Here is a 55,680-nt window from a genome sequence, read left to right on the forward strand (position 1 = left end):
TGGCCGTCGTGCTGATCGTGGTCTCGATCGTTCCGATCTGGCTGGCGCAGAAGCTGTCCGGGGACTCTGTGCGGGTCAGCGGCGCCCGGGTTAAGGCGGACGCGCGCTAGCCCGTGCCTGGCTCGTGGATCGGATCGATGGAGACGACTGCCAGGAACCCGCGGCCCACGATTTCCGGCGTTCCGGCATCGGATCCCACGACGGCGTCATAGCGGTTGAGCTCGGCGGGTGCCGGCTCCGGGGCGGCGGGCTCCGGGGTGGCGGCGGTCGTGTCGTTCGCCTGTGCGGGCCCGCCTGCCGTCGCCGGGCTGACGGTCGCCTGGCCCTGCAGGAGGATGCCGAACTGGCCCTCGAACACCGGGTGTGCGCGCTTCTTAGAGAGCTCGATGATCGACGTGTAGCCCTTGAAGGCGCCGTTGCGGGTGATGACGTTCAAGTCCCGGATGTCGCCGGTGGGCAGTGCCCCCGCCGAGTCCGCGTCGCCGGAGAACCGGAACGGGCGGTACTTCTCCAGCGGGTGCTCGGCGCCGTCCACGCTCAGGAGCAACAGCTCGCCGTCGATCACGGTCAGCACGCGGTCCATCCCGGCGAAGACCGAGAAGGCACCCGCTTTGGACACCTCGGCGATGCTGACGCGCCAGTCCCATGCGTTGTCCTGCGCTGACCGCGGATGGCGTGCCACTTCGCGCGTCACCCCGCCGCCGTTGCGCCAGGGGTGGGCTTTGAGCTCGGCGTAGCGGATGATCTCCATGGCCTCAGCCTATCTGCCGGGCTGCCGGCGCCCCTGCCGCCCCGACTCCGCCCCGACGCAAAGTCGGCGGCGGCGGTCCGGTCTTGCTAACGTCGGAGGCAGGAAGCGTGCAAAAGGAGCCCCGAATGTTTGTCAAAGTGTGCGGTCTTAGCACCCCGGATTCGGTCCGCGTCGCGGCCGGCGCCGGCGCGGACGCCGTCGGCTTCGTCCTGACCCGCAGCCCCCGGGAGGTCACGCCGGAACAGGTCAGGAACCTCCTCGCCCACATCCCGGACGGGCTGCCGGCGGTGGGGGTGTTCCGGCACGAACCGGCCGCCGACGCCGTCGCCGTCGCCCGTGAGGCCGGGCTGGCGTGGGTCCAGCTGCACGGGGACCGCTCGCCGGCGGACGTCCGGACGGTGCACGACGCCGGGATGAAACTGATCCGGGCCGTCACCATGGCCGCCGCCCCGGAAACCTTCGAGGACTGGGGCGAGGAGTTGCTCCTCATCGACGCCGCTGTCCCCGGCTCCGGCGAGGCCTGGGACTACGGCTCCGTCCGGGCCAAAGCCCTTGGCGGCCGCAAATGGCTGCTCGCCGGCGGCCTGGATCCCGCCAACGTGGCCCGAGCAGCCGCGGAGGCCGGTGCATGGGGCGTCGATGTTTCCTCCGGCGTCGAGTCGGCACGAGGCATCAAGGACCTGGACAAAATCGCGGACTTCGTGCGGGCGGCCAAGGAATCGGACTAGGGCCGGACACGGAAGAGTGGCAGCGGGATCGTCCCTGTGCTGCCACTCTTCCAACGGGGGCCGCCACGTTTCTAACGCGGCGCCCGAGAACTGTCGGCGCGGACTAGGAGCGTTTGATGATCACGTCATCGATGTATTCGTCGCCCTTTTGCCGGTTGTGCTCCGCCCCGAGCTGAACCTTGCTCAAGGTGCTGCCGAGCATGCTGACGCTCGTGCTGCTGTACTTCTGTACGCCGTCGAACCACACCTGGATTGTTGAATTGCTGCCGTTCGCGGTCACCCTCATGGCGACGCGGTGCCACGCGCTCATGGAGATGCTGCTGGAGATCAGCTTGGTGTAGACGAAGGTGCCGCTTGGTGAGGTCACCCGGAGCCACAGCTGCCCGTTGCTGTTGTAGCGGTAGATGTCTGCAACGCGCGTGGAGCCTGAGAAGAACCGGAAGTACGGGACGTCATTGCCGGAAACGCCGGCCACGGTGATATTGAACCAGCCGTCCGCGTACGAGGTCTTGGTTCCAGAGCCGAAGGCCGGAGTCGAGAGGTTCGCGAGAGAACCGGAATCCGTGGTGACATGCAGCTTGGTCGAACGCGTCCCGGTATGTTTCTGGGAAGTCGAAACGGCCGCCGTGCCGGTGCCTGAAACTTGGGGGATGAGGCCGCAAAAGCCACTGGCCTCAAAACTCGTCGCGAGCACCACAGTTCCCGGATAGGAGTTTGTTGGCGCGGGGGCGCAGGTTGCAGCGTTGGCCGCCGGGGCCGAACCGAAAATGAGGGAACCGGCTACGAGCAATCCGAGCGTCCCCACCGTGCTGAGTGCTTTGAGTTTTCTCATTGGAGATTCTTTCCGTGGTTGGTTCGAATTGTTGACGTGCGCTTGTCCCGGCGGCACCGGGTGAGTGGTTCGGTTCATGCAAGCTGCGCAAGGTGTGCCAGCTGCATTACTACAGCGACGCAGACGATAGCCAGCAGTGCTGCGGTGATGACCACCACGGCCCGCGGGAGTGCCTTATCAGGCTTCAGGACGCGCAACACATCGCAACTCACCAGCGCCGATACCGTGGCCAGCCCTGTCAGGAAGATGATCATTTCGCACGCACCAGGACCCGCTTCGGCCGCTTGAGCTCAAGGCCCAGGAAGGCGAGGGTGATCAGGGACAGGACGCACACGCCCACCGGCGGTGACCAGAGCCGTGCATAAATCATCGCCGTCGCCACGAGGGTGGACATCGTCAGGCTGAAGGCAATTGCGATGGCGATGCTGAGGGGCAGCGCGCCGGTGGCCTGGGCCGAGCGCGGGGGGTCGAAGCGCAGGAGCAGTACCAATGCTGTTCCGGGCCCGGCCAGCATCAGCAGCCCGATCACCGCCAGGCGCAGCCCCTCCGGTCCGACGAACGAGAGCGGTATGGCTGCCAGTGCGACGGCTGCCGTCGCATAGCTCACGTAGCTGCGTTCACTTGCCATTGCTAACTCCTTCGATATGAAAAATCACGCCGCCGGCGTTTTCGAAGACCTTCGTCCAGCCCGGACTGGTGCCGCAGGTGGCGACAAAGCGTTGAATGTCGCCAGTGGGAGTCGACCCGCGAAGTTCGGCGGCCTCCTGCTGGCTTTGGGTAACGATGAGGTACGCACCCGATTTGTGGGCGATCTGGTTGGCCGCGTCACAGCTCAGCGGCGCGGCGTTGGGGATGGGCTCGGCAGCAACGAGCGCCCGGTAGTCATAGTCCGCGTAGTGCTGGAATCTCCACGGGGTGTTGCGAACAGCCTCAATGAGGACAGAGCCGGTGGGCGCGGTCGAATAGAGGCGGTTCACGACTGCGAGTTCGTCGTTGCTAAAGCTTTCCATGCTGTCATTTCCGTAACGGGAGACCACCGTGGCCGTCGCCAGCACGGAACCCATCAGCAGCAGTGCAAGGGCCCGGCGCAGGCTCAGTCCGGCGGAATGGTCTGACATCAGGGGCAGTACGGCCAGGCAGACCGCAAACGGCAGGCTGAAGAGATAGAGGCGCAGGAGCAGTTCACCGCCATATGGCTGGAGGGGGATCAGCACCAACGGCGCAAGGGCTGCGGCCGCGGCGGCCAGCCACGGTGCCTTCCGCCGGTAGCCCACGATGGCGCCGACAACGGCGAGGAGCCAGACCAGGGCGACCTCGGCGATGCGGGTGTAGACGACGAACACATGGGCATCGCTGCCTGAGACCCTGGTGCTCAGCGCACCGAGGCTGTTCGCACCGATGTCGCCGAGCGAACCGAGGAGCTGGCCGAAGTGACCCTGCACGAAGGATGACGCCGCGAAGAGCAGCCAGCCCAGGGGCAGGACCACGGCCAGGACCGGCAGGAAGCGAAGCCGGAGACGGCCGGTCAGCAACAGTGCGGCCAGGATGGGGATCACGGCAAAGGGGCTGAGCTGATGGGACGCGGTCATGGCAACCAGGATCAGCGCGCAGACCACAACGAGCACCGCCGTGTCCGCCCGGGGTGCCGCTATGGCGCCGTACCGGGGGACTGAGCCGTCCAGGTTGGTGACGTTCCGGGCAAGCCACTTGGAGAACTTCGTGCGCTCCGTGGGCCAGGCCCATCCCTCAAAGACGCTCAGCAGGCAGGCCACCAAGGTGAGCAGGAGGACGAACGAATAGGCCTGCGGCGACAGGTAGTCCTGTCCAATCCAACTGGCCAGGTAGAAGATCCAGACCGCCGCCCACGCTTGGCGCGGATTCGCTGTCAACCGCCGGGCCAGGGCCAGCAGGGGTGCGAGCATGAGGATGTTGATCCCCACGGGAGCCCACGTTGCAATACCCAAAAGGTCTTTTGCGCCCGTCGCCCCGGAGAGCATTCCCAGCATGTCGAAAAAGCCGGGCCAGTTGAAGTAAGCGTCCAGGTTCGGATTCAGCTGGCCCGATTGGCCAATGGTGTCGGCGATGCCCAGATGGCGGTAGCTCGCCTCCAGCCGGGGCAGCCCATGGATGACGGCGTCAGCGCCATGCAGGATGACCACTGTGACCAGCAGCTGCCAGGTCAGGAGCACTGGAACGAGCCGGCGGAGGCTCAACGAGGCGACAAATGCGGTCAGGCTGAGCCCAAGCGCCACGAAATAGGCCGGCGGCAGGGAGGCGATGAGTCCGGCCCCGCCGATCAGGACGGGATTGACCTGGGTCATGCTCCAGACGCCGAGGGCCAGGGCGGCCGCGGCGGCCGCAGCCAGGGCGCCGACGTGCCACGACGGGGTCAGTCCAAGGTTGCGGTGTGTGGGCGGTTTGGCGCCGCCGACGTGCGTATGCCCATGGGTCTCCTGCCGGTGGGCGCCGTGCTCCGGGAGGCTGGTTGCCGTTTCGCGTATCATCATTTCTCGATTCAGGTCGGCTGGTGGCGCGCCGCTGAGGGAATCTCGCCCGCGGTGGAGGCGGACTTCGCTCGGGTCAGAACGATCAGGCGCCGGGCGGCGATCAGCGACGCCGTCGCCTGGGCAACGGCCCAGAGGACGGAGATGCCAGTGAGGCCATATTGCTGGGCCACGGCCACGGCGGGTGCCACGACCAGGATGGCGGCCAGGGTGGCGACTACCGTGGATTCCACGAGCCGCCCTTGGGCCCGGCACAGCCCGTAGTAGACCTGGGTCACGCAACTCAGGAGCAGTGCCGGCACGAGTACAGGAAGAAGGACCCACGCGGACGCGTATTGCGGTCCGAGGAAGCCCAGAAGCAGCGGCCCGGCCACTATCAATATCAGCCCGGCCACGAGAGTCAACAGGAAGCTGGCCCGCAGCGCGGAGGCGACGAGGCCCGGCCGCGCCCGCGTTCCCGCGAGGGCCGTTTGCAGGGTAAATCCGGCAGACTGCGGCACAAAGAACACCGCCGAGGCCATCATCCACACCACGTACCAGGAGGCCGTAGGGGCCGGACCCAGAGTGGCTGCAACGATGAGCGGGAGCAGGTAGCCGGGTGCGCGGTCGGCGAGCATGAGGGCGTGGTTGGGAAGTCCGGGCTTCAGGAGTTTCAGGGCCTGGCGCGCCCGCAGTCCGTGTTTCCAGTCCGGGGACACCTTGGCCCGGCGCAGCTGGCGCAGGCCTACGAGGACGCTGGCCAGAGCCCCGGCGGCAACAGCACCCACAACCACTTCCACGTCACGGAGTCCGACGGCGAATGCGGCGGCCAGGAAGGCGAGCTGGACCAGGCTCTGCACGAGACTCCTGACCAGTGCGCGGTCGGCCCGTTCCTGGGCCACGCCCACGTGGTCAAGCTGGTACGCGCTGGCGGCCAGGAGCGCCGTGGCCAGGAAAAGTACCGTGACCAGGGGGTCGACCCACGCCTCGCCCACACCCGTGCCGAGCCAATTCGTGATGCCAACCAGCAGGCCCGCGCCCAGCAGGGAGAACGCAGCGACGCTAAGCAGGCTTGTGGCGATAAGGCGCCGGCCGCCATCACTTTCCGCGGGAAGGAGCGTCAGCGTGGCGGGCCCGACGCCGAGCATCCCCAACTGCACGGTCAGGAGCGCCGCCGACACCACCGCGGAGCTGAGACCTATCTGCGCAGGCGGCAGCACAAGGGCCGCCAGCGCCCAGAACAGGAAGCCCGTCACCATGGGGGCGATCCTCGCCGCGGCCAGCCAGGCCGCGTTCCCTCCGACTGACATGGGCTTGTGGGCCGGCCGCAGGAGTTCGCCGAACATGGCGCGGTAGTTGTAGAGGAGGAAGCCTATCCAATACGGCAGGAAACGCGGTGCCCGGAGCAGGGACAGGCCCACACCCCTCACAGTGGCCAGCAGCGGCAGAATCACCAGCCAGAGGTGGCCCGTGTGCTTGCGGACGGTCCGGGCCGTCCCGGCCCCGTCCTGAAGCCACTGGTCGCGGGCGTAGTCGAACGTGTCGTCGAACCGGTGCCTGACCATCACGGAGTCGGAGACGCCCAGCCGGTAGCCGGCCTGCTCCAGCCGGATCCTCAGCTCGACGTCTTCCCCGGAGCGGAAGTCGTCGTCGAACCCGACGCCAAGCAGTACGTCGCGGCGCATGAGTGTGGCGCTGACGCCGAACCATTTGCGCACCCGGCTGTGGTTGTGGTGCCAGGCCAGCGCGGCACCCCAGTACCCGGGGCCGTCGGCTTCGCTGGCCAGCCCGAATTGCAGGCCGTCGTAGTCGCCGGACTCGAATTCGCTCAGCAGCCGGGGCAGGCTTTTGGGCGGAAGGACGACGTCGGCGTCGATCAGGGCGACAACCTCACCGGTGGCGCTTCGGGCGCCGAGCATCCGTGCGGCCGGCAGGCCGCGTCCTTCGTCGGAGATGACGGTTGCCCCGCACTCGCGGGCGATGGCGGCGGTGTCATCGGTCGAGCAGCCATCGATGACGATCATTTCGTGCGGATGCTGGCTGCGGATCGACTCAAGGCACTCGCCCAGCCACGCTGCGGCATTGCGTGCCGGAACGACAACTGACACCTTCAGATCGCTCACGTGGACTCGCCTCACTCATCCAGTTTTGAACGGACCAGATTCGCGATGTAGTCAGATGCCTGGTCCGCAGACCATGCGGCCGGCAGCCGGAGCAGCCAGCAGGGAACATCCTCCAGGGCCCGGCGGACCACGGCCGCCTTCTGCCCGAAATGCTCCTCCAGCGGGACCAGGCTGGTGGCGCCGAGGGCCTCGACGAGCCGCCGCGACACCATGGGCAGTTCCGAATGGAAGTTGCCTACGACCCGGGACGTCATCCATTCCGCGCTTCGCGCTTCCAGCCGGGCGTCCGCGCCGTCGAACCGCTCGAGGAAGATGGCCAGCTGTGCCGGCGCCGCGGATGAAATCCGCTGCGCCCCGAAGACATGCTCCGGCTGCACCATGCGGTGCTCGGGGGACCAGCGCCGGGTGAAGGCGGCGGTTTTCGGGTAGCGGACAATGACCGGATGGACCGCCGTCGCCAGGTGGGCGACCGGCGTGGTCAGCCATCCGGGGGCCAGGGGCTTGCGCGTCCCCCGGAACATGTCCGGGTAGATGGCACGGTGGTGGGGCTTGATGAACATCGGTTTGGCGTAGCCCATGAGCATGCCGCCGGCGCCCATGAAGGCCCAGTCATCCGCCATGAAGCGCACGTCGCGCATGGCCACCAGCTTCGCCACCGTGCTGGTCTTCCCGACCCCGCCCCAGGCCGGCAGAAGCACCCCGGAGCCGCGGAAATCCACTACCGCGGCATGGATCATGGCCGTCTCCTCCTGGACACACAGCCTGTCCAGCAGCGGAATCACGGAGGTCAGGAGCTCGCCGGCGCCCTCGACCCGGTACCCGTCCTTTGTCTCGATGATCTGGACGCGGTCCGCCGGAATGTAGAGGGATTCCCCGGTGAACCGGTAGGCATCCTCCGCGTGGGACTGGCTGGAAACCGGCGATATCTTCGCGCCGATGGTGATCCGCCGTGGCGCGGCGGAGGTCCCCAGGAACGGGGCGAGCATGTCCCGCAGCTGCGGTTCGCCAGGCGTCCCGGCCTCGACATCGATGCCCACGATCCCGTGGACATCGAAGGAGGCGCCGGGGGAGGCATCGATCGGCTGTTTCACGTCGCGTTCAGGCTGGCTCATGATCCAAGCTTTCTGGGGTCGGGTTACAGCGGTCGGGTGGTTCGGGGTGCAGGGGGCGCAGGTGCTGCACCGGGCGGTCTGCGGGGACGGGCTCGTAGGCTGCACGGTTCACTGGACTTCCCTCCAAGGCTCTTCCGCCGACGCCGTGGCCGCCTTCACGGGCGAGGGTGCGGCCGGCAGGCGGCGCCCGCGGACGTAGCCGGTGGCAGTGGCTGCGAGCACGGCGATGATGGTTGCCGCCCGGCCGAGTCCGGCACGGTCGCCGCCACCGAGCCAGCCGCGGATTCCGGCGAACACCGCCCGAGGCAGGACCTGCCGGACATAGCGCCGTTCAGGGCCCAGCGCGCGCTTGTGGCCAACCACGCGGCTGACCTGCGCCTTGGAAATCCCTTCGCCCCAGGAGCGCGCAAGCATGTAGCGCAAGGTGCCGCGCTCTGCCGGCACGTGGTGGTGCACCAGGGCTGCGGGTTCATAGACAACCCGGGATCCGGGAGCTCCGATTACCGCGCGGATGCACAGTTCGGTCTCTTCGCAGCCCAGCGGGACGGCGTCCTGGCGCCCCAACGCTGTGTTGAAGCCGCCGACACGGTCCAGGACATCGGCCCGGAAGGACATGTTTGCGCCAATGACGTTGCGGACTTCGGCGGCAACTTTGGGCATTCCCCGGTAGGTGCAGCCAACAATCCAGTCGAGCTCGTTGGCGAAGTGGCCCGGCCGGCCCGTTTCCCAGAGCGGTTCCACCCGGCCGCCCACAGCAAGGACGTCGGGATCGTCGTACAAGGCTGCGAGCCGCTCGAGCCAGTCCGGCTCGGCTTCGGCGTCGTCATCGAGGAAGGCCACGATCTCTGCCTTGGCGATTCCGGCGCCCGTGTTGCGGGCGCCGGAGAGGCCCTTGGGGCCGGTGTTTTCGACTATGACGGCGTCGGGGACGGTGAAGATCAGCCGTTTGTACAAGTCCACGTTGTAGTCGACGACGACGATCGTCTGCTTGGGCGGGACGGTCTGGGTGCGGACCGAGTCCAAGGCGCCCATCAGCCTGTCCCACCGGTCCTCCGAGTAGGAGCAGATGACCACGGATACTGCCGGGAAGCTGGAGTGTCCGGACATCCTATTCGCCTGCCCGTACGCCCAGGACGCTGCTGGGATCGGTGGGAACGTGGGGGAACACCGCGCTGGGGTACTTGTACTTGACTCGGCGCAGGGCCTCGGGGCGGGCACCGGCTGTCGGCGCCTCCCAGCTCACGCGCTCGCGGGCAAGGGTGCGGAGAACCCGCCAGCCGTCCCGGAATGTGTGCAGGTTCGACTGGCCGGAGATGCGGGACAGCTCATGGCTGGGAACCTCGGCAATGCGAAGGCCTGCCCTGGAGGCCCGGACAATCAGTTCGGTTTCGATCTCGAACCCATCGGACTCCAGTTCCAGAATGTCAACGCATTCGCGGCGGAGGGCAATGTAGCCGTAGCAAAGGTCCGAGTAGTCGCTGTGGAGGACCGCATTGGCGAGCCCGGTGAGCAGCTTGTTCCCCCCGCTGCGCAGCCAGGTGAGATCGTCGGAGCCGCCGCCCGTCACATAGCGGGAACCTTTGACGAAGTCGTATTCATGCTGGAGCGGGGTCACCAGCCAGCCGATCTCCTGGGGGTCCATGCTGCCGTCGCCGTCCAGCATGACGATGATGTCGCCGGAGGCCGCGGCAAATCCGGCCCGCACGGCGTTTCCCTTGCCGGGGCGGGGCTCGGCCACCACCACCACGTCCAGGCGCATGGCCCGCGCGACATCAACTGTTCCGTCCAGGGAACGGCCATCAACAATTACCACCTCATCTACATAGGAGGGCATACGCCGCAGAACCCACGGCAAGTTCATCGCCTCGTTCAACGTGGGAATCACCACACTGACCGAGGGATTTGCCGGCGGGGGCGTCGTTTGGGGGCGCACGTTTGGCTTGAGATTCGGGATGGACACTGGCCTCACCACTCAATGACGTATTCTGCTCGTCCCAATTGCAGCGCTCTCCGACCTCCTCAAACCGGAAATAGACCCGATGCTGACACTGAACAATTGTGGACAACTTAGTGAATTACCCCAGGCTTAAAGTTTGGTCATGCCACCTTGCATTAACCTTGGATTAACTTGAATATTCAAGCAAAAAGGAGTGAAAACTGTTGATGCGCGGCGGCCTCCGTGCAACACTGGCCGAATGCGGACGCGCGTCATGTGGGGGCGCGTGCCGGCGGGCCGCCGGCGTCTCCACACCATCTGGTTCAGGCTGGTTCCCGCCATGGTCCTGGGACCCGCCCTGGCGCTGGCCGGCTGCGCCGCGGATGTGGCTCCCCGGGGCGACCGGCCGCTGTTCACGTCCGTCTCGGCGTCGCCGTCTGGTCCTTCCGCGAGCCCGGGCGCTGGTCCGGGCGCCGGCAGCCCGGAGGCGCAGCCGGGCGCGCCGGAAAGCGGTGCCGTAACGGAGCCCGCTCCGCCGTCGGGCGCCCTGTCCGCGCCCCCGCCGGGCCTGGGAACAGCAGCACTTCCGGTCCGGACCACGGATGTGACCATGTCAGGTGATCTGCCCGGCTGGAAGCAGGTCTTCGTCGAGGACTTCTCCGCCGGCGACGTCCCGGTGGGCAGCTTCCCCGGCCCGCTCTACAGTTCGCGGTGGAGCGCCGGCTATAAGGACGGGACACCGGACACGGCGGGGCAGACCAACGGGGGAAAGACCGGCTACTACCCGTCCAAGGTGCTCAGCGTCCGCAACGGCACGCTGGACTGGTACCTGCATTCGGAGAGCGGGATCATCATGGGGGCGGCGCCAACGCCCAAGATCCCCAATGCCAGTTCCAGCCCGCACCGTGCCAACAGTCTGCTGTATGGCCGGTACTCGGTCCGCTACCGGGCCGACGCCTTGCCCGGATTCAAGACGGCCTGGCTGCTGTGGCCAGACAGCGGCGTCTGGCCGCGGGACGGTGAGGTGGACTTCCCCGAAGGGGATCTGGCCAAGATCATCTACGGCGCCGTCCACTATGACCGGAACGGCGCGGATGCCTTCGAGAAATTCGATTCGGACCAGTCCGTCACGTCCTGGCATGTGGCCACAATGGAGTGGAGCCCCGGGCAGGTTGAGTTTTTCCTCGACGGCCGTTCCCTGGGCGTCAGCTCCAAGGTGCCGACAACGCCCATGCACCTGATCCTGCAGACCGAGTCATGTCTCACCGGATGCCCGGCCCCGACCACCCAGGGCCACGTCTCCCTCGACTGGATCAGCGTCTGGGTGCCGGCCTGATTCGCTGGGAACGCTGCCGGGCGGCACGCTCATCCGCTGTAGCCGTGACATCGAGTGTCCCGAAGGCCGGGTTCTGGTACTTTCCGGACGTGCTGGCGAAGTAGGCATCTCCGGATCATCCGATCTGACGTTGTGTCAGCGTCAGGGCCGCTCGGACCTAGCCCGGGACGGGCTTCCTCGTTAGCATGCAGGAAGGGGAACACCCCGATCGCTTGGCGGGACCCGCCCGCCCCCGCTCAAAGGAGACCGTTGTGACTCTGCCCGAAGGTTTGACCCCCGGAGTGTGGATGCTGGACATGTCCCACAGCGAAGTCGGTTTCAGCGTCCGCCATGCGGGCATCAGCAAGGTCCGCGGCCGGTTCAACGAGGCCACCGCCGAGGCGCACCTGCGCGAGTCGCTGGCAGATGCCAGCCTGCACGCAACGGTCAAGACCGCCAGCTTCGATTCGGGCGACGCCAACCGCGACGGCCACGTGCGCGGCCCCGACTTCTTCGATGTCGAAAAGTACCCCGACATGACTTTTCGGGCCACCGCGATCAGGGGCGGCGGGGATGACTACGTGTTGACCGGCGACCTCACGATCCGCGGCGTCACCAAGCCCGTCGAACTCGAAGTCGAGTTCACCGGCGTCGCGGTGGATCCCTTCGGCGCCACGCGGGCCGGATTCAGCGCTGAGGCAGACATCAGCCGGAAGGAATTTGGCCTGACCTGGAACGCCGCCCTCGAGGCAGGCGGCCTGCTGGTCAGCGACAAGGTAAAGATCAATGTTGAGGCAGCAATGGTCAAGCAGGCCGACGCCTAAGCCCTGGAAAGTCCAACGTGCACCCGGTGTCCCCTACGGGGGGGCGGCGTCGGAGGGCCGGAGGCGTAAATCAGGGATCTTTCCGGGTGAACCACTAAGCCGAATGTCAGTCCTACGGGCGAGAATGAAACCATGAAGACACTCCTGAACATCATCTGGCTGCTCTTTGGCGGCCTGTGGCTGGCCCTTGGGTACTTCCTGGCCGGCGTTGTCTGCTGCATGCTGGTCGTCACCATTCCGTGGGGGCTGGCCTCGTTCCGCATCGCGTCCTACGCCTTGTGGCCCTTCGGTCGAATGGTGATCGACAAGCCCGGCGGAAACGGCATATTTGCCCTGGTGGGAAACGTCATCTGGCTGCTTGTGGCAGGGATCTGGATCGCGATCGGGCACATCATCACGGCCTTCGCCATGGCCATCACGATCATCGGCATCCCGCTGGCGATCGCCAACCTCAAGCTCATCCCGGTCTCGCTCATGCCGCTCGGCAAACAGATCGTCCCCAGCAATACGCCGTACGTAACCGCCTACAGGCCCGGCCGACGCTAGCGCGGCGGCGCAGCCCCGGGGCCGAGGCCGCGTCCCCTGTCAGTCCAAGCAATCCGAGGGAGAGGACCATGAGCGAACCGGCGTCCGGGGACACGGACCTCATGCTGGTCATTGTGCGCGAGTTCAGGGCCCCGCTCCGGGGTGTCTGGTCCGCGTTGACGGACCCGGACGAGGCTCCGCAGTGGTGGGGTCCGCGCGGCTTCCATGTCCCGCGGGAGAGCGTCGATACGGACCTTGAGGTCGGTGGCCTGTACCGCGCCTGCATGATCCAGGACAGTACGGGGCAGCAATTTTGGTGGGGCGGGGTGCACACCGATATTGAGCCGCCGCACCTGTTGGTCTTCACCCATGCCTGGGACAGGCCGGACGGCACCCGCGGCTTCGAGACCGAGGTGACGATCCGGTTGGAGGACGTCGACGGCGGCACCCAGATGACCTTCACCCAGGGACCGTTCGACTCTGCGTCCAGCCGCGACCGCCACGGCGAAGGATGGCGTGAATCGTTCGACCGGCTGGCGAATCACCTCAGCGTTGCCGCCTGAGCATCACCGGCTGCCGGCGAGCGCGGTGGTCTCTTTTCACGCGAGTTCGCCCTGCAGGTTCCGGCGGGCCGCCTCCAGCCACAGCCCGCGGGCCCGGTCCGTATGGAAGAGCGGATCCAGCTGCAGCAGCCGGCGGACGACGGCGGCGCGGCCGGTGGCGAAGTCGGCGTCGCCGATGTGCGCGAAGTCTTCCCTGACGGCGGCCAGATAACGGCCGTAGGCCTCCGGGTCCCCGCCAAGGACGGAGAGGTCGGCGTCGCTGAGCAGGGCGCCGGCGTCGTCTCCGGGCTCCGGACAGTGGTCCGCGCTCAGCAGGACCAGGCGCACCACTTCGTCCACCTCGGCGGCCGGCAGGCCGGCATGCCGGAGCCGGTCTTCGGCCAGCCGCGCCGATTCCTCTTCGTCCTCTCCCGCGATGCCGCGGTAGACGGCATCGTGGAACCAGGCCGCCAGCAGTACTGCTCGGGGCGGATCGGACGGATCGCAGAGCAGGTCCAGGGCCTCCAGTACGGCCAGCAGGTGGGTGCGGCCGTGGTACTTCCGGTGCTCCTCGCCCCAGCGGTCCAGCAGGTCAAGGAAGAGGGCGTCGTGGCCCGGCAGCGCCTCATTCCAGCGGTTCAGCAGGGGAATCCTGAGGGCCTTGCCGCGCCGGCGGGCCGGGATCCGCAGGCCGCTGTCGATCAGCTTGCGGACCAGCACCCGGCCCTCCACAGGGATGGCGCCGGCCGCCACGAGGGCCGCATAGCGGTCCTCGGCGACGTCGTAGTGGTCGCCGTCGAACGCGCGGCCGGAGATGCCCGCGGCCGCGGCAAACGAGTGCAGCTCCTCAAGCGAGCTGTCCGAGACGAGGTGCGAGAAGTGCGTTCCGTGGGCAGGCCAGAGCGGCGGATCGACGTAGACGGCCATGGAGGAAGTCTAGCGCCGCCCGCTGACGCCGACGCGGGCCGGCGCGGTCCGGCGTCGGGCATCGTCGGGCATCGTCGGGCTGTCGCCGGCCGGGTGCGGGCCGGGCCGCCGGGCGCGGGGTCACACAGCGACGGAGGGGCGGATGTTCTGGTTGCCGTGGAAAACATTCCCGGGGTCAAACTCGCGTTTCACGTTTGCCAGCCGGGCGTAGTTGTCCTCGCCGAAGGCTGCCCGGACGCGGTCCTGGCCCTCGTTGCCGATGAAGTTCAGCCACACGCCTCCGGTCGCGTAGGGGGCTATGTCCTGGCGGAACCGCTTGACCCACGCCTTCGCCTCCTGCCCGCCCTGCGGAGTGTCGCCCAGGCCGAAGGGGTGGCTCACCCAGCTGGCGTTCCGGTTCAGCAGCGGGGTGGCGGCCGCGGCAGGCCCGCTCACGGCCCCGCCCCAGTGGGCTATCAGCTGCTGGGAACTTGGTCCCGGGAGATTCCGGGCCGAGTCGATGATGACGTCCAGGGCGCCGTCGGAAAGTTCGTCGTGATAGTCAGCGCTCCAATAGTTGTACTTGCCCGGCGGGTCGTCGAGGGAACACTGGAAGTCGGCGTAGTCCGTGTCCTCCACCAGGTCCACCGCAGGCCCAAGCTCCCGGTAGGCCTTGGCATGTTCCTTTCCCGCCGCGGGGTCGCCAGCGAAGACGTACACCACGCACACCACCATCTTGCCCACCAGGTTCGCGGGCACAAAAGGCTCCGCCGGCGCGATCGCGTAGATGAGGGTGGCGGACTCCTCGTTGGGCGCCGCAAGCGCCAGTTCCCGGTAGCCGTGGCTGATTTCCTCGGCCGCGTCCCCCGGCCACATCAGCAGGCCGGCGTGCACTTGTGGCCCGAGCTGGTGCAGGCCGAAGGTGAAGGACGTGGCGACGCCGAAGTTCCCGCCGCCTCCGTGCAGGGCCCAGAACAGCTCGGGATTCTCCCGGGCGCTGGCCGTCACCTGTTCACCGGCGGCCGTGACCAGGTCCACGGAGACGAGGTCATCGCAGGCGAAGCCGAAGGCGCGCTCGAGCCAGCCCGACCCGCCCCCGAGTGTGAAACCGGCGAGACCGGTCGTGGAGACACGCCCGCCGGTGATGGCGAGCCCGTACTCCTGGGTGGCCCGGTCAAACTCCCCGCAGGTGAGGCCTGCACCCACCGTGGCCGTGCGGGCCTCCGGGTCCACGCGGGCGGATTTCATCGGACGAACGTCGACTACAAGGCCGCCGTCGTTCAACGACATGCCAGCCACGGAATGGCCGCCCGCGCGGACGGCGACGTCGAAGCCGTGCGTCCGCGCATACGCCAAGGCCTCGGCCACCTCTGCCGCGTCGGCGCATGGGGCAATGACGGCCGGATGGCGGTCGATCATCGCGTTGAAGAGTCTTCGAGTTTCGTCGTATTCCGGGTGACCCGGCCTGACCCACTTCATGGCAGTGCTCCCTCGGTGACCGCGGCTCCGCCCCACTTTCCGAGCTTACGACCGCGCACCGGATGTGGCTATGGCGTTCTGTTTGGCAGGCGGCGCGGCAGCGATGCCCGGGGGTCCCGCGTCTCCCTGGCTACTTCCTGATCTCCGGTCGGGTGTGCCAGTTGGTGGCCTGGCTGGGTGCCACTGGGGCGTGTCCTGGTGGGGTGTCGGCGTGAGGCGCCGGCGGGTTTAATCGCGGGGGTTAGTCGCGGGCGGCGCGGACCGGGTGCTGGCTAACGATGGAAACCCGGTTGAAAGCGTTCATGGTGATGGCCAGCCAGCTGACGGCGGAAAATTCCTCGGCCGAAAGGTGCCGCCGGGCCTGTGCGCCGTCGTGGTCTCGGGCCCGGGCGTCAGAGATGCTGGTGATGGCCTCGGCCAGGGTCAGGGCTGCTCGTTCCTTTTCTGAGAACAGTGTTGTGTCCCGCCAGGCCGAGAGGACAGCCAGCCGCTGGGCCGACTCGCCATTCTTAACGGCATCGCCGACATGCATATCCAGGCAATAGGCGCAGCCGTTGATCTGCGAAATGCGGACGTTGAGCAGTTCGATCAGCGTCCCGTCCAGCCCGGCCTCGGCGGCGGCTTCCTTGGCTTTCAGGCCCAGCCCGTTGAGTGCACGCCACGCGGCCGGATGCTCCTTGTCCAGGAAGACACTCCGGTGGTCAGGATGCTGCGGTGCGGCCGTCTCAGTCATGGATTCCACAATACCGACGAGCTTTGGCCAGACTCGGAGCGTCGTGTGACAATTTTGTCAAATGTGTGACAAGGTGTGGGAGTGGGAGTTTTTGGTTCGATGGCCGGTTCCTTGGGGGACCCGGCCATCGAACCGCTCTTTCAGGGCCGGGCTTCGCCTCCCGCTGAGCCCCGCCATGCTTGGCCACTCCGAACTTCGCCAATCCCGCTGTGGCACATGCCCGGTTTTGGGAGCCGCCGCAGGACATGTCCAGTGGTCACGCCTGGCTGCAGGGGACATGTCCAGCCTTCAGGCCCGGGAATGGGCAGGAGGGGATTATGTCCATCGGTGTGGGTCAACGGAGGGCATGTCCGGTGGGCACACCTGGTCCCAGAGGGCATGTCGAGTCTTAGGGCCCGGGATTCGGCCCACAGGGATTATTTCCATCGGTACGGGCCGCCGGGGGACATGTCCCGTGGCGTCACACGGAAGCGCGAACCGCAGCGGCAGCGCGGGAAACCGGCGAATCACGGGACACAGCCCGGGCCAGTTCAGCCCCCGCCGCCTGCATGGCGTCCGGGTTGCCGGCCACGATGATGCCGGCAAAGCTGTCCGCATCGGCGCCGAGATCGGGGTCCACCGATCCCACCACCGCGTACACGGGTATGTCGGCGGCGCGGGCCAGGATGGCGGCGATGATCTTGCCCTGTCCGGTCTGGGAATCCAGCCGGCCCTCGCCGACCACCACGGCGCTGCTTGCGGCCAGTCGCGCGTCGAACCCCAACAAATCCAGCACATAGTTGGCCCCTGACACCAGGCTGGCACCATAGCGTGCCCACATGCCGCCGGAGAACCCGCCGGCCGCGCCGGTCCGGTCCATCAGGCGGGGATCGCGGCCGTACACGGCGGCGAAGCGTTCGGCCTGCAGCTCGAGCCGGCGGGTCAGGTCGGCAACCACGGCCGGACCGGCGCCCTTCTGCGGACCGAACACCCGGGCGGCGTCGGAAAAACGCGTTGTGACGTCGCTCAGGATCACGACCTCCGCCCCGCGGAGCCCGCCGCGCTCCTCGATCGCAGCGATGGCCCCGGCGCCGCCGTCGGTCGTTGCGGACCCGCCGGCCGCGACCAGCAGCCGGCGGGCTCCGAGCCGGACGGCCTCCGCCATGAGCACGCCGGTGCCATAGGTGCTGGCGGCGATCGGGTCCCGGTCCCCGGACGTGGGCAGGTTGAGACCGCTGGCAAAGGCCAGCTCGACGACGGCGGTGCCGTCGGCGGCCAGGGCGATGACGGCGTCGACGGCGTCACCCCACGGGCCCACCGTGCCGACACGGACGGGGCGGGCGTCCAGGCCCCTGACCAGGACCTCGAAGGTGCCCTCGCCGCCGTCGGCCACGGGCAGTTCGACGGCGGCGGCGCCGGCCGAACGGATCCCGCCGGCAATGTGCGCCGCGACCTGCGCCGCCGTGAAGGTGCCTTTGAAGCTGTCCGGGGCCACGAGGATGCTCATGCGCTCAGAAACCCACCTTGTCCCGGCCCTTGAGCTGCAGCATCTGCCGCGCCTCGTCCGGTGTGGCGACCTCGAAGTTGAGGGCTTCCAGGATGGTGCGGATCCGGGTGACCTGTTCGGCGTTGGACGCGGCGAGCTGCCCCGGCCCGATCCACAGCGAGTCCTCCAGGCCCACCCGGACGTGCGAGCCCATGGCCGCGCCGATCGTGGCGAGCGGCATCTGGTTCTTGCCGGCGCCCAGGATGGACCACTCGTAGTCCTCGCCCAGCAGACGGTCGGCGGTGCGGCGCATGTGCATGAGGTCCTCCGGGTGCGCGCCGATGCCGCCGAGCAGGCCGAACACGGACTGGACGAACAGCGGGCCCCTGGCAAGTCCGCGGGCATGGAAGTGGGCCAGGTTGTTCAGGTGCGAGATGTCGTAGCACTCGAACTCGAAGCGGGTGCCGTTCTGGTTGCCGATGCCCAGGATGGTCTCGATGTCCTGGAAGGTGTTCTTGAAGACCAGGTCGCGGCTCTTCTCGAGCCCCTCGCGTTCCCAGTCGTGGCCGAACTCGGTGAAGCGCTCCAGCATCGGGTACAGCCCGAAGTTCATCGAGCCCATGTTCAGCGAGGCGAGCTCGGGCTTGAACAGTGCTGCCGGCTGCATCCGCTCCTCGACGCTCATGTGCGGGGAGCCGCCCGTGGTGATGTTGATGACGGCGTCGGTGTTCCGCTTGAGTTTGTCCAGGATCGGTGCGAAGTGCTCCGGGTCCTGTGAGGGGCGGCCGTCCCTGGGATCGCGGGCGTGCATGTGCACAATCGCGGCTCCGGCCTCGGCGGCGCCGATCGCGGCGTCGGCGATCTCGTCCGGGGATACGGGCAGGTGCGGGGACATGGACGGGGTGTGGATGGCGCCGGTGACGGCGCTGGTGATGATGACTTTGCGTGCAGCAGCCATGGGTGTCGCTCCTCGGGGATCAGTAGAGTTTTTCGGTGTTGCCGTCGACGGCGAGAGCCTGGCCGTTGACGTTGCGGGCCAGGTCGCTGGCCACGAAGACGGCCATGTTGGCGATGTCCTCGGCCTCGATGAGCCGGCCGAGCGAGGACTGGTGGTGGTAGAGCGCGGACACCTCGTCCGCCGGCTGCCCGAGCATTTCGGCCTTGGCATTGATGACCGCGTCGATCCGGGGGCCGTTGACGGCGCCGGGGCAGATGGCGTTGACCCGGATCCGGTCCGGGCCGAGTTCGATCGCAAGGGTCTTGGTGAGCCCGACGACGGCCCACTTCGACGCCGAGTAGGCGCTGCGGCCGGCCATGCCCAGCCGCCCGGCGGCCGAGGACAGGTTCACGATCGAGGCGCCGTTGCCCTCGCGCAGCAGGGGCAGGGCGTGTTTGATGCAGAAAAACTGGCCGTGGATGTTGACGTCGAAGGTCGCCTTCCATGCCGCGGCGTCGATGGATTCCAGGGGGCCGGTGGGCCCGGCGATGCCGGCATTGTTGACCAGGACATCCAGGCCGCCCAGTTCTTCCCGGACCGTGGCCATGAGGGCGCGGACCTGCCATTCGTCGGAGACGTCGCTGACGGCGGCCGCGAGGCCGTTGACGCGGGCCTTCTCGACGGCGTCGGGGTCAATGTCGGTGACGAAGACGGCGGCGCCGAGTTCCCGGAACCTGTTGGCGATGGCCAGGCCGATGCCGTTGGCTCCGGCGGTGACCAGGACGCGTTTGGCGGTGAAATCCATGGGTATTCCTTGCAGTCAGAGGGTGTGCGGGCCCGTTCCGGACGCGCGGCGGGGCGCGTCCGGAACGGGCGGTGATCCGTGGGTCAGTGGGCGGCCGGGACAGCCGCGGGCTTCTCCGTGCCGCGCTTGAGCAGCAGGGACAGCAGCGCGCCGATGATGCACATGGCCACGATGAACCACAGCCCGGACAGCTTGGAGCCGGTGGCGTCCTGCATGAAGCCCATGACGTAGGGGCCCAGGAAACCGCCGCACAGGCCGATGGTGTTGACGAAGGCGATGCCGCCGGCGAGGGCGGCGCCGCTGAGCCGGGTGGCCGGGTAGGTGAAGAGGATCGGCTGCAGGGCGAAGAAATTGAAGGCGGCGAGGCAGAAGCCGATCATCCCGAGCAGTGGACCGCCGACGGCACCCAGCGCGAAGCCCGCGACGATGCCGGTCATGGTTCCGGTGACCAGCATCCGGGAGCGGCGGCCGTCGGTGGCGAAACGGGGGACCAACAGTGCGCCGGCCGCGGAGAAGATCCAGGGGATGGCCGTCAGCAGGCCGATCTGCAGCGGGCTGAGCTTTCCGTACGTGCCGATGATGGAGGGCAGGAAGTAGGACAGGGCGTAGACGGCGATCTGGTGGGTGAAGTAGACGCCGACGACGAGGAGGATCTGCTTGTCCTTCAGGACATCGCGGAGCCGGTGGTTGCCGGAGGCCTCGGCGCCGGCAGATTCCTCGGCGGCGATGCGGGCCTCGAGATCGGCCGCTTCCTCGGCAGTCAGGAATGTTGCCTGGCTGGGGCGGTCCGGGAGTTTCTTCCAGACGACGTAGGCGAGGACGCACGCCGGTAGGCCCTCGACGAGGAACATCCACTGCCAGCCGTGCAGGCCGCCGAGTCCGTCCATGGTCAGCAGCAGGCCGCCCAGCGGGGCGCCGACGATGTTGGCGATGGAGACGCCGAGCAGGAACATTCCGTTGGCCTTGGCGCGGTCCTTGACCACGAACCACTGGGTCAGGAAGTACATGACGCCCGGGAAGAGCCCGGCCTCGGCGACGCCGAGCAGCATCCGCATGATGTAGAAGGACCATTCGCCCTGGACGAAGGCCATGCCGGCGGAGATGATGCCCCAGGTAATCATGATCCGCATGATCCAGAAGCGGGCGCCGACCTTGTGCATGATCAGGTTGGACGGGATCTCGGACAGGGCGTAGGTCAGGAAGAAGAGCCCGGCGCCGATTCCGTAAGCGGTGGCCGAGATGCCGAGGTCGATCTCCAGCCGGTCCTTGGCCATGCCGATGTTGGTGCGGTCCAGGAAGGCCATGATGTAGGCGCCGATCAGCAGCGGCATGACGCGGCGTAGGATCACGCCGTTGATTTCCTGCGGTGTGCGCATCTTCTTTGGTGCGGATACAACTGACATGGGTCGGGGTCCTTGGGTCGGTGGGCTGGGTCGTTGGTCGGGGTCGGTGGCCGGGGCCGGTGGTCAGCACGGGCGTGCGGAAGTCAGGCGACCGGGAGCCGTGTGGCCGCGACGGGGCACACGGAGCCGTCGTCGTGACCGACTGGCGAGGAATGGTGGGCGTGGACGGGCGGATGCCGGGGGACTGGCCGCGGCCGGGCCGCGGCCGGCGTGTGGCCGCCGGCGTGGGCGTCTCCGGTACGGCGCCCGGACTCAGATGTCCGGCGGCGTGCAGCCGCACGTCCGCCCGACGTGCAGGCGGTGCCGGCACACTTTCGAGGTGTAGGAGGCGGACGGGGAATCGATGCGTTTGAGCAGCATGGCGAAGGCCTCGTTGGCCATTTCCTGCTGCGGTTGGACAATGCTGGTCAGGTTGATCAGCCCGGAGCGGCTGTGCGGCAGACCGTCACAGCCGGCGACGGCGACGTCCTCCGGGATGCGCAGGCCGCGCGACAGGGCGTATTCCATGACGCCGATGGCAAGTTCGTCGCTGCCGCACACTACGGCCTGGGGCGGAGTTCCGGCGGAAAACAGCCGTTCGGCCGCCAGCCGGCCGCCCTCGTTGTTGACCCTGGTGCTGATCTTCCGGTCGCCGCTGATGGTGATGCCGGCTGCGGCGGCGGTGCGGACAAACGCCTGTTCACGGGCCAGGGAGGCGGTCGAGAATCGGGGCCCCACGACGGTGGCGATCTCGGTGAACCCGTGGCTGAGCATGTGCTGCATCAGCGTGGAGGCGGCGGCGTCGTCGTCGATCCCGACAAAGTCCGAATCGAGGAAGTCCGCCCGCCGGGACAGGCATACGAAGGGGATCCGGGCCGCCCTCAGGGTGCGGAGCGCGGTGGCGTCGTCCCGGAGCGAGGCGGCCAGGATGATGCCGTCCACGTTGCGGTGCGCCAGTGTGGAGGTGACCTGGGCGAGGACCTCCGGATCGTCCTGGGTGGTGGCGACGAAAACTTCGTAGCCCGACTCCGCCGCGGCCGTGATGACGCCCTGCGCCCAGCGCGGAAACATCGGATTGATGATGTTCGGCAGGATCAGCCCGATGACCCGGGTCCGCTGCGGGTCTGTTGACTGCGAGGGCTTACGGGGCCTGAAGCCGAGCTCGTTCGCCACATGGATGATGTGGCGCCGGGTTTCCGGCGAGACGCCGCCCTTGCCGTTGAGGACATAGGAGACCGCGGCCGAGGAAACCCCGGCGGCCCGGGCCACCGCTGCGGCCGAAACCGGGCCAACACGGCCGTCCATCGTGGCGCTTGTGGCGTGTTCGTGCATGTCCGGCCCTCCTTCGTGTTGGTTCGAGTTGCTGTGACCCCAGTTACAGTAAGGAGCCTGCCGATCGTTAAGCAACGTTAAGTGATTCATGCGGCTGCGTGGGCGGCTGCTGCGGGACATGCCCATTTTTCTAATCCGGGCGAGTGGGACATGTCCAGTCTTGGGGCGGGGTCGTGCCGGGCGAGCGGGGACATGCTCATTTTTCGTGCCGTGAGCGGGACATGCTCATTCTTCGCGCCCGGATGGCGGGAGCATGTCCAGTCCTTGGCTCGAGGAGTGGACATGATGGGATTATGTCCACTCTTCGGGCTCAGGGGAGGGCATGTCCCGTGGGGTCAGTGGAATCAGTGGAATCAGTGGAATCAGTGGAATCAGTGGAATCAGTGGAACCCGTGGAACCTGTGGGGCCGGGGGCGGAAGCCGGGTTGCCCCTCGGTGCCCCCCGGCTCTCCCTGGTGCCCCCGGCGCCACTCCCCGGTGCGCCCGGCCCGCGGGCAGTCCGCCCCTAGACAGGGGTTTCGCTGTCGGCAAACATGGAGCCAGCGGGCATCACGGCAAAGTTGAGCGATGTAGACTCAACTTTGACATCAGGACCATTCCGGAAGGAGCCCTCTTTGGACGCCAAATTCACCACCAAGAGCCAGGAGGCTCTCGCTGCCGCCGCCATGAATGCCTCGACCGCGGGAAACCCGCAGCTCGAGCAGGCGCACCTGCTCAAGGCGCTTATGGACCAGCGGGAGGGCGTCGCCGTCGCACTGCTCCGGGCCACGGGCGCAGACCCGGATGCCGTCAGCGTCCAGGCGAGCACCGCAATCAAGGCCCTTCCCTCGACATCCGGAAGCAGTGTGCAGCAGGCGCAGCTGTCCCGCGCCGGGCTGCAGGCGATCAAGAATGCCCAGAACGAGGCCGAGCGGCTCGGGGACAGCTTTGTTTCGACCGAGCACCTGCTGCTGGGCCTCGCTGCCGGGAGCGACGGCGTCGGGACGCTCCTGCGCGAGGCCGGCGCCTCCCACGAGGCGCTCCTGGCCGCCCTGCCCGGCGTCCGCGGCGGCCGCAAGGTGGACAACGCGGACCCGGAAAATTCGTTCCAGGCGCTCGAGAAGTACGGCACGGACCTCACCGCGGTGGCCCGCTCGGGCAAGCTGGACCCGGTGATTGGCCGCGATGCCGAGATCCGGCGCATCATCCAGGTCCTGAGCCGCCGCACCAAGAACAACCCCGTCATTATCGGCGAGCCCGGCGTCGGCAAGACCGCCGTCGTCGAGGGCCTCGCCCAGCGGATCGTGCAGGGCGACGTGCCGGAAAGCCTGCGCGGCAAGACCCTGATCGCCCTGGACCTCGCTTCCATGGTGGCCGGCGCGAAGTATCGCGGCGAATTCGAGGAGCGACTCAAGGCTGTCCTGGAGGAAATCAAGGGCTCCGAGGGGCAGATCGTCACGTTCATCGATGAGCTCCACACGGTGGTGGGGGCCGGCGCGACCGGGGACAGCTCCATGGACGCCGGCAACATGCTCAAACCCATGCTGGCCCGCGGCGAGCTGCGGCTGATCGGTGCGACCACGCTGGACGAGTACCGCGAGAACATCGAAAAGGACCCCGCCCTGGAGCGCCGCTTCCAGCAGGTGTTCGTGGGCGAGCCGAGCGTCGAGGACACCATCGGCATTCTGCGCGGCCTCAAGGAACGCTACGAGGCCCACCACAAGGTGACGATCTCAGACTCCGCGCTGGTGGCCGCCGCGACCCTCTCCAACCGGTACATCTCGGGCCGGCAGCTGCCGGACAAGGCGATCGACCTCGTGGACGAGGCCGCGTCCCGGCTGCGCATGGAAATCGACTCCGCGCCCGAGGAGATCGACCAGCTGCGCCGCCAGGTTGACCGGCTGACCATGGAGGAACTGGCCCTCAAGAACGAGAAGGATCCCGCCTCGCTGGAACGCCTCGAGGCCCTTCGCGCGGACAAAGCCGACCAGAATGAGGAGCTCGCGGCGCTGAATGCCCGCTGGGCGGCCGAGAAGGCCGGTCTCAACCGCGTGGGCGACTTGAAGGCGAAGCTTGACGAGCTCCGCTCCGCGGCCGACAAGGCCCAGCGTGAGGGAGACCTGGAAACGGCGTCGCGGATCCTCTATGGCGAGATTCCGGCTTTGGAGCGCGAATTGAATGCGGCGGCCGCTGCGGAAGCAGCCAACACGGACAAGTCGACCCAAATGGTCGCGGAGCAGGTCACCGCCGACGACATCGCCGAGGTGATATCCGCCTGGACCGGCATCCCCGCGGGGCGCATGCTGCAGGGCGAGAGCCAGAAGCTGCTGAACATGGAGCACGTCCTGGGCGAGCGGCTGATCGGCCAGAAGAAGGCCGTCGCCGTGGTTTCCGACGCCGTGCGCCGCGCCCGCGCCGGGATCAGCGATCCCAACCGGCCCACGGGTTCGTTCCTGTTCCTGGGCCCCACCGGCGTCGGCAAGACTGAGCTCGCCAAGTCCCTTGCGGACTTCCTCTTCGACGACGAGCGCGCGATGGTCCGGATCGACATGTCCGAATATTCGGAGAAGCACTCCGTGGCCAGGCTCGTCGGGGCGCCTCCCGGGTACGTCGGCTACGAGGAGGGCGGCCAGCTCACCGAGGCCGTCAGGCGGCGCCCGTACTCGGTGCTGCTGCTGGACGAGGTGGAAAAGGCCCACCCGGAGGTCTTCGACATCCTCCTGCAGGTGCTCGACGACGGCCGGCTCACCGATGGTCAGGGCCGCACCGTGGACTTCCGCAACGTGATCCTGGTGCTCACTTCGAACATAGGCAGCCAGTTCCTGGTGGACCCCAACCTCGACGCCGCGGCCAAGAAGAACGCCGTCATGGCCATGGTGAACGCCTCCTTCAAGCCGGAATTCCTGAACAGGCTGGACGAGGTGGTCCTCTTCGATCCGCTGAGCGTGGAGGAACTGTCCGAAATCGTGGAACTCCAGGTCAAGGAGCTGGGCGAGCGGCTCAAGGGCCGCCGGCTGAACCTCGAAGTCACCGAGGGCGCCCGGGCCTGGCTGGCCGTGACCGGCTTCGACCCGGCGTACGGCGCCCGGCCGCTGCGCCGGCTGGTGCAGCGCGAGATCGGCGACCGGCTGGCAAAGGAAATCCTGGCCGGCGACATCACCGACGGCGACACCGTCCTGGTGGACACCGCGCCGGACCTGATGGAACTCACCATGGGCGAGCTGGAGGACATGGACCTGACCGACGGCGCCGCGGCCACCGGCAGCGGGCTCTCGGTCCGTCGCAAGGAGCAGGCGCCGCCGCAGCAGTAAGCCGCCCCGTCAGACTAAGCCGCCGCAACATACAAACGCGCCGCAACAGACAAACGCGCCGCAGCAGAAAAACGCCACTGGCAGCCGGATTCGTCCCGGCTGCCAGTGGCGTTAATGTCTGCGTAACGCTGCGTAAGGCTACGGCAGCAGGGACTCCTTGATGACGTTTCCGGCGTCCGTGACGGCGTAGCAATCGACCCGGCGGTCGCCCTTGTCCCAGCTGTTCGAGCTCGGGTAGGCCAGCTTGTAGCTCAGCCCGTAGCTGCCGGCTTTCTCCGTCAGCGGTGCGGCCTTGCAGGCATTGCGCGCCTTTTGCTTGAGCGCTTCCCGGCCGGGGTAGGAGTCAGCCGAACCGTACTTCTCCACCGCCACCAGCTGCGCCGAGTGGCCCGTGGCGCAGTCCACAATGGTGGACTGTTGCGCATCCGGATCGAAGTCCTTGAAGCAGTCACGCAGCTGGAAGTCCATGGGGCTGACGCCTTCCAGCGGCAAGGCTCCGCGGCTGGCCGGGGCCGACTCCGCCGAAGCCGCCGGGGTCGGACTGGCGCTATCCGGGGCGGGCTGGCCGCCGCCGGCAAATGAGGCCACAGCCCACCAGAGCAGAAGGCCGAGCGCGACAAGAATGGCCGCGGCCACACCCAGCCGCCGTGGCCCCTGCCGGCGGATCTGGCGGGCCACGCGCCGCGCGCGCCAGGAGAGCGCGGCAACAATGCGGTCGAAGGTGACGGGTTTCCCAGCCGGTGCCGCCGAGCGGTTCGTGGCCCGTGCCGGGTCCGCTGTGATGACGGGCAGGGCGGACGTCGGCGGCCTTGAAGGCGGCGGCGGGATGGTCCCGGCGTCGTTCCTTGGATTCTCTTCAGTCACTGAGAAATTCACCACTTCCGTGCGTCTTTTGCCGGGGCTGGAGGCCCGGCGTCGTGGCCCTTTTCCGGGCGCACATCACGAAACTCTATCGAAGAAGCGCGGTACGGCGCATGTGCCGGTGGCCGAGGCCGCCGCTGCCGAGGCGCCACAGTGTCCACATGGGGCGGGCCGGCGAGCAGTTGACGCCGAAAGCATGTAATCTAGGTGTACGACAAATTGACCAAACATTCCGGGGCCTCACCGATCGCCAAAGGTGACCACCTCCGGTCCAAGTACAAAAGGGGGTCACGCCATGGGGCGCGGCCGTCAAAAGGCAAAAGCTACCAAGCAGGCTCGGGACATCAAGTACTACTCCCCGAACACTGACTATTCGGCCCTTCAGCGCGAGCTCACGGGCCCGGGAAGTCGTGCCACGAGCCACTTCGCGGATGACCCGGTCGAACCGGATTATTCAGCGTATGTGGATAAGTACGCGGACGATGTGGAAGACGACGACGACGAGGTAGATTCCCGTCGCATAGGTTAGTCGACGCTTCCTCCCGGCAGGTTCTGCCGGGGGATCCTTCCGGCACTGTGGTGCCGGCCAAAGTTTTTCAGGCCGCCGGCCACTCCTGTTACAGGTGTGCCCGGCGGCCTTTCTTGTACCCGGCTTCTTGTACGCTGTTTCCTGTCCCCGGTATTCGCGGCGCTGTTGTCACCGGCGGGGCCCCGGGCTAGGTTGTTCGTGCCGGAATTTCCCGGACGCCGCCCAGATGCCCAGATGCCCGGAAGGACTGCCATGACCACGCGCACAGGATTCGCCGAGGGTGAGCTCTGCTGGACAGACCTCCAGACCAGGGATGTGGAGGCGGCGAAGGCCTTCTATGCGGCGGTTTTCGGCTGGCGGTACGAGGACCTGCCCACCCCGGACGGGCGCAGCTACGCGCAGGCCTTCCTTGGCGAGGCGCTGGTGACCGTCCTCGCGCCGCAGAACCCCCGTCAGGAAGCCGCGGGCGAGCCGGGCAAGTGGAACGTGTACTTCGCTGTCGAGGACGCCAAAAACCTGGCCGCCGAACTGGCTCACTCCACCGGGCGCCTTGAATTCGGCCCGGAGGCCATCGGCGACACCGGGGTCATGGTCTTCTTCGCCCCGCCCGGCGGCGGAACCACCGGCGCGTGGCAGGCGGGCAGCCACTTCGGGGCCGGCCGGAGACAGGAGGCGGGGACCCTGGCCTGGGCGGAGCTGCTCACGCCGGAGCCGCAGGCCGCCGTCGGCTTCTTCCAGCAGCTCTTCGGGCACGAGGTGACCGAATACCCCCAGGACGACGGCGGCACCTACACCACGCTCATGGTGGACGGCGCGGAAGTTGCCGGCATCGCCCGGGTCCCCGGCGATGCCCAGGACACCCTGGAGCCGGGCTGGCAGGTCTACTTCGGCGTCTCCGACGTCGTGGCCGCCGTACAGGCCGCGGTGGCCGCGGGCGGCGTCGTGCTGATCGAACCGGAAGGGGTCGAGGAAGCCGGCGCGATCGCCACGCTGAAGGACCCGCAGGGCGGCGTCTTCAACCTGCTGGAGGTCTAGGGCCGCTCAGTCCTTCTCGTGGCAGAGGTCCAGCAGGGGAATCAGGGCATCCGGATCACCGGCCCGCGCGGCGGCCAGGATCTTCCGGTGTGAATCGGCGACGCGGGCCAGCTTGGCATCGTCCAGCGGATATGAGCGGCTGATCAGGCGCTGGACGGGGTTGTCCCAGACGGACTCGAGCGTGGTCAGCAGGAACTTATTTGGGCAGGGGGCTGCCAGGCTGAGGTGGAACCCCCGTGTTGCCGTGAAGAGCGCCTCCGCGTCGGCACTCGCGGATCCCTCGGCAATCAGCAGCTCCAGCCGGGCCAGCTCGAGGGGCGTGTACGTGGCGCCGCACTGCCGGATGGCCATGATCTCCAGCGCCTTGCGGACTTCATAGACCTCGGCAACGTTCGACGGCGTCAGCGTTGTCGCGAAGTATCCGGCACCGGGTACCAGTGTGGCCAGGCCCTCGTGCACCAGCCGGTTCAGCGCGTCGCGGATCGGCGTGCGGGACACCCCGTATTCGTCCGCCAGCTGCTCCTGGACCAGTGGAGCGCCCGGCTCAACCACGCCGTTGACGATCTCATCACTGATCCGGTCGTAGACCTGCTCGCTCAACGGCCGCATCTTCTTGGCAGCTTGCACAGCCATTCGCATCATCCCCTTCTGGTCCCAAGAATTCATCAAGTCTACGTGCTTTACATCACAGTATTCACTGTATACAGTGAATCCAATCTTGCCCAGCCTAGCTGAAAGTCAGCCCATGCCCCTGCACATTCCCCGAATCCCCGGCGTCGATTTCCTTGCCACAGGCAGGCAGCTCGGCTATCTGGAGATTGAACATTCGGACAACGCCCACGACGCCGCCGTGATCCCGTCCCCCATCGCCGTCCTGAGCGGCGGGGCCGGGCCAACGGTGCTCCTCATCGCGGGCACTCACGGCGACGAGTACGAAGGCCAGATCCTGCTCCAGGAGCTGATCCGGTCCATCGATCCGGCGGAAGTCAGCGGGCGCCTGATTGTACTGCCCGCGTTGAACATCGCCGCCGTCCGGGAAGGGCGCCGCGTTGCCAGTGTGGACGGAGTGAACCTCAACAGATCCCTTCCGGGCGACGCCGCCGGGGGCCCGGCACAGCAGATAGCCTCCATCGTGGCCGAGGACCTCATCCCGCTGGCGGACTTCGTCATGGACATCCATTCCGGCGGAATCGCCTCGGAATACGTGCCCTCGGCCTTCGTCTACCACGGACCCACGCCGGAACTCTGGGCGCAAAAGACCGCGGCCGTGGCTGCCTTCAACGTGCCGTATTCGGTCGTGGTGCAGCCCATGCTCAAATCCGGTTCCATCAGCGGCGCCGCGGACCGGGCCGGCGTCCCCATGATCTCCACCGAACTCGGCGGCAGGGGGACGGTCTCCCTGCAGATCCTGAAGCGAGCACGGACGGGGCTGCGGGCGCTCCTGGGTCACTGGGGAATTCTCCAGGGCGCCCCGTCACCAGCCCAGTCCGCTGTCTCATCTGCGGTCCCATCCGCCGGCCAGTCCACTGGCAAATCCACAATCCAGTGGGTGGAGCTCACATCGCAGTCCCCGGTGAACTCCACCATGGCCGGGCTCTTCGAACCCACCGTTGAGCTGGGGCAAATCGTCGCGGCAGGGGCCCTCGTGGCCAGGGTTCATTCAGTAGAGGAACTCGACCGCCCGGCCAAGGAATTCTTCGCACCCATCGACGGGGTGGTTGCCATCGTTCGGCATCCGGCCCCCGTCAACGTCGGCACAACCCTGGTCAACATCGCCGTTGACCACGGAACCACCCATCCGAAAGGCAACTATGTCACGTCCTAATTTCACGGCCACCGGCACTGTGCTGCTCGCCGCCCTTATCGGGCTCAGCGGCTGCACCACCGCCTCCCTCGACGCCGGTAACGCCGACGCCCAGCCCCTGCCCGGGCAGGGCGGCGCCATCGCCGCCGCACCGCTCAACCAGGCGGCAGCAGATCTGCTGCCCGCGGAGGTCAGGTCCAAGGGAACGCTCCTGGTGGGGACGGACCCCACGTTCGCGCCGTACGAGTTCTACGCCGCGGACAACAAGACGGTGACGGGATGGGACGCCGACTTCGCCAAGGCACTCGGGGAGACCCTGGGATTGGAGGCCAAGATGGTCCCGGCCACCTTTGACACCATCCTCCCCGGCGTCGGATCGCATAAGTACGACGTCGGGATCTCCGGATTCAACGTCACCGCTGAACGGAAGAAGAACGCCGACTTCGCCACCTACATGAACAGCGGCTCGGGCCTGGCAGTCAAGCAGGGGAACCCGAAGAATCTCGCCCTTGACGCCATGAAGCTGTGCGGCATCAGGATCGGCGGCGAAAAGGGAACGTCCCAGGGCATCGAAACTCTGCCTGCCTTCTCGAAGCAGTGCACTGACGCGGGACAGGCCCCGATCGACATCCAGCTCTTCCCGTCCCAACACGAAGCCAACCTGGCCCTCATCTCCGGCCGCGTTGACGGCGTCCTGTCCGGGGACATCGGCATGGCCTACGCCAGCAAGCTGTCCGGCGGCTCGTTCGAACTCGCGCCCGGCGCCGGCTGGGAACCCACGCCGGTGGGCATCGCCCTGCCGAAAGGTTCACCGCTGACCAAGGCTGTCGTGGCCGCTGTCGAGGCACTCGTTGCCAGCGATACCTACAGGGCAATCAACGCCAAGTACGGGATCCCCGATTCCGTGAAGGTCAGCGCTGACCAGGTCGACGCCGGAGCCACCCCATGAGCGGGACCATGAGCCTTTCACGGACCGCCGACACCAGGGGCGAGTACACCGTGGTGACGGCCCGGCACCCGTGGCGCTGGGTCGCCGCAGCGGCGGTGATCGCCGTCGTCGGTCTGCTCCTGCTGTCGGCCGTGACGAACCCGCGCTTTGGCTGGGACAAGGTGGCCTTGTACTTCCGGGACATCACAATCGTCAACGGCATTGGCATCACGCTGATGCTGACCGTCGTCTGCATGGCGGCCGGCGTCGGACTGGGCGTCATCCTGGCCGTCATGCAGCTCTCCACCAACCCGGTGGTCAAGGCCTCGGCCGGCATGTACGTGACGGCTTTCCGGGGCACCCCCGTGCTGGTCCAGCTGCTGTTCTGGTTCAATCTCTCGGCGCTGTACCCGGAAATCACGTTCGGCATCCCGGGCGTCAGCCTCGATGCCAACCAGCTCATCACGCCCCTTGCCGCGGCCATCCTGGGCCTGGGCCTCAACGAGGCGGCCTACATGTCCGAAATTGTCCGGGCCGGCATCCAGTCGATCGACCAGGGCCAAGGCGAGGCCGCGGGGGCGCTGGGCATGTCACGCCTGCAGACCCTGTTCCGGGTGATCCTGCCGCAGGCCATGCGGGTGATCATTCCCCCCACCGGCAACGAGTTCATCGGCATGCTGAAAATGACCTCGCTGGTCAGCGTCATCGCAGTCCCCGAGCTGCTGTATTCAGCCCAGATCATCTACTCCAAGAACCTCCAGGTGGTGCCGCTGCTGCTTGTGGCCAGCATCTGGTACATCATCGTCACCACCGTGTTCAGTGTGGGCCAGGGGTATTTGGAGCGGCGGTTCTCCCGCGGTACCTCCCGGTCCGTGCCGCCGTCGGCCGCCGAACGCCTGCGGCGTTTCTTCAGGATCCACTCCCCGCAAGCCTCAGGAAGGGGCGTTAAGTCATGACCATCGAGACAGCAGGGCCAAGGCCGCTGGTGCGGGCCGAGGGCGTCCGCAAGAGCTTTGGAACCAACGAGGTCCTCAAGGGCATCGATCTTGAAATCCGGCGCGGCGAGGTGGTCTGCATCATCGGCGCCTCCGGATCGGGAAAGAGCACCTTCCTGCGTTGCGTGAACCATCTGGAAAAGATCGACGGCGGCCTGCTCCGGGTGGAGGACCGCGTGGTGGGTTACCGGCTCAAAGGCCGCAAGCTGCACGAGCAGTCCCACAATGAGATCTGCGCCGACCGGAGCGACATCGGCATGGTGTTCCAGCACTTCAACCTGTTCCCGCACATGACCGTGCTGGAAAACCTCATGGAGGCCCCGCTGAGGGTGCTCAAACAGCGCAAGGACGAGGTCCGGCGCCGGGCGCTCGGGCTCCTGGACAAGGTGGGACTGGCGGAGAAGGCCCAGGCCTACCCGCGCCACCTCTCGGGCGGGCAGCAGCAGCGCGTGGCGATCGCCCGGGCACTCTGCATGGAACCGAAACTGATGCTCTTTGACGAGCCCACGTCCGCTCTGGACCCGGAACTCGTCGGCGAAGTCCTCCGCGTCATGAAGGATCTTGCCCGGAGCGGAATGACCATGATCGTTGTCACCCATGAAATGGGATTCGCCCGGGACGTCGCTGACCGTGTGGTGTTCATGCACGGCGGCCGGATCCTTGAGGAAGGCCCCGCCGAAGCGGTCATCAACCATCCGCAGCATGAACGGACGCGCGCCTTCCTGTCCGCGGTGCTCTAGTCCCTTAACCATCGAGTGCTCCCCACCGGCCCCCTGACCTCGCAAGCTCGGCCAGGGAACCCTCCCGGCGTGGGCCCAACCGCCCTTATGATGCTGCAAACGGCAGGTGCGGAGCACTCGATTGGGGTTGGGAACCCCTAGGCGTAGGCGTTGACCAGCCGGACGGCGCCCCCGTCGACGCCCTTGGCGCCCTGGACGTAGTCCGGGCCGGTCTTGACGATTGAATCCGAGTTCTCCTCGACGGTGCCCATGATCCAGGACGGAAGGCCACGGTCGTTGAGCCGGGTCACGGCGGCGTCGGCCGCTTCCGGCGACACAATCGCGACCATGCCCACGCCCAGGTTCAGGGTGCGCTCGAGATCGGCCAGCGGGACGTTGCCGAGCTCGGAAACCAGCTTGAAGATGGCCGGGAGTTCCCAGGTGGCGCGGTCCACGGTGGCCAGCAGGCCCTGCGGGAGGACCCGGGCCAGGTTGGCCGCGAGCCCGCCGCCGGTCACGTGGCTGAAGCCGTGGACGGCCTTGCCGGCCGCGGAGCCGTTCACCGGGAAGGTGCGGGCGAGGTCCAGGCAGTCCGCGGCGTAGACACGGGTGGGCTCGAGGAGCTCCTCGCCCAGGGTGCGGCCGAGTTCGGAGACCTGGCGGTCCAGGGCCCAGCCGGCGTGGTTGATGACGCGGCGGACCAGGGAGTAGCCGTTGGAGTGCAGGCCGGAGGAGGCCATGCCGATCACGACGTCGCCGGCGCGGACACGGTCCGGGCCAAGCAGCGCGTCGGCCTCGACAACGCCGGTGGCGGCACCGGCGACGTCGTATTCGTGCTCACCGAGCAGGCCCGGGTGTTCGGCGGTTTCGCCGCCCACCAGGGCGGTGCCGGCGACCGAGCAGGCGGCCGCGATGCCGCGGACGATGTCCGCGATGCGCTCCGGGACCACCTTGCCGCAGGCGATGTAGTCGGTCATGTACAGCGGCTCGGCGCCCACGACGACGATGTCGTCCACCACCATGCCGACGAGGTCGAAGCCGATGGTGTCGTGGATGTCCATGGCCTGGGCGATTGCCACCTTGGTGCCGACGCCGTCGGTGGACGTGGCCAGCAGCGGGCGCTTGTAGGTCAGGAGCCGGGAGACGTCGTAGAGGCCCGCGAACCCGCCGACGCCGCCGATCACCGAGGAGTTGTGCGTTGCCTTGACGGCATCCTTCATGAGTTCGACGGCGCGGTCTCCCGCTTCGACGTCGACGCCGGCGGAGGCGTAGGTGATGCCGGCGTTCTGGGCGGCGTTCATGTCAGCGGCCGGGGAGGCGGAAGTCATACTGGCTCTTTCTTGTCGGCTTTGGTGACGCGGTCGGCATCGGTGAGCAGTTCTTCGAATTCGGAGTCCGGTCCCGGATCGCAGCCCGTGGCGCCGGCCTTCTCGGCCGGATCGTCGGAGATCGAGGTGCCTGGTTCGGCGTCGGACGCCGTGGACCGGGCGGACGGCGCAGCGCCGGAGGCAGCCGTAGCGGGCAGTCCGCCGAGGTCCGTGCGCTCGAGCAGATTCTTGCCGAGCTTGTCCGCGCCGGGGAGCTCGATCGGGTACTTGCCGGTGAAGCAGGCCGTGCACAGGCGTTCGCGCGGCTGCCGGGTAGCCTCGATCATGCCGTCTTCGGAGATATAGGCGAGCGAGTCGGCGCCGATGGCCTGGGTGATTTCATCGATGGTGGCGCCGTTGGCGATCAGTTCCGCGCGGGAGGCGAAGTCGATGCCGTAGAAACACGGCCACTTGACCGGCGGGGAGGAAATCTTGATGTGGACGCTGGCGGCGCCCGCTTCCCGGAGCATCCGCACGATGGCGCGCTGGGTGTTGCCGCGGACGATCGAGTCGTCAACCACCACGACGCGCTTGCCGCGGATCACAGATTCCAGGGCGTTGAGCTTGAGGCGGATACCGAGCTGGCGCAGGGTCTGTGAGGGCTGGATGAACGTGCGGCCCACGTAGGAGTTCTTGACGAAACCGTGCGCGAAGGGGATGCCGGATTCCTCGGCGTAGCCCACGGCCGCGGGGGTGCCCGATTCCGGCACGGGGATGACGATGTCCGCTTCCTGGGTGTTTTCGCGGGCCAGCTGGCGGCCCATTTCCACGCGGGACTCGTACACCGAGCGGCCCGCGATGGAGGCGTCCGGGCGGGCGAGGTACACGTATTCGAAGACGCAGCCGGCCGGGGTCGACTCGGCGAAGCGCTGGGAGCGGACGCCGTCCTCGTCGATGGCGATGAACTCGCCGGGTTCGATTTCGCGGATGAAGCTGGCGCCGACGGTGGCGAGGGCGGACTGCTCGGAGGCAACCACCCAGCCGCGTTCCAGCCGGCCGAGGCACAGCGGACGGATCCCGTAGGTGTCACGGGCCGCGTAGAGGGTGCCCTCGTCCATGAAGACGAAGCAGAAGCCGCCCTTGATCTTGGGCAGCAGCTCCATGGCGGTCTCTTCGAGGGACTTGCCCTCCTCGCCCTCCAGGAGCGCCGTGACCAGCGCCGTGTCCGAGGTGTTGCCCTGCTTCATCTCGCCGCTGAGCTGGCCGCCGTTGCGGTCCTCGATCATCGCCTTGAGCTCGGCCGTGTTGGTCAGGTTGCCGTTGTGGGCCAGCGCCACGGTGCCCGTGGCGGTCGCGCCCAGGGTGGGCTGGGCGTTGGCCCAGTGGCTGGCGCCCGTAGTGGAATAGCGGCAGTGGCCGACGGCCAGGTGCCCGGTCAGGGTGTTCAGCGTGGTCTCGTCGAAGACCTGGGAAACGAGGCCCATGTCCTTGTAGACGTTGATCCGCTTGCCGTCGCTGGTTGCTATGCCAGCCGACTCCTGACCACGGTGCTGCAATGCATACAGCCCGTAATAGGTAAGTTTTGCTACTTCTTCACCGGGTGCCCAGACCCCGAAGACGCCGCATGCGTCCTGAGGGCCTTTTTCGCCTGGGAGAAGATCATGAGAAAGTTTTCCATCGCCGCGTGCCACTGGTCGATTATCTCACGATGTGCGCTAAGACTTTTCCGGCCGCCGGTTTATGACCTGCCGCCCGGCTCAGGTGCTGCTCAGGCAGGGTGCAGGTGCGCTTGGGCGCCGGCTCAGGCGCCGTTTTCGTCGTCGTCGGCGTCAGGTGCGGACTCGACGACGGCGTGCTCGGTGCGGCGGACGCTCAGCCGGTCCAGCACCAGGGCCACCGCGGCACCCAGGATGACGCCGCCGGCAGCGCACAGGACCATGAAGAAACCGAAGACCGAGCCGCGGTCGTAGCTGGCGTCACCGGGGAGGGCGTAGGCGATGATGGCCGCGACGGCCACGCCCACGAGCCCGCCCAGGATCAGGAAGGGCACATACTTTGGCGCCCGGCGGACGGTGACCTCGCGGCGCTCCGGAACGCCGCCTGGAACGCTGCCCGGGGCAGGTTCCCGTTGGGGGTCGGAGCCTGCGGTGCCGGGTGTTTCGTGGGAAGACATGCCGTTAAGCCTACTGCCCCCGGACTCATTGCCGGGGCCCGGTTCCCGGGGCAGACTAGGGGATGGGGGAGGGCCAGCTACAGACGAGCTAAGGAACCGCCATGTTAGCCTCGGCCGACCGCGTTCGTGACCAGCAGCGCATGATCTGGAACGAGTTCTCGGCGGGCTGGCACAAATGGGACGCGGAACTGCTCGGCTGGCACGCTCCGTTCGGGGAGGCCTTGCTCGAGGAGCTGCGGCTGCGCCCTGACTCCCGGGTGCTGGATGTCGCGGCCGGCACTGGCGAACCTGGTCTCAACGTGGCCGGACAGGTGCCGGAGGGCAGGGTGGTCCTGGCCGACATCTCGTCGGGGATGCTCCGCGTGGCCGAGGAGAAGGCAGCGGTCCGGGGCCTGCAGAACCTGGACTTTCAGGTTTGCGATGCTGCCGCGATGCCCTTTGGGAACAGCACGTTCGACGTCGTGTACTGCCGCTTCGGGTTCATGTTCTTTCCCGTAATGTCCGCGGCCATGGCTGAGATGGCACGCACCGCCAAGCCGGGCGCCCGCGTTGGGGCCGTCGTCTGGGGACGCGCCGCCGCGAACCCGTGGGCCAGTTTGATCCTGGGCACGATTGCCCGGCATCGGGAACTTCCCATTCCGCCCGCAGGGACTCCCGGGCTGTTCCGCTGCGCACCCACCGGGTTCATGGCCCGCCTGTTCAAGGACGCCGGGCTCGCGGACGTGTCCGAGCGCCAGGTCAGCGCCGAGCTGGTGCATGAATCCCCCGACAGCTACTGGGAATTCATGACCGACATCGCGACCACCGTGGCGATGGGGCTGGCCAAGGCGGACGCCGAGTCGCGGGCCCTGATCCGCCAGGACGTGTTCGCGCTGCTGGGCCGCTACGAGCACGACGGCGCGATCCGGCTCCGCTCGACCGCCACCGTGGTGTCCGGGACCAAGGTGTAGCTAGGCGGGCGACGCCGGGCCGGACGCGTCCGCGATGATCGCGCGCACGCTGTTGTTGCGCTTCTCGTGGGTGAGTTCCACCAAGCCCAGGGCCTCGAGCAGGGGCGGCAGGTACATCCCAAACCGTCCCCGGTAGCCCTTGCGCAGGCCGTACCAGCCGCCCACAGGGTTTTCGGGGTCCCGGCCCCAGGCTTCCACTGTCCCTTCGGCCGCCGGCTTGTTTTCGTCGGCGGCGCCCAAGGGAACCCAGTCCACCTTCTCCATCAGCCAGAGGTGCACGTCATCCAGTGCCCGGAGGTGGTATTTGAGTGTGGTGGATCCGACCTGGCACACCAGCGCCGGCGGATCGGACTCCTCGTCGCGGTACATCGAATACTCCGAGGTGCCCGGGGCCGTCCTGAGCTGCCAGGGATCCTGCTTGGTGCCGTTTGCCACGCCGTGCCCGCCTTCTGTCCGGCCGGATGCCCGGCGCCGATGGTCCGAGCCTACCGAGCCATCCGGCGCGGTGCGAGGCAAACTTGCGGGAGGGAACGATTGGGCGTCAGACGCCCAGTTCTTCCTTCAGCGCCGCGACGTGGCCCTGGGCCTTGACCTGGTACCGCGCCAGCTTCACCTTGCCCTCGGGATCCAGCACCACGGTGGAGCGGACGATGCCCTCCGTCACCTCGCCCTGGACCAGCTTCTCGCCCCACGCGCCGTAGGCGAGGGCGACGGCGTGGTCCTCGTCGGCCAGCAGCGGGAACGTCAGGGCGAAGTCGCCCGTGAAGTGGGCCAGGGCCTCAGGGGCGTCGGGGGAGATGCCCAGTACCTCGTAGCCGGAGCCCTGCAGGGAGGCAAGGTTGTCGCGGAAGTCGCAGGCCTCGGTGGTGCAGCCGGGGGTCGCGGCCTGGGGGTAGAAGTACACAATGACGTTCTTGCCGCGATAGTCGGCCAGCGAAACCGACTTGCCTTCGGCGTCGGGCAGCGTGAAGTCCGGGGCCGGCGTGCCGGGCTGGAGCTTGACGGTCATGTTTGCGCTCATGATGATCCTTCGGGGAGTGGACAACGGGTCTGTGATGCACAACATCGTTGGCCGAGGCTGTATTCCGCCGCCTGAGCCTACCAAGGACCGGTCCCGGGGCTGCATTGGAAGGCCGCCAATGACGGCTTATTCATAGCTCGGGCACAGCTGCAGTGGCTAGCGTGGAGCACCATGGAACAGCAGACACCACCGCAGCGACGACCCGGATTCCGGCGCGGTGCCGGACGCAGGCCCCGCCGAATGGCCGTCCGGCCGCGGATCCTGGTGGGGGCGGTCTGTGCCGCAGTGCTCGCCGTCGCGCTGGCGGCTGGGTTCTTCTCGGCCGCGGAGGGACGGACCCTGACAGCCGCCGGCGGCCTGTCCGCGGCCAGTCCGGCAACGGGCGGCGGCGCCTCGGCGTCGGGCGGTGTCGAGGCCTCTGCGGAAGCTTCAGCGAGTGCTTCGGCCCCTGCATCCAAGCCGGCGGCGGGCACGGTGGACGCGGCACTGGACGCGCGCATCCAGGCCATCCTGGATGCCAACAGCCAGTACCAGATCGGCGTGGCCCTGATGGACGTGTCTTCCGGAGCGGATCCCGCGGAGGTCCATGAATACGGGGTCCGGGAGAACTTCGTGGCGGCCAGCACCGCCAAGGTCCTGGCCGCCGCAGCCTACTACCACCTGGTCGAAACGGGCGCGGCAAGCCTCGATGATCCTTTGGGGGCCTACACGGCCGGGTTCCAGCTGCGCGAGATGGTCCAGCAGAGCGACAACGACTCGTGGTCGCTCATCATGGACGCGGTGGGCCACTCGGAACTGACGGACTACGCGGCGTCGCTCGGCGTGGACTACGACCCGGAAACCAACACCTTGACCCCGGCGGAGATGACCAGGATCCTGGCGGGGATCTATTCCGGGACGCTCCTGGATGCCGATGACACCGCCCAGTTGTTGTCCTACATGCAGGACACGAACTACGAAACGCTCATTCCCGCCGCGGTGCCGGACGGGATCACGGTCTTCCACAAGTACGGGCTGCTGGACGATGAACTGCACGACGCCGGCATCCTCGCCCGGGACGGCACCGCCTACGCCCTGGTCATCTACACCAAGGGCCAGGACCTGAGTGACGTCCCGGAACGCACCGAGGTGATTCATCAGCTGACCCAGGCGGTGGCGGGCGCCCTGTTCTAGGCCGCCCAGGGCGGAGAGCGGCGTGATGTCGGAAATCGGCGGCGGAATCGGACCACCGCACCGCGGATCCGCGGCACCCTCGTCCGAAACCCGGGCAGAAATCCGAACACGGCGCGCGGACCACGCATCGGCGCCTAAATGCCGAGCTCCTCCCGCAGCGCCCGCACGTGGCCCTGCGGACTGACCTGGTACTGCGCCAGGACCACCAAGCCGTCGGGATCGACCACCACGGTGGACCGGACCGTTCCTTCACGGACCTCGCCGTCCACCAGCTTCTCGCCCCAGGCGCCGTAGGCGAGTGCCACGGCGTGGTCCTCGTCGGCGAGCAGGGGGAAGGTCAGCGCATGCTCGGCGGCGAAGGCGGCCAGGGCCTCGGGGGCGTCGGGGGAGATGCCCAGGACCTCGAAGCCTGCGCCTTGGAGGGAGGCGAGGCTGTCGCGGAAGTCGCAGGCCTCGGTGGTGCAGCCGGGGGTGGCCGCGCGGGGGTAGAAGTACACAATGACGTTCTTGCCGCGGTAGTCGGCCAGGGAAATCCGGCGGCCTTCGGCGTCAGGCAGCGCGAACCCCGGCGCCGGGGTTCCCTTCTGCAGTTTGGTGATGCTGTTCAGTTTGGCGGCGGGCAGGTTGGTAGCCACGGTGGATTGCATGGAGGTTCCTTCGATACGGGGGTCGGGATGGGTGGGGCGCCGGGTCTCAGATAGGGGGTCTCAGATAGCAGGTTTCAGATGCTGAATTCCGCGGGTCCGCGCACCGTCGCCCGCGGGCCGGGGACGAAGCGGTAGCCGCCGCTGCGGACGGTGACGACGGCGTGCCGGCAGCCCTTGAGTTTGCGGCGCAGCCGGCCGACATACACGTCGATGGACCGGGTCGCGGCGCCGGGGGTGTCGAACGCGTCGAGGCAATGCTGCAGTTCCTGCCGGCTCACCGTGCGGGAGCAGTTCTGCACGAGGCATCGCAGGAGCATGAATTCCAGCTCCGTCAGGGGCACCCGCTCGCCGTCGAGCCTGGCATCCCCGGCGGCGAGGTCGACGGCGAGCCGGCTGATGCTGCCAGGGACCGGAGCAAGGACGGGCGCAGCGCCCGGCGCAGCGCCCGCCCCGCCGTCGTCTGCGGGGGACAGGACGACGGCGGACGTTGCGGCTCCGGCGGCGGGCCTAAAGTGGACTTCCGCCTCCGGAGCACATCTGAGGGCGCGGCCGAGCACGAGTTCGGCCGCGCGGGCCAGGCAGGCCGGGTCAATGTCGGCGTCGTCCGGGACGGTGACCCAGACCGCGAGCCCCTTCGCGGTGAGGCCGGCCTGCCGCGCCACTCCGTTGGCCTGCCGTGCCTGCCGTGCCTGTCCGTTGTGGTTGACCCGTCCGTGAACGGCGGGCGCGGTGCCGGCCACCGCCGCCTGGCTCACACGCCGCCGCGGCGGATCAGCTTGCCGGTCGGAGTCCGGCCGTCGACCAGGGTGCCGCGGAGGTAGGTCCGGCGGACGACGCCGGAAAGCGCCTTGCCGTCGTACGGGGTGATGGGGTTCTTGTGCTTGAGCTTGGAGACATCCACCACGAACGCCTCGTCCGGGGCAAAGACGGCGAGGTCCGCGTCGTACCCCAGCGCCAACTGGCCCTTGTTGCCCAGCCCGGCGAGCTCGGCCGGCTTGGCCGCCATCCAGGAAACCACCTGCTCCAGGGAGATGCCGCGGTGCCGGGCCTCGGTCCAGACCAGCGACAGGCCCAGCTGCAGCGAAGAGACGCCGCCCCAGGCCACGGCGAAGTCACCGTTTTCCAGGTCCTTCAAATCCAGGGTGGACGGGGAGTGGTCCGAGACGATGCAGTCGATGGTGCCGTCCTGCAGGCCGGCCCACAGCAGTTCGCGGTTCGAGGCCTCGCGGATCGGCGGGCAGCACTTGTAGGCTGTGGCGCCGTCCGGGATTTCCTCGGCCGTCAGCGTCAGGTAATGAGGGCACGTTTCCACCGTGAGGCGGACGCCGTCGCGCTTGGCGCTGGCGATCATGGGCAGGGCGTCGGAGGAGGACAGATGCAGGATGTGGGCGCGGACGCCGGTCCAGCGGGCCCGTTCAATGACCTCGGCGATGGCCTTGTTCTCGGCGCCGCGGGGGCGGGAGGCCAGGAACGTGGAGTAGTGGTCGCCGCCCGGGTGCGGGGCGTGGTCGATCGCGTGGGAGTCCTCGGCGTGGACGATCATGAGCGAGTCGAAGGACTTGAGCTCGGCCATGTCCTCTTCCATCTCGTCCGCTTCCAGGTGCGGGAACTCGTCCACACCGGAGTGCAGCAGGAAGCATTTGAAGCCGAAGACGCCCTCGTCATGCAGTGGCCGCAGTTCACTTTTGTTGCCGGGGATGGCTCCGCCCCAGAAGCCGACGTCCACGAACGCCTGGTCCCCGGCCACCTCGCGCTTGAGTTTGAGGCCCTCCACCGTGGTGGTGGGTGGGATGGAATTCAGCGGCATATCGATGATGGTGGTGACGCCGCCGGCCGCGGCCGCCCGGGTGGCGGACGCGAAGCCCTCCCACTCGGTGCGGCCGGGCTCGTTGACGTGGACATGGGTGTCCACGAGACCCGGCAGAAGGGTTTCGTCGTCGGCGAGCTCGATCACTTCACGGCCGGAGAGGCCGTTGCCCAGCGGCTCGATCGCGACGATCACGCCGTCGCGGATGCCGACTTCCCGTGCGACGATGCCAGCCGTAGTCAGGACGCGCCGGCCGCGGAAGACTAGGTCGTAGGACTCTTCAGACACTGAGGGTCTCCTTTCCCGGAGCACTGTCCAAGGCGCGGGCGCCCTGCGCTGAGTACGCCACGTTGGTCAATTGCTCACCGAGTTGCTGTCCGAGGCGCTCCAGGAGCGGAGCAGCCTCGGCTATACATGTGTCTACATTGCTTTCCAGTTCCGTCAAAGCGTGGACCGCCAGGAATCCGGAACTGCTGATCTGCTCCGGGCTCAGGACCGAGCGGCCGCAGACCGCGACCGCAGGGACCCCGGCCCGGCGGGCCGCCCGGGCCACGCCCACCGGAGTCTTGCCCAGCAGGCTTTGTTCATCGAGGCTGCCTTCGCCGGTGATCACCAGGTCAGCACCGGCCAGCCGCTCCGCCAGCCCGGTGAATTCAAGGACGACGTCGATGCCCGGCCGGCGAGTCGCAGCCAGTACCGCGATGGCGGCGTAGCCCGCGCCGCCTGCCGCTCCGGCGCCCGGAGCCTCAGCGGCCTTGCGTGCCCGCGGCCCGATTTCGGCCGAGAGCACATCCACGAAATGGGCCAGGGCGGCGTCGAGGACCGCTACATCCTCCGGCGTGGCACCCTTCTGCGGGCCGAAGATCGCCGCCGCGCCCTGGGGGCCGAGCAGCGGGTTGTCGACGTCGCTGGCGAGCACGAAGCGTGCCTCGTCCAGGCGGGCATCGAAACCGGAGAAATCGATCCAGTCCAGCCTGGCCAGGGCCGCGCCGCCGGGCGGCAGTTCGTTGCCGTCGGCGTCGAGGAACTTGGCGCCGAGTCCCTGCAGGACCCCGGCGCCGCCGTCGGTGTTGGCGCTGCCGCCGACGCCGAGGATGATCTGCCGGCACCCGGCGTCGAGTGCTGCCCGGATCAGTTCGCCGGTGCCCAGGCTGGTGGCGCCCGTGGCGTCCTTGAGGCCGTCGGGCAGGACGGCGAGCCCGGACGCGGCGGCCAGCTCAATGACGGCCTCGCGTCCGCGGACCGCGAATTCGGCCCGGAGCGGGGCGCCGGTGGGGCCGCTGACAGTGGCGCTGCGGCGGGTGAAGCCGGAGCCGACGGCGGCATCGAGGGTGCCCTCGCCGCCGTCGGCCACGGGAATCCGCAGGACGTCCAGGTTGCCGCCGCACGCCCGCTGCAGCCCCGCTTCCAGGTGCCGGGCAACGTCCGGGGCCGAGAGCGATCCCTTGAACTTGTCCGGCGCTATGACGACGCGCATCTCAGGCCTGCAGGGCCAGGATGGCGGTGGGGGCGTCCTCGGCGGTCTCGGCCAGGGCCTCGAACTCGTTGACGGCGTTGATCTCGGTGCCCATGGAGATGTTGGTGATCTTCTCCAGGATCACTTCGACCACCACGGGAACCTTGAACTCGCCCATGAGCGCCTTGGCCTTGCCGAACGCGGCGGGCAGGTCCTCCGGGGTTTCCACCCGGATGGCCTTGCAGCCCAGGCCCTCGGCCACCTTGATGTGGTCCACGCCGTAACCGCTGGCGGTTGCCGAGAGCTCGGTGGAGTTGATGTTTTCAAAGGCCAGGGACACGTTCTGTTCCATGTTGAACCCGCGCTGGGACTGGCGGATCAGGCCGAGGTAGGAGTTGTTGACCACCACGTGGATGTACGGCAGGTTGAACTGCGCGCCCACGGCCAGTTCCTCGATCATGAACTGGAAATCGTAGTCACCGGACAGGGCCACCACGGTCTCGTCCGGCTTGCCGCGGACCACGCCCAGCGCGGCGGGGGCAGTCCAGCCCAGCGGGCCCGCCTGACCGGCGTTGATCCACTTGCGCGGGCCGAACACGTGCAGCATCTGGGCGCCGGCGATCTGGGCCAGGCCGATGGTGGACACGTACGTGGTGTCGCGTCCAAATGAACGGTTCATTTCCTCGTACACGCGCTGGGGCTTGATCGGGACGTTGTCGAAGTGGGTCTTGCGGTGCAGGGTGGCTTTGCGCCCGGAGCATTCGGCCACCCAGGCGGCGTAGTCCGGCAGCGAGCCGGCGGCGCGGCGTTCCCGGGCCAGTTCCAGCAGGCCGTCCAGGGCGGCGCCGGCGTCGGAGGCGATGCCGAAATCCGGGGAGAACACGCGGCCGATCTGGGTGGGCTCGATGTCGATGTGCACGAAGGTGCGGTCGGCGGTGTAGGTGTCCAGTCCGCCGGTGTGGCGGTTGGCCCAGCGGTTGCCGATGCCGATCACAGCGTCGCTGCGCAGGAAGTTCTCGTTGCCGTAGCGGTGGCTGGTCTGCAGGCCCACCATGCCGGCCATCAGGGTGTGGTCATCCGGGATCGCGCCCCAGCCCATCAGGGTAGGGATGACGGGGACGTTCAGCAGTTCGGCCAGTTCCACGAGCTGCTCGGACGCGCCGGCGTTGATGATGCCGCCGCCGGCCACGATCAGCGGGCGCTCGCCGGCGGTGAGCATGTCCAGGGCCTTTTCCAGCTGCTTCCGGCTGGCCCGGGGCTTCTCCACGGGCAGCGGCTCGTAGGTGTCGATGTCGAATTCGATCTCTGCCATCTGCACGTCGATCGGCAGGTCCAGCAGCACGGGGCCGGGCCGGCCGGAGCGCATCAGCGCGAAGGCCTTCTGGAAGGCGCCGGGGACCTGGCCCGGTTCCAGGATGGTCATGGCCAGCTTGGTGACGGGCTTGGCGATGGACTCGATGTCCACGGCCTGGAAGTCCTCTTTGTGCAGCTTGGCGACGGGGGCCTGGCCGGTGATGCAGAGCATCGGGATGGAATCAGCCCATGCCGCGTACAGGCCGGTGATCATGTCCGTGCCGGCGGGGCCGGACGTGCCGATGCAGATGCCGATGTTGCCGTCCTTCGCCCGGCTGTAGCCGTCAGCCATGTGGCTGGCGCCTTCAACGTGGCGGGCCAGGGTGTGGCGGATACCGCCGTGGGCCCTCATGGCCGAGTAGAACGGGTTGATCGCCGCGCCTGGCAGGCCGAACGCCTCGGTGGCGCCCTCCTTTTCCAGGATGGCGACGGCTGCGTCTACGGTGCGCATCTTCGTCATGGTGTGCTCCTTGAAAGTCTGTTTTTGGGTGTGGTGGGGGAGCCGCCGTCGTTGATGTTCGACGGCGGTTGCTCGGTTTTGTGTTTTATCCGGCCGCCGCCGGAGGTGCTCCTGCTGGCGGCCCGGTTAGTTCGGCCTGGTTTCTTTCGGCCTGGTTACTTCCGGCCGCTGAGCTGGAGGACCTGCTTGAAGAGTCCCGAGTGGTCCAGGCCGCCGTCGCCCTGGTTGACGGTCGCGGCGACGAGCTGCGCGACGACGGCGCCGAGGGGGACGGCGACGTTGGCCTCGCGGGCGGCGGCGGTGACGATGCCGAGGTCCTTGTGGTGCAGGGCCAGGCGGAAGCCGGGATCGAAGTTGCGGTCCAGCATCTTCTGGCCCTTCTGCTCCAGGACCTTGGACCCGGCCAGGCCGCCGCCGAGGACCTTGAGGGCGGCGTCCGTGTCCACGCCGTAGGCCTCGAGGAAGGCGATCGCCTCGCCGAGGACTTCGATGTTGACGGCCACGATCAGCTGGTTGGCTGCCTTGACGGTCTGGCCGGAGCCGGAGGGACCGACGTGGACGATCGTCTTGCCGACGGCGGCCAGGACTTCCCCGGCGGCCTCGAAGTCGGCGGTGTCGCCGCCCACCATGATGGAAAGCGCGGCGTCGATGGCGCCCTGTTCGCCGCCGGAGACCGGGGCGTCGAGGGGGCGGATCCCTGCGGCCCTGGCGTCGTCGGCCAGGCGTGTGGCGACGTCGGGGCGGATGCTGCTGGCATCGACCCACAGGGTGCCCTTGCGGGAGTTGGCGAAGACGCCGTCGGGGCCGCTGACCACGGCTTCGACGTCGGGGGAGTCCGGCACCATGGTGATGACGACGTCGGCGTCCTTGACGGCCTCGGCGATGCTGCCGGCACCGCGGCCGCCTTCGGAGACCAGCTTGTCGATCTTGTCCTGGCTGCGGTTGAAGCCCGTGACCGTGTGGCCGGCCTTGACGAGGTTGATGGCCATGGGCAGGCCCATGATGCCGAGTCCGATGACTGAAACGTTGCTCATAGTGGTTCCTTTACTGAAGTCTCTTGGTGCCGGTGCCGGTGCAGGCGGGGGCGCGGGTGCTGGGGATCAGCCGGCGGCGTGCTGGCGGATGGCCCAGCTGAAAGCGGTTTCCGCCGGCTCCTTGTATTCGAGGCCGATGTTGCCCGCGTAGCCGAGTTCGCGGCTGCGGGCGATCCATTCGCCGAGGGGAAGCTGCCCGGTTCCGGGAGCCCCGCGGCCGGGGTTGTCGGCGATCTGGATGTGGCCGAAGTCCTTCGCGTGCTTTTCGATGACGGCGGCGACGTCGTCGCCGTTCACGGCCAGGTGGTAGAAGTCGGCGAGGAGCTTGATGTTCCCGGCGCCGGATTCGCTCTTGACCCGGGCAATGACGTCGAGGGCGTCCTGGGCCTTCAGCAGCGGATAGCGGGGTGCGCCGCTGACGGGTTCCAGGAGGACGGTGCCGCCGATGCGGGCGACGCCGTCGGCCGCCGTCGCGAGGTTTTCGGCGCCAATGGCGTCCTGCTTCTGTGCGGATTCGCCGTCAATGCGGTTGCCGTAGAGGGCGTTGAAGGCCTTGCAGCCGAGGCGCTCACCGATCCCGGCGACGACGTCGACGTTGTCCAGGAATTCGGCCGAGCGTGCGGGCCATGAGACCAGGCCGCGGTCACCGCCCGGCATGTCGCCGGCATTGAAGTTCAGGCCGGTGAGCTGCACGCCGGCGTCGGTGATGGCGTTCTCAAACCGGGTGACCTGGGCGTCCGTGGGGACGGAGGTCTCGAAGGGCCACCAGAATTCGACGGCGTCAAAGCCGGCGGCCTTCGCCGCGGCGGGGCGTTCGAGCAGGGGGAGCTCCGTCAGGAGGATGGAGCAGTTCACGGAGTACGTCATTGTGGATTCCTTCGGACTGGCATATTTCGTATTGTGGAAACAATATCTTGCTCTATGAAAAGTTTAGGCGTGTGACGGGTGGCAGTCAACCCTGTTGCGGCGACGGTTGGGCGGAAATAGCCCTCCCGTGTTAACAAAGCCTCCGGCAACGGCTGTGCGGCTTAAACCGAAGTGCCCCGGCCATGGGAGGCCGGGGCACTTCGGTTTGGCTGCACAGCTGCGGAACTCAGGTCAGGCGGATCTGGCGGTTGACGTCCTTGTACAGCAGGTACCGGAAGTTGCCCGGGCCGCCGGCGTAGCAGGCCTGCGGGCAGAAGGCGCGCAGCCACATGAAGTCGCCGGCCTCCACCTCCACCCAGTCGTCATTGAGCCGGTAGACGGCCTTGCCTTCCAGGACGAAGAGCCCGTGTTCCATGACGTGGGTTTCCGCGAAGGGGATGGAGGCGCCGGGCTTGAGGGTGACGATGTTGACGTGCATGTCGTGGGCCAGGTCCTCCGGGTCCACAAAGCGGGTGGTGGCCCAGGCGCCGTCGGTGTCGGGCATGGCCCGCGGTTCGACGTCCTGGTCGCGCGTCACGAAGGATTTCGCCGTGTAGCCCTCCAGCGGCTCGTAGGCCTTCCGGATCCACTGGAAGCTGGCGATCTCGCCGGACTCGTTCGCCACGGACCACTGGGCTCCGGCGGCAAGGTAGGCGTAGCCGCCTTCTCCCAGCTTGTGGATTTCCCCCTCGAGGGTCAGGGAAAGGGCGCCCTTGGTCAGGAAGATGACGCCTTCGACGCCGGCCTCGGGCTCGGGCTTATCCGCGCCGCCGCCCGGGCCTACTTCGACAATCAGCTGCGAGAACGTGGTGGCAAAGCCGGCGATGGGCCGGGCAATGATCCAGGACCGGGTGTTGGTCCAGCCCGGCAGCTTGCTGGTGACGATGTCCCGGAGCACGCCCTTGGGAATGACCGTGTAAGCCTCCTTGACCACGGCGCGGTCGGAGAGGATCTGGGTCTGCGGCGGAAGCCCGCCCTCGGGGTAGAAGTAGTTGCTCATGAGTGTGCTCCTTCTGCAGAGGGGGTGGAGGTGTTGGCCAGCCGCGGATGGGCCAGCACGGTGAGTTGGGGGAGTCCGACGCCGGCCAGGGCCAGGACTTCATCGGCGCCGACGGCGCCGCACTGGACGCCGCGCAGCACGAAGGCTGCGAGGGCGCGGGCCGTGGCGGGCTCGTCCATGACGCCGCCGGCGGTCTGTTCGACGTAGTTGCGGAGCCGGGCCGCGGCGGCGGGAAGCCCCTGCCGGTAGAAGGCGTAGGTCGCGGTGAACCGGCTGGGCAGCTGGGCGGGGTGGAGGTCCCAGCCCTGGTAGTAGCCGCGTTCCAGCGACCGGCGGACCAGCCGGCCGTGGAGCTGCCAGGCCTGCTCCACGTTCTCGCCCACCGGGATGATGTTGGTGGAACCGTCCGAGAGCCGGATGCCCGTGCCGGCCACGGCAAGCTGCATGACTTCCTTGGCGAAGTCCGCCACGGGATGTTCCATGGACTGGTATTCGGCGGAGATCTGCAGCGATGCGGAGTAGTCGTAGGTGCCGTAGTGCAGCCCGCTGATCCGGCCGGGCACCGCGTGCGGCAGGCGCGCCACCGGCGAGGTACCGTCCGGGCCCAGGATGAGCTGAGGGGTTTCCACCTGCACCTCAAAGCGGAGCCGGCCCGCGGGCAGTGAGTGGACTTCCTCGAGGCGTGACACGGCGAAGTCCATGGCCTCCACCTGCGCCACAGTGGTGACCTTGGGCAGGGTGAGGATGAGCCCGTCCGGCAGTTCGCCGGCCGCGGCCAGGTGCGAGACGAAGAGATCCAGGGTCCGCAGGCCCCGGGCGCGGGTGGCGGCCTCGAAGCACTTGAAGCGGATCCCGATGAAGGGCGGCGCGGTCCCGGCGGCCACGGCGGCGGCCACGGCGGACGCCGCGGTGAGCGCGGCGGCGTCCTCGGCGTCGTCGCCCCGATCGCCGAACCCGTCCTCAAAGTCCAGGCGGAGGTCCTCGATCGGCTCGCGCGCGAGTTTGGCCCGGACCCGCGGTGCGACGGCGGCGGCCAGTCCGGCCTCCTGTCCCTGCAGCGAGCACAGGCTTTCGACGCCGCCACGGGCCTCGACCGCGGCCAGGGCCTGGGCGCCCCAGTCGGCAGTGAACTCCGGGCTGAAGCGGTCGGCCGGGACGTAGACGGTGTGCACCGGCTGGCGGGAGCCGTCGTCGCCCGGGTAGCTGCGCTCCAGGAGCAGGTCGGTGTCGGCGAGCCGCGCATCGATCCGGGCGAGGTCGGCCCGGGAGAGGGCAGTCGTCAGGGAACCCTGGCTGCGCGGTTGGGGCTGCGTCTGTGGATGCGGCTGGGCGCTGGCGGAGGTGGCTGCCATGCCTCAGCCCACCAGCTCGTACGCCGGCGTGGTGAGGAAGTCGGTGTAGTCCTCGGACAGGCAGATGTCACCGATCAGGCGGCTGGCCGGCAGGTAGTGCCGGGCGAAGGCTTCCTCGCCCACCTCGCCGCGGAGCTTCTCGGTTTCCTCGGCCAGGATGGCAGTCACCAGCTCGCGGGTGACGGTCCGGCCGGTGTCGGCCAGCACCGAGTGGTTGCGGATCTGCTGCCAGACCTGGGACCGCGAGATTTCCGCCGTCGCGGCGTCCTCCATCAGGTTGTGGATGGCCACGGCGCCGTTCCCGGAGATCCAGACGGCGGTGTACGCGACGGCCACGTAGAGGTTCAGCCGCAGGCCGGCCTCTGTGACCTGGCCCTGGGCGGAGCGGATGTCCAGGAGCTGGTCCGCGGTGACGTTGACCTCGGGCCGCTGTTTGTCCAGCTGGTTGGGCCGCTCGCCCAGGACGGAGTCGAACACCTCGCGGCAGATCGGCACCAGGTCAGGGTGTGCCACCCAGGAGCCGTCGAAGCCGTCGCCGGCTTCGCGGGTCTTGTCCGCCCGCACCTTCTCGAAGGCCTGGGCGGTCACCTCGGGTTCGCGCCGGTTGGGGATCACTGCCGCCATGCCGCCCATGGCGAAGGCGCCGCGGCGGTGGCAGGTCTTGACCAGGAGCTCGGTGTAGGCCCGCATGAACGGTGCGGTCATGGCGACCGTGGCACGGTCGGGGAGGACGAAGCTTTCGCCGGCATCACGGAAGTACTTGATGATGCTGAACAGGTAGTCCCAGCGGCCGGCGTTCAGGCCGGAGGCGTGGTCGCGGAGCTCGTAGAGGATCTCGTCCATCTCGAAGGCCGCCGGGATGGTCTCGATCAGGACCGTGGCGCGGACGGTGCCCTGCGGGATGCCGAGGTAGTCCTGGGCGAAGACGAAGATCTCGTTCCACAGCCGGGCCTCGAGGTGGCTCTCCATCTTCGGCAGGTAGTAGTAAGGTCCGTGGCCGTTGTCCAGGAGCCGCCTGGCGGTGTGGAAGAAGTGCAGGCCAAAGTCCACCAGGGCGCCCACGGTGTGTTCCCCTCCGATCAGCAGGTGCCGTTCGGCCATGTGCCAGCCCCGGGGCCGGGCCACCACGACGGCGAGCGGGGCGTCGGTGCGCAGCGCGTATTCCTTGCCTTCGGGCGAGGTGTATTTCAGGGTGCCGTCGGCGGCGTCGCGGAGATTGAGGATCGACTCGACCACGTTGGACCAGGTGGGCGTGCTGGCGTCCTCGAGGTCGGCGAGCCACACCTTCGCGCCGGAGTTCAGGGCATTGATGGCCATCTTGGCCGGGGCGGCCGGTCCGGTCATCTCGACCCGGCGGTCCTGCAGGGCCTCGGGTGCCGGGGCCACGCTCCAGTCGGCGTCGCGGATCTCCTGGGTCTCCGGCAGGAAGTCCAGCCGGCCGGTCCGGGCGACGTGCTCGCGCTTGAGGGCGCGGGCCTTGAGGAGCTCGGCGCGGGTTCCGGCAAACCGGAGGTGGAGTTCTTCGACGAAGGCGAGGGCCTCCGGGGTCAGGATTTCCCCGGCCCGGTCGACGGGGTGGGGATCGGTGACGGTGAGAGCCATTTCTGGTCCTTTCCTAGGCTGCGAATAGGCTGCTAATCAGGCGTGGGACGGAACGGCGTGGGCACCGGCGTGGGTGGAGCCCTCGCGTGCCGCCGCGGCGACGGCGGAGGCGACGTCTCCGGCAACTTCGGGGTCGAAGACGCTGGGGATGATGTAGCTGGCGTTCAGTTCATCGTCCGCCACCCGGTTCGCGATCGCTTCCGCGGCGGCCACGAGCATGGCCGGGGTGATGTCGGCCGCTCCGGCGTCCAGCAGCCCGCGGAAGAAGCCGGGGAAGGCGAGCACGTTGTTGATCTGGTTGGGGAAGTCGCTGCGGCCGGTGGCGACGACGGCGGCGTGCCGGGAGGCGATGACGGGGTCGATTTCCGGCGTCGGGTTGGCCATGGCAAACACAATGGCGTCATCGGCCATCGAGGCAACCTGCTCCTCGCCGATCACGTGCGGGGCGCTGACGCCGATGAAGACGTCCGCGCCGCGGAGTGCCTCGTGCAGGGTCCCCGAGAAGCCCCGCTCGTTGGTGTTCTCGGCGATCCAGGTGCGGTGCTCGTCGTCGTACTGTTCGCCGAAGTGGATGGCTCCCGAACGGCCGGCCGCGATGATGTTCCGTGCCCCCTGGGCCTTCAGGAGCTGGATGATCGCGGAGCCTGCGGCGCCGACGCCGGAGACCACGATCCTGACCTCGGAGAGCTTCTTGTCCACAACGCGCAGGGCATTGACCAGGGCGGCCAGGGTGACGATCGCGGTGCCGTGCTGGTCGTCATGGAAGACCGGGATGTCGAGTTCCTCGCGGAGCCGGCTTTCGATCTCGAAGCAGCGCGGCGCGGCGATGTCCTCGAGGTTCACGCCGCCGTAGACCGGGGCGAGGGCCTTGACGATCATGATGATTTCCTCGGTGTCCTGGGTGTCCAGGCAGACCGGCCACGCGTCAACGTTGGCGAACTGCTTGAAGAGGGCTGCCTTACCCTCCATGACCGGGAGCGCGGCGGCCGGGCCGATGTTGCCCAGGCCCAGGACGGCCGATCCGTCCGTAACGACGGCGATCGTGTTGCGCTTGACCGTCAGGTTCCGCGCGGCGGCGGGGTCCTCGGCGATCGCCAGGCAGACGCGGGCGACGCCGGGGGTGTAGGCGCGGGAGAGGTCGTCGCGGTTGCGCAGGGCCACCTTCGGGACCACCTCGAGCTTCCCGCCAAGGTGCATGAGGAACGTGCGGTCCGAGACGTGCTGGACCGTGACGCCGTCGAGCGCGTTGAGCGCGTCCTTGACCCGGGCGGCGTGGGCGTCGTCGGTGGTGTTGCAGGTGACGTCGACCACCAGCGTCTCGTGGTGGGACTCTGTGACGTCCAGGGCCGTGATGGCTGCGCCTGCGGCGCCGACGGCGGCCGCGAGTTCGCTGGTTGCCGTGAAGCTGGACGGAGCTTGCACGCGCAGGGTGATCGAATTTCCGGGGCTGGGGTTCGCCATTGAGTTCCTCCTGGTATGGCCCGTGGGGGCCGCTTACGCTTCGACGGATGTTTTCGTATTATGGATATTATTATCTGCTTAGTGGAAAAACAACCCTTTGGGGATCATCGCCCCGGCGGGCCGGGTGCTGTATCTTGGATTTTCAGCCTTATTTCACGATGTGGATAAGAAATGTCGATGCCGACCGCGCAGGAGAGAATGGTTATGGCTGAAAAGCCCTCGGGAGGCGTGCAGTCCGTTGAGCGCGTCTTCGAACTTCTGGAACTGATTACCGATGCCGGCGGTGAAGTCACGCTCAGCGAGCTATCCAACTCCACCGACCTGCCCCTTCCCACCATTCACCGGCTCCTGCGCACCCTGGTGTCCCTGGGGTATATCCGGCAGCTCCCCAACCGCCGCTACGCGCTGGGGCCGCGGCTGATCCGGCTTGGGGAGGCGGCCAACAAGCAGCTCGGCTCCCTCGCCAGGCCGCAGCTCAAATCGCTCGTGGACCGGCTGGGCGAAACGGCGAACATGGGCGTCCTGGACTCCGACATGGTCATCTACGTCGCCCAGGTGCCCTCGCTGCACTCGATGCGCATGTTCACCGAGGTGGGCAAGCGCGGCTACATGCACGCCACCGGCATGGGCAAAGCGATCCTGGCCCAGCTGGACGACGCCACGGTCCGCGGGATCGTGGGACGCCAGGGCATGCCGACGCCCACGCCGAAGAGCATCAGCAACGTCGAAGCGCTGCTGGAAGACCTGGAACTCATCCGTCAGCGCGGCTACTCCATTGACGAGGAAGAGCAGGAGGTGGGCGTGCGCTGCTTCGCGATGGCCATCCCCGATGCCCCGACGCCGGCCGCCATCTCCGTCTCCGGACCGGTCTCCCGGGTGGACCAGGCCTTCGCGGACAAGGCCGTGCCCCTGCTGCGGGACGCCGCCCGGGCGATTTCGGACGAGCTCAAGCAGGGCTGAGCCCGGAACGCTTCCGGCCGCCGGGCCGGAAGCTTCCCGCAGGCACGACTGGCGGGGCCCACGGCTGTGGGCCCCGCCAGCGTCTGCGATCGCGGCGATGCCTGGCTGCCTAGTGCTCGTCCGCCGCGACTTTGGAGGATGCCACCGGGACTTCCTTGCCCTCGCAGTCGATCAGTTTGCCGTTCTCATAGCGGTCGCCCTCGGCCAGGCACTGGAGGTCCTCCTCGCGGATGACCCGGCCCGTCCCGGCCACGAAGACCGACTGGTTCTCCGAGTTGCCCTTCTTCAGGTGGTTGAAGAGCAGGTTCAGCGAGATGGCCATGACGGCGGCGGAGCTGATGCCGGAGTGGAAGATCGTTCCGAACCAGCTGGGGAACTTGTCGTAGAACGTGGGGGCGGCGATCGGGATCATCCCGAAGCCGATGGAGGCGGCGACGATGATCAGGTTCATGTTGTTCCGGTACTCCACCTTGGCCAGGGTGCGGATGCCGCTCGCGGCCACGGTGCCGAAGAGCACGATCCCGGCGCCGCCCAGGACGGCGGTGGGAACCGCCGCCACCACGCGGCCTAGCACCGGCAGCAGGCCCAGCAGCACCAGGATGACACCGCCCGCCGCCACGACGTAGCGGCTCTTGATCTTGGTGACGGCGACCAGGCCGACGTTCTGTGCGAACGCGCTCTGGGTGAAGGAGCCGAAGACCGGCGCCACCAGACTGGAGACCATGTCGGCCCGCAGGCCCGCAGCGATCCGCTTCGAGTCGACCCGGGTGCCCACGATCTCCCCGACGGCCAGGATGTCGGCCATGGTCTCGGTCAGGATCACCAGGACCACGATCAGCATGGAGATGATGGCGGCGGCCTCGAAGGTGGGGGCGCCGAGGTGGAACGGTGCGGGGAAGGCGACGATCGGGCCGTCACCGACCTTGGAGAAGTCCGCCATGCCGGTCGCCACGGCGATCCCCGTTCCTGCCACCATGGCCAGCAGGATGGAGAGGCGGGAAATGGTGGCACTGCCGACCTTGCTCAGCAGGAGCACGAGGGCCAGGGTAATGGCCGCCAGCCCGATGTTGGCCACGCTCCCGTAGTCCGGGGCCTTCTTGTTTCCACCCATGGCCCAGTTGGCCGCCACGGGCATCAGGGTGAGGCCGATGGTGGTGATGACCGTTCCCGTCACCACCGGCGGGAAGAACCGGACGATCTTGGAGAACACCGGGGCGATCAGCAGCCCGATGGCTGCCGAGGCGATGACGGCGCCGAACACGGCCGGCAGGCCGCCTCCGCCGGTGACGATGGCGACCATGGTCGCCACGCTGGCGAAGGAAACGCCCTGGACCAGGGGGAGCTGGGAGCCGAAGAACGGCACTCCCAGCGTCTGGAGCAGGGTTGCCAGGCCACCCATGAAGAGGGCGGCCGCGATCAGGACCCCGACGTCGGCCGGCGCCAGGCCGGCGGCCTGGCCAACGATCAGGGGGACGGCGATGATGCCGCCGTACATGGTCAGGACGTGTTGGAAGCCGTAGGCGAAGCTGCTTCCGATGGAGAGCCGTTCGTCTTCGGGGCGGGGCGTGCCGCCGGAAACTCCTGTGCCGCCGGTGCGTGGCAACCGTGCGGTCAATTTCTTGCGTGCGTTCATGGCAGACCTTCTTGGTTCATGGCGGACGTCGTCGTCCGGCTAACAATGTCTGGCTAACGGGTACTGGCTAAAGGGTGTTGATTGATGGGTGCTGAGGTGCTGAGGTGCTGAGGTGCTGAGGTGCCGGCCCGGTGGCCCGGGCCGGCTCCGGGGCTAATAGGGAGTCCCGGGGCCCGGGAGGCCTAGCAGAAGCCGGCGATCCCGTTCCAGGCGATCTCCGCGGGGCTGGCGTCATCGCGCTGGACGGTCGCCTCGATCAGGCCGTAGGGGCGGTCGGCAGCAAAGAAGACCTCGTTCGGGTTGTCCAGGCCGAAGGGCGAGAGGTCGACCAGGAAGTGGTGCTTGTTGGGCATGGAGAACTTGATCTCGTCGATCTCGGTGTGCGCTTCCAGGACCTTGGTGCCCATCTCGAACAGGGTCTGCTGCAGGGCGTGGGAGTACTTTTCGCTGAAGCCCTCCAGCAGCAGGCTCTTGACGTCCTCGTAGCTCTTGTTGAAGTCGAACGTGCTGAAATCGGTGCCGGTCCTGAAGCGCCAGCGGGCCGAGACGTCCGTGGCGAGGATGCGGTCCGCGGTCTCTGGGAGGGTGGTGTACTTGTCCCGCGGGAAGCCGCTGAATCCGGACTGGGTCGACTTCAGCACGGTGAGGTCCTTGAGCCCTGCGATGAGGTGCTCGGTGGCGCCGTCGCGGACGAGGACTGCGGTGCGGACTTCCTGGCCGCTGCGGACGAAGGAGTGGTCGTGCCCGGTGCCGTGGACCTGGATCCGGTCCCATTTGTAGGACTCGGCAGCCCAGCGGCCGCCGGTGACCCAGTCGAAGTTCGAGGTGAAGTGCTTGCCCAGCCGCAGCAGGAAGGCTTCCGGGGAGCCGATGCCGTCCCGGGCGAAGGCGTAGATCGTGTTCTTTTGGGTGTCCGTGGCCACCACGTGGCTGTTGTCGCCTTCGAGGTGGGCGTATGCGAAGTCTCCCCGGAGCTGCGAGGTGACGTTCAGGTCTTCGATCTCATGGCGGTCG

The 55,680-nt window shown here is 67.7% G+C and carries 53 protein-coding genes (2 of these 53 cut by a window edge); 16 read left to right on the forward strand and 37 right to left on the reverse strand.

Annotated features, from left to right (window positions below):
* Positions 1-110 carry the 3' portion of an ABC transporter permease gene (locus tag AC1DDO_RS17615; RefSeq protein ID WP_476868885.1) on the forward strand. 718 nt of this gene lie to the left of the window's left edge, so only the last 110 of its 828 coding nucleotides appear in the window; its start codon lies beyond the left edge, outside the window; it ends in the stop codon at positions 108-110.
* Here AC1DDO_RS17615 and AC1DDO_RS17620 read toward each other — a convergent pair.
* Positions 107-751, reverse strand: a complete 645-nt coding sequence (locus AC1DDO_RS17620; RefSeq protein ID WP_476972414.1) for a HutD/Ves family protein — start codon at positions 749-751, stop codon at positions 107-109. The two genes, AC1DDO_RS17615 and AC1DDO_RS17620, sit on opposite strands and share 4 nt — an antisense overlap.
* 125 nt (positions 752-876) lie before the next feature.
* On the opposite strand from AC1DDO_RS17620, the gene AC1DDO_RS17625 reads away from it, so the two are divergent.
* Entirely contained in the window at positions 877-1,479 is a 603-nt protein-coding gene (locus AC1DDO_RS17625; protein WP_476972415.1) for a phosphoribosylanthranilate isomerase, read from the forward strand.
* A gap of 103 nt (positions 1,480-1,582) precedes the next feature.
* On the opposite strand, the gene AC1DDO_RS17630 is transcribed toward AC1DDO_RS17625, so the two are convergent.
* The 8 genes from AC1DDO_RS17630 to AC1DDO_RS17665 form a co-directional block, all read right to left on the reverse strand.
* Positions 1,583-2,311 carry a hypothetical protein gene (locus AC1DDO_RS17630; RefSeq protein ID WP_476868888.1) on the reverse strand — a complete coding sequence of 243 codons (729 nt, stop codon included), beginning with the start codon at positions 2,309-2,311 and terminating at the stop codon, positions 1,583-1,585.
* Positions 2,312-2,385: 74 nt separating this feature from the next.
* Positions 2,386-2,565, reverse strand: a complete 180-nt coding sequence (locus tag AC1DDO_RS17635) for a hypothetical protein (RefSeq protein ID WP_441409599.1) — start codon at positions 2,563-2,565, stop codon at positions 2,386-2,388.
* Positions 2,562-2,939, reverse strand: coding sequence for a hypothetical protein (locus tag AC1DDO_RS17640; RefSeq protein WP_476868889.1), 378 nt, complete (start codon positions 2,937-2,939; stop codon positions 2,562-2,564). The genes AC1DDO_RS17635 and AC1DDO_RS17640 overlap by 4 nt, the downstream gene beginning before the upstream one ends.
* Complete coding sequence (locus tag AC1DDO_RS17645) at positions 2,929-4,818, reverse strand: hypothetical protein (protein ID WP_476868890.1); 1,890 nt, start codon at positions 4,816-4,818, stop codon at positions 2,929-2,931. Before AC1DDO_RS17645 ends, AC1DDO_RS17640 begins: the two co-directional genes overlap by 11 nt.
* 8 nt (positions 4,819-4,826) lie before the next feature.
* Positions 4,827-6,917: a glycosyltransferase gene (locus AC1DDO_RS17650; RefSeq protein WP_476868891.1), complete on the reverse strand. Its 2,091-nt coding sequence runs from the start codon at positions 6,915-6,917 to the stop codon at positions 4,827-4,829.
* Between the two features lie 11 nt (positions 6,918-6,928).
* Complete coding sequence (locus AC1DDO_RS17655; protein ID WP_476868892.1) at positions 6,929-8,029, reverse strand: hypothetical protein; 1,101 nt, start codon at positions 8,027-8,029, stop codon at positions 6,929-6,931.
* A gap of 108 nt (positions 8,030-8,137) precedes the next feature.
* The gene (locus AC1DDO_RS17660; RefSeq protein ID WP_476868893.1) at positions 8,138-9,136 is read right to left on the reverse strand and encodes a glycosyltransferase family 2 protein; all 999 of its coding nucleotides are present in this window, start codon (positions 9,134-9,136) and stop codon (positions 8,138-8,140) included.
* 1 nt (position 9,137) lies between these two features.
* Complete coding sequence (locus AC1DDO_RS17665; protein ID WP_476868894.1) at positions 9,138-9,998, reverse strand: glycosyltransferase family 2 protein; 861 nt, start codon at positions 9,996-9,998, stop codon at positions 9,138-9,140.
* Between the two features lie 226 nt (positions 9,999-10,224).
* Here AC1DDO_RS17665 and AC1DDO_RS17670 point away from each other — a divergent pair, with 226 nt between their 5' ends.
* The 4 genes from AC1DDO_RS17670 (at position 10,225) to AC1DDO_RS17685 (ending at position 13,192) form a co-directional block, all read left to right on the forward strand.
* Positions 10,225-11,301, forward strand: coding sequence for a glycoside hydrolase family 16 protein (locus AC1DDO_RS17670; protein WP_476868895.1), 1,077 nt, complete (start codon positions 10,225-10,227; stop codon positions 11,299-11,301).
* Positions 11,302-11,552: 251 nt separating this feature from the next.
* Entirely contained in the window at positions 11,553-12,104 is a 552-nt protein-coding gene (locus AC1DDO_RS17675; protein ID WP_476868896.1) for a YceI family protein, read from the forward strand.
* Positions 12,105-12,236: 132 nt separating this feature from the next.
* Complete coding sequence (locus tag AC1DDO_RS17680; protein WP_476868897.1) at positions 12,237-12,650, forward strand: YccF domain-containing protein; 414 nt, start codon at positions 12,237-12,239, stop codon at positions 12,648-12,650.
* A 68-nt stretch (positions 12,651-12,718) separates the two neighbouring features.
* Positions 12,719-13,192 carry an SRPBCC family protein gene (locus AC1DDO_RS17685; protein WP_476868898.1) on the forward strand — a complete coding sequence of 158 codons (474 nt, stop codon included), beginning with the start codon at positions 12,719-12,721 and terminating at the stop codon, positions 13,190-13,192.
* Positions 13,193-13,228: 36 nt separating this feature from the next.
* On the opposite strand, the gene AC1DDO_RS17690 is transcribed toward AC1DDO_RS17685, so the two are convergent.
* From AC1DDO_RS17690 to AC1DDO_RS17725, 8 genes are all read right to left on the reverse strand, one after another.
* A complete protein-coding gene (locus AC1DDO_RS17690) occupies positions 13,229-14,098 on the reverse strand; it encodes a DUF4031 domain-containing protein (protein ID WP_476868899.1) in 870 nt (289 codons plus the stop codon).
* A 120-nt stretch (positions 14,099-14,218) separates the two neighbouring features.
* Positions 14,219-15,556: an FAD-binding oxidoreductase gene (locus AC1DDO_RS17695; protein ID WP_476868900.1), complete on the reverse strand. Its 1,338-nt coding sequence runs from the start codon at positions 15,554-15,556 to the stop codon at positions 14,219-14,221.
* Positions 15,557-15,797: 241 nt separating this feature from the next.
* Entirely contained in the window at positions 15,798-16,289 is a 492-nt protein-coding gene (locus tag AC1DDO_RS17700; RefSeq protein ID WP_476868901.1) for a carboxymuconolactone decarboxylase family protein, read from the reverse strand.
* Between the two features lie 460 nt (positions 16,290-16,749).
* Positions 16,750-17,775: a glycerate kinase gene (locus AC1DDO_RS17705; protein WP_476868902.1), complete on the reverse strand. Its 1,026-nt coding sequence runs from the start codon at positions 17,773-17,775 to the stop codon at positions 16,750-16,752.
* Positions 17,776-17,779: 4 nt separating this feature from the next.
* Positions 17,780-18,712 (reverse strand): 3,5-dioxohexanoate:acetyl-CoA acetone transferase, encoded by a 933-nt coding sequence (gene kce, locus AC1DDO_RS17710; RefSeq protein ID WP_476868903.1) that lies wholly within the window; start codon positions 18,710-18,712, stop codon positions 17,780-17,782.
* Positions 18,713-18,731: 19 nt separating this feature from the next.
* Complete coding sequence (locus AC1DDO_RS17715) at positions 18,732-19,496, reverse strand: SDR family oxidoreductase (protein WP_441409615.1); 765 nt, start codon at positions 19,494-19,496, stop codon at positions 18,732-18,734.
* 83 nt (positions 19,497-19,579) lie between these two features.
* Positions 19,580-20,899 carry an MFS transporter gene (locus tag AC1DDO_RS17720; RefSeq protein ID WP_476972416.1) on the reverse strand — a complete coding sequence of 440 codons (1,320 nt, stop codon included), beginning with the start codon at positions 20,897-20,899 and terminating at the stop codon, positions 19,580-19,582.
* Between the two features lie 252 nt (positions 20,900-21,151).
* Positions 21,152-22,210, reverse strand: a complete 1,059-nt coding sequence (locus tag AC1DDO_RS17725) for a LacI family DNA-binding transcriptional regulator (protein WP_476868905.1) — start codon at positions 22,208-22,210, stop codon at positions 21,152-21,154.
* A gap of 614 nt (positions 22,211-22,824) precedes the next feature.
* Between AC1DDO_RS17725 and clpB the strand changes: the two genes are divergently transcribed.
* Positions 22,825-25,500 carry an ATP-dependent chaperone ClpB gene (gene clpB, locus AC1DDO_RS17730; protein WP_476972417.1) on the forward strand — a complete coding sequence of 892 codons (2,676 nt, stop codon included), beginning with the start codon at positions 22,825-22,827 and terminating at the stop codon, positions 25,498-25,500.
* Positions 25,501-25,638: 138 nt separating this feature from the next.
* Here clpB and AC1DDO_RS17735 read toward each other — a convergent pair whose 3' ends face one another.
* Positions 25,639-26,364, reverse strand: coding sequence for a septum formation family protein (locus tag AC1DDO_RS17735; protein WP_476972418.1), 726 nt, complete (start codon positions 26,362-26,364; stop codon positions 25,639-25,641).
* Positions 26,365-26,656: 292 nt separating this feature from the next.
* Between AC1DDO_RS17735 and AC1DDO_RS17740 the strand changes: the two genes are divergently transcribed.
* Positions 26,657-26,890, forward strand: coding sequence for a DUF3073 domain-containing protein (locus AC1DDO_RS17740; protein ID WP_018774150.1), 234 nt, complete (start codon positions 26,657-26,659; stop codon positions 26,888-26,890).
* Positions 26,891-27,142: 252 nt separating this feature from the next.
* Complete coding sequence (locus AC1DDO_RS17745) at positions 27,143-27,925, forward strand: VOC family protein (RefSeq protein WP_476972419.1); 783 nt, start codon at positions 27,143-27,145, stop codon at positions 27,923-27,925.
* Positions 27,926-27,931: 6 nt separating this feature from the next.
* Here the strand turns inward: AC1DDO_RS17745 and AC1DDO_RS17750 are convergent, their stop codons facing one another.
* Positions 27,932-28,558 (reverse strand): GntR family transcriptional regulator, encoded by a 627-nt coding sequence (locus tag AC1DDO_RS17750; protein WP_476869701.1) that lies wholly within the window; start codon positions 28,556-28,558, stop codon positions 27,932-27,934.
* Between the two features lie 112 nt (positions 28,559-28,670).
* On the opposite strand from AC1DDO_RS17750, the gene AC1DDO_RS17755 reads away from it, so the two are divergent.
* From AC1DDO_RS17755 to AC1DDO_RS17770, 4 genes are read left to right on the forward strand one after another with little or no spacing between them, the layout of a single operon-like run.
* On the forward strand, positions 28,671-29,750 hold the full coding sequence (locus AC1DDO_RS17755; protein ID WP_476972420.1) for a succinylglutamate desuccinylase/aspartoacylase family protein: 1,080 nt from the start codon (positions 28,671-28,673) through the stop codon (positions 29,748-29,750).
* Positions 29,737-30,678, forward strand: a complete 942-nt coding sequence (locus AC1DDO_RS17760) for an ABC transporter substrate-binding protein (RefSeq protein WP_476972421.1) — start codon at positions 29,737-29,739, stop codon at positions 30,676-30,678. Before AC1DDO_RS17755 ends, AC1DDO_RS17760 begins: the two co-directional genes overlap by 14 nt.
* A gap of 8 nt (positions 30,679-30,686) precedes the next feature.
* Positions 30,687-31,613 (forward strand): amino acid ABC transporter permease, encoded by a 927-nt coding sequence (locus tag AC1DDO_RS17765; protein ID WP_476972422.1) that lies wholly within the window; start codon positions 30,687-30,689, stop codon positions 31,611-31,613.
* A complete protein-coding gene (locus AC1DDO_RS17770) occupies positions 31,610-32,392 on the forward strand; it encodes an amino acid ABC transporter ATP-binding protein (protein WP_476972423.1) in 783 nt (260 codons plus the stop codon). Before AC1DDO_RS17765 ends, AC1DDO_RS17770 begins: the two co-directional genes overlap by 4 nt.
* A gap of 137 nt (positions 32,393-32,529) precedes the next feature.
* On the opposite strand, the gene purM is transcribed toward AC1DDO_RS17770, so the two are convergent.
* From purM to AC1DDO_RS17785, 3 genes are all read right to left on the reverse strand, one after another.
* Positions 32,530-33,699, reverse strand: coding sequence for a phosphoribosylformylglycinamidine cyclo-ligase (gene purM / locus AC1DDO_RS17775; RefSeq protein WP_476972424.1), 1,170 nt, complete (start codon positions 33,697-33,699; stop codon positions 32,530-32,532).
* Positions 33,696-35,369: an amidophosphoribosyltransferase gene (purF, locus tag AC1DDO_RS17780; RefSeq protein ID WP_476972425.1), complete on the reverse strand. Its 1,674-nt coding sequence runs from the start codon at positions 35,367-35,369 to the stop codon at positions 33,696-33,698. The genes purM and purF overlap by 4 nt, the downstream gene beginning before the upstream one ends.
* Positions 35,370-35,479: 110 nt before the next feature.
* Complete coding sequence (locus AC1DDO_RS17785) at positions 35,480-35,851, reverse strand: hypothetical protein (protein ID WP_476972426.1); 372 nt, start codon at positions 35,849-35,851, stop codon at positions 35,480-35,482.
* 101 nt (positions 35,852-35,952) lie between these two features.
* Between AC1DDO_RS17785 and AC1DDO_RS17790 the strand changes: the two genes are divergently transcribed.
* Positions 35,953-36,801 carry a class I SAM-dependent methyltransferase gene (locus AC1DDO_RS17790; RefSeq protein ID WP_476972427.1) on the forward strand — a complete coding sequence of 283 codons (849 nt, stop codon included), beginning with the start codon at positions 35,953-35,955 and terminating at the stop codon, positions 36,799-36,801.
* Here AC1DDO_RS17790 and AC1DDO_RS17795 read toward each other — a convergent pair whose 3' ends face one another.
* On the reverse strand, positions 36,802-37,236 hold the full coding sequence (locus AC1DDO_RS17795) for a DUF6855 family protein (RefSeq protein ID WP_476972428.1): 435 nt from the start codon (positions 37,234-37,236) through the stop codon (positions 36,802-36,804).
* A 106-nt stretch (positions 37,237-37,342) separates the two neighbouring features.
* Complete coding sequence (gene bcp / locus AC1DDO_RS17800) at positions 37,343-37,822, reverse strand: thioredoxin-dependent thiol peroxidase (RefSeq protein WP_476972429.1); 480 nt, start codon at positions 37,820-37,822, stop codon at positions 37,343-37,345.
* Between the two features lie 240 nt (positions 37,823-38,062).
* On the opposite strand from bcp (AC1DDO_RS17800), the gene AC1DDO_RS17805 reads away from it, so the two are divergent.
* Positions 38,063-38,995 (forward strand): serine hydrolase, encoded by a 933-nt coding sequence (locus AC1DDO_RS17805; protein ID WP_476972430.1) that lies wholly within the window; start codon positions 38,063-38,065, stop codon positions 38,993-38,995.
* 134 nt (positions 38,996-39,129) lie between these two features.
* Here the strand turns inward: AC1DDO_RS17805 and bcp (AC1DDO_RS17810) are convergent, their stop codons facing one another.
* From bcp (AC1DDO_RS17810) to AC1DDO_RS17860, 11 genes are all read right to left on the reverse strand, one after another.
* Positions 39,130-39,642, reverse strand: coding sequence for a thioredoxin-dependent thiol peroxidase (gene bcp, locus AC1DDO_RS17810; protein WP_476972431.1), 513 nt, complete (start codon positions 39,640-39,642; stop codon positions 39,130-39,132).
* 74 nt (positions 39,643-39,716) lie between these two features.
* Positions 39,717-40,397 carry a winged helix-turn-helix domain-containing protein gene (locus AC1DDO_RS17815; RefSeq protein WP_476972432.1) on the reverse strand — a complete coding sequence of 227 codons (681 nt, stop codon included), beginning with the start codon at positions 40,395-40,397 and terminating at the stop codon, positions 39,717-39,719.
* On the reverse strand, positions 40,394-41,737 hold the full coding sequence (gene allB, locus AC1DDO_RS17820) for an allantoinase AllB (RefSeq protein ID WP_476972433.1): 1,344 nt from the start codon (positions 41,735-41,737) through the stop codon (positions 40,394-40,396). Before allB ends, AC1DDO_RS17815 begins: the two co-directional genes overlap by 4 nt.
* The gene (locus AC1DDO_RS17825) at positions 41,730-42,926 is read right to left on the reverse strand and encodes a glycerate kinase (protein WP_476972434.1); all 1,197 of its coding nucleotides are present in this window, start codon (positions 42,924-42,926) and stop codon (positions 41,730-41,732) included. Before AC1DDO_RS17825 ends, allB begins: the two co-directional genes overlap by 8 nt.
* A 1-nt stretch (position 42,927) precedes the next feature.
* Positions 42,928-44,718 carry a glyoxylate carboligase gene (gene gcl / locus AC1DDO_RS17830; RefSeq protein WP_476972435.1) on the reverse strand — a complete coding sequence of 597 codons (1,791 nt, stop codon included), beginning with the start codon at positions 44,716-44,718 and terminating at the stop codon, positions 42,928-42,930.
* A 155-nt stretch (positions 44,719-44,873) separates the two neighbouring features.
* Positions 44,874-45,752 carry a 2-hydroxy-3-oxopropionate reductase gene (locus AC1DDO_RS17835; RefSeq protein ID WP_476972436.1) on the reverse strand — a complete coding sequence of 293 codons (879 nt, stop codon included), beginning with the start codon at positions 45,750-45,752 and terminating at the stop codon, positions 44,874-44,876.
* A 66-nt stretch (positions 45,753-45,818) separates the two neighbouring features.
* Positions 45,819-46,619, reverse strand: a complete 801-nt coding sequence (locus AC1DDO_RS17840; RefSeq protein WP_476972437.1) for a hydroxypyruvate isomerase family protein — start codon at positions 46,617-46,619, stop codon at positions 45,819-45,821.
* Between the two features lie 226 nt (positions 46,620-46,845).
* Positions 46,846-47,658, reverse strand: a complete 813-nt coding sequence (locus tag AC1DDO_RS17845; protein WP_390206482.1) for a bifunctional allantoicase/(S)-ureidoglycine aminohydrolase — start codon at positions 47,656-47,658, stop codon at positions 46,846-46,848.
* Positions 47,655-48,941: a DUF6986 family protein gene (locus AC1DDO_RS17850; protein WP_476972451.1), complete on the reverse strand. Its 1,287-nt coding sequence runs from the start codon at positions 48,939-48,941 to the stop codon at positions 47,655-47,657. Before AC1DDO_RS17850 ends, AC1DDO_RS17845 begins: the two co-directional genes overlap by 4 nt.
* Positions 48,942-49,013: 72 nt before the next feature.
* Entirely contained in the window at positions 49,014-50,612 is a 1,599-nt protein-coding gene (aceB, locus tag AC1DDO_RS17855; RefSeq protein ID WP_476972438.1) for a malate synthase A, read from the reverse strand.
* Between the two features lie 36 nt (positions 50,613-50,648).
* The gene (locus AC1DDO_RS17860; RefSeq protein WP_441409642.1) at positions 50,649-52,073 is read right to left on the reverse strand and encodes an NAD-dependent malic enzyme; all 1,425 of its coding nucleotides are present in this window, start codon (positions 52,071-52,073) and stop codon (positions 50,649-50,651) included.
* Positions 52,074-52,277: 204 nt separating this feature from the next.
* Here AC1DDO_RS17860 and AC1DDO_RS17865 point away from each other — a divergent pair, with 204 nt between their 5' ends.
* Positions 52,278-53,033 (forward strand): IclR family transcriptional regulator, encoded by a 756-nt coding sequence (locus tag AC1DDO_RS17865; protein WP_476869735.1) that lies wholly within the window; start codon positions 52,278-52,280, stop codon positions 53,031-53,033.
* Between the two features lie 109 nt (positions 53,034-53,142).
* Here the strand turns inward: AC1DDO_RS17865 and AC1DDO_RS17870 are convergent, their stop codons facing one another.
* The gene (locus AC1DDO_RS17870) at positions 53,143-54,666 is read right to left on the reverse strand and encodes a nucleobase:cation symporter-2 family protein (RefSeq protein ID WP_476972439.1); all 1,524 of its coding nucleotides are present in this window, start codon (positions 54,664-54,666) and stop codon (positions 53,143-53,145) included.
* Positions 54,667-54,848: 182 nt separating this feature from the next.
* A protein-coding gene (gene pucL / locus AC1DDO_RS17875; RefSeq protein ID WP_476972440.1) for a factor-independent urate hydroxylase crosses the window boundary here: on the reverse strand, positions 54,849-55,680 show its 3' portion. Its footprint extends 77 nt past the window's final position; 832 of the gene's 909 nt are visible here — the last part of the coding sequence; the start codon falls outside the window, past its right edge — the gene reads right to left on this strand; it ends in the stop codon at positions 54,849-54,851.

The organism is Arthrobacter sp. 10N43, from assembly GCF_056394525.1.

What these genes read in the sequence shown, in the direction of transcription:
- AC1DDO_RS17620 (WP_476972414.1), bottom strand. Translation starts at nt 751, where the DNA reads ATGGAGATCATCCGCTACGCCGAGCTCAAAGCCCACCCCTGGCGCAAC.
- AC1DDO_RS17625 (WP_476972415.1), top strand. Translation starts at nt 877, where the DNA reads ATGTTTGTCAAAGTGTGCGGTCTTAGCACCCCGGATTCGGTCCGCGTC.
- AC1DDO_RS17630 (WP_476868888.1), bottom strand. Translation starts at nt 2,311, where the DNA reads ATGAGAAAACTCAAAGCACTCAGCACGGTGGGGACGCTCGGATTGCTC.
- AC1DDO_RS17635 (WP_441409599.1), bottom strand. Translation starts at nt 2,565, where the DNA reads ATGATCATCTTCCTGACAGGGCTGGCCACGGTATCGGCGCTGGTGAGT.
- AC1DDO_RS17640 (WP_476868889.1), bottom strand. Translation starts at nt 2,939, where the DNA reads ATGGCAAGTGAACGCAGCTACGTGAGCTATGCGACGGCAGCCGTCGCA.
- AC1DDO_RS17645 (WP_476868890.1), bottom strand. Translation starts at nt 4,818, where the DNA reads ATGATGATACGCGAAACGGCAACCAGCCTCCCGGAGCACGGCGCCCAC.
- AC1DDO_RS17655 (WP_476868892.1), bottom strand. Translation starts at nt 8,029, where the DNA reads ATGAGCCAGCCTGAACGCGACGTGAAACAGCCGATCGATGCCTCCCCC.
- AC1DDO_RS17660 (WP_476868893.1), bottom strand. Translation starts at nt 9,136, where the DNA reads ATGTCCGGACACTCCAGCTTCCCGGCAGTATCCGTGGTCATCTGCTCC.
- AC1DDO_RS17670 (WP_476868895.1), top strand. Translation starts at nt 10,225, where the DNA reads ATGCGGACGCGCGTCATGTGGGGGCGCGTGCCGGCGGGCCGCCGGCGT.
- AC1DDO_RS17680 (WP_476868897.1), top strand. Translation starts at nt 12,237, where the DNA reads ATGAAGACACTCCTGAACATCATCTGGCTGCTCTTTGGCGGCCTGTGG.
- AC1DDO_RS17685 (WP_476868898.1), top strand. Translation starts at nt 12,719, where the DNA reads ATGAGCGAACCGGCGTCCGGGGACACGGACCTCATGCTGGTCATTGTG.
- AC1DDO_RS17690 (WP_476868899.1), bottom strand. Translation starts at nt 14,098, where the DNA reads ATGGCCGTCTACGTCGATCCGCCGCTCTGGCCTGCCCACGGAACGCAC.
- AC1DDO_RS17695 (WP_476868900.1), bottom strand. Translation starts at nt 15,556, where the DNA reads ATGAAGTGGGTCAGGCCGGGTCACCCGGAATACGACGAAACTCGAAGA.
- AC1DDO_RS17700 (WP_476868901.1), bottom strand. Translation starts at nt 16,289, where the DNA reads ATGACTGAGACGGCCGCACCGCAGCATCCTGACCACCGGAGTGTCTTC.
- AC1DDO_RS17705 (WP_476868902.1), bottom strand. Translation starts at nt 17,775, where the DNA reads ATGAGCATCCTCGTGGCCCCGGACAGCTTCAAAGGCACCTTCACGGCG.
- kce (WP_476868903.1), bottom strand. Translation starts at nt 18,712, where the DNA reads ATGGCTGCTGCACGCAAAGTCATCATCACCAGCGCCGTCACCGGCGCC.
- AC1DDO_RS17715 (WP_441409615.1), bottom strand. Translation starts at nt 19,496, where the DNA reads ATGGATTTCACCGCCAAACGCGTCCTGGTCACCGCCGGAGCCAACGGC.
- AC1DDO_RS17720 (WP_476972416.1), bottom strand. Translation starts at nt 20,899, where the DNA reads ATGTCAGTTGTATCCGCACCAAAGAAGATGCGCACACCGCAGGAAATC.
- AC1DDO_RS17725 (WP_476868905.1), bottom strand. Translation starts at nt 22,210, where the DNA reads ATGCACGAACACGCCACAAGCGCCACGATGGACGGCCGTGTTGGCCCG.
- AC1DDO_RS17740 (WP_018774150.1), top strand. Translation starts at nt 26,657, where the DNA reads ATGGGGCGCGGCCGTCAAAAGGCAAAAGCTACCAAGCAGGCTCGGGAC.
- AC1DDO_RS17745 (WP_476972419.1), top strand. Translation starts at nt 27,143, where the DNA reads ATGACCACGCGCACAGGATTCGCCGAGGGTGAGCTCTGCTGGACAGAC.
- AC1DDO_RS17750 (WP_476869701.1), bottom strand. Translation starts at nt 28,558, where the DNA reads ATGGCTGTGCAAGCTGCCAAGAAGATGCGGCCGTTGAGCGAGCAGGTC.
- AC1DDO_RS17755 (WP_476972420.1), top strand. Translation starts at nt 28,671, where the DNA reads ATGCCCCTGCACATTCCCCGAATCCCCGGCGTCGATTTCCTTGCCACA.
- AC1DDO_RS17760 (WP_476972421.1), top strand. Translation starts at nt 29,737, where the DNA reads ATGTCACGTCCTAATTTCACGGCCACCGGCACTGTGCTGCTCGCCGCC.
- AC1DDO_RS17765 (WP_476972422.1), top strand. Translation starts at nt 30,687, where the DNA reads ATGAGCCTTTCACGGACCGCCGACACCAGGGGCGAGTACACCGTGGTG.
- AC1DDO_RS17770 (WP_476972423.1), top strand. Translation starts at nt 31,610, where the DNA reads ATGACCATCGAGACAGCAGGGCCAAGGCCGCTGGTGCGGGCCGAGGGC.
- purM (WP_476972424.1), bottom strand. Translation starts at nt 33,699, where the DNA reads ATGACTTCCGCCTCCCCGGCCGCTGACATGAACGCCGCCCAGAACGCC.
- AC1DDO_RS17785 (WP_476972426.1), bottom strand. Translation starts at nt 35,851, where the DNA reads ATGTCTTCCCACGAAACACCCGGCACCGCAGGCTCCGACCCCCAACGG.
- AC1DDO_RS17790 (WP_476972427.1), top strand. Translation starts at nt 35,953, where the DNA reads ATGTTAGCCTCGGCCGACCGCGTTCGTGACCAGCAGCGCATGATCTGG.
- bcp (WP_476972429.1), bottom strand. Translation starts at nt 37,822, where the DNA reads ATGAGCGCAAACATGACCGTCAAGCTCCAGCCCGGCACGCCGGCCCCG.
- AC1DDO_RS17805 (WP_476972430.1), top strand. Translation starts at nt 38,063, where the DNA reads ATGGCCGTCCGGCCGCGGATCCTGGTGGGGGCGGTCTGTGCCGCAGTG.
- bcp (WP_476972431.1), bottom strand. Translation starts at nt 39,642, where the DNA reads ATGCAATCCACCGTGGCTACCAACCTGCCCGCCGCCAAACTGAACAGC.
- AC1DDO_RS17825 (WP_476972434.1), bottom strand. Translation starts at nt 42,926, where the DNA reads ATGCGCGTCGTCATAGCGCCGGACAAGTTCAAGGGATCGCTCTCGGCC.
- gcl (WP_476972435.1), bottom strand. Translation starts at nt 44,718, where the DNA reads ATGACGAAGATGCGCACCGTAGACGCAGCCGTCGCCATCCTGGAAAAG.
- AC1DDO_RS17835 (WP_476972436.1), bottom strand. Translation starts at nt 45,752, where the DNA reads ATGAGCAACGTTTCAGTCATCGGACTCGGCATCATGGGCCTGCCCATG.
- AC1DDO_RS17840 (WP_476972437.1), bottom strand. Translation starts at nt 46,619, where the DNA reads ATGACGTACTCCGTGAACTGCTCCATCCTCCTGACGGAGCTCCCCCTG.
- AC1DDO_RS17845 (WP_390206482.1), bottom strand. Translation starts at nt 47,658, where the DNA reads ATGAGCAACTACTTCTACCCCGAGGGCGGGCTTCCGCCGCAGACCCAG.
- aceB (WP_476972438.1), bottom strand. Translation starts at nt 50,612, where the DNA reads ATGGCTCTCACCGTCACCGATCCCCACCCCGTCGACCGGGCCGGGGAA.
- AC1DDO_RS17860 (WP_441409642.1), bottom strand. Translation starts at nt 52,073, where the DNA reads ATGGCGAACCCCAGCCCCGGAAATTCGATCACCCTGCGCGTGCAAGCT.
- AC1DDO_RS17865 (WP_476869735.1), top strand. Translation starts at nt 52,278, where the DNA reads ATGGCTGAAAAGCCCTCGGGAGGCGTGCAGTCCGTTGAGCGCGTCTTC.
- AC1DDO_RS17870 (WP_476972439.1), bottom strand. Translation starts at nt 54,666, where the DNA reads ATGAACGCACGCAAGAAATTGACCGCACGGTTGCCACGCACCGGCGGC.